Genomic DNA, 56,633 nt, shown 5'->3' on the forward strand with positions numbered 1-56,633 from the left:
CTGGGGTCCCGCGCCCGTCGGCAGCCCGACCTTCGTGGACAGCAGGACCCGGTCGCGGCGGCCCTGCACCGCCTGCCCGAGGACCTCCTCGGCCGCGCCTTCGGAGTAGACGTCGGCGCTGTCGAACAGGGTCACCCCGGCGTCCAGGCTCAGGTCCACCAGGCGCCGCGCCTGTTCGGGCCCGGCGGTGCCCCACTCCCCGAAGAGGGGTCCGCTGCCCGCGAAGGTGCCGGTGCCCAGGCCCAGTTCGGGTACGCGCAGGCCGCTGGCGCCCAGAGTGCGGTATCGCATGGAGGCCCTCGCTTAATGGGACTATAATCCCGTTAGTGGTCTGCGTACGCTAGCAGGGAAAGGACCGTTGACGGAAGAGGAGTCCCCGCATGGTGCTGTCCGAGAAACCCGGAAACGGGGGCGCCCGGCCGGGGGGCCGGACCGCCAGGGTGCGCACGTCCGTGTTGGAGGCGGCGGGCGACGCGCTCGCCGAGCGCGGCATGGACGGACTGGACCTGGCTGACGTCGCCCGCCGGGCCGGGGTCGGGCGGACCACCGTGTACCGCCGCTGGGGTTCGGTGCCCGCGCTGGTGGCCGACCTGCTCCAGGACATGGCCGAGCAGTCACAGCCCAGGGCGGAGACCGGTTCGCTGATCGAGGACCTCACCGCCAACGCCCACCTGGTCCGCGAAACCCTCGCCCACCCGCGCCAGGGGCCCCTGTTCAAGGCGATCATCGCCGCCGCCACCTGCGACGAACGCACCGCACGGGCGCTGCACCGCTTCTACGAGGTGCGCGTGCGCGAGTGGGCGCCCTGCGTGGAGCGGGCGGTGGAACGGGACGAACTCCCCGAGGGCACCGACGCCCACGAGGTCGTCCGCGCGGTCTCCGCTCCGCTGTACTACCGGCTGCTCGCCAGCGGCGGCGCCCTGGACGAGGAGACCGCCGAACGCAGTGCGCGGGCGGCCGTCGCGGCCGCCCGCGCGGGCGTCTACGTGCGCTGACCGCCCCGTGCCGGTTCGGGGGCGGTCCCGGGCCGGGAGTCGGCCCCGGGGCGGGTTCCCGGGGCCGGCGGACACGCCTCAGGACAGGAGCTGGCTGATCCGGTCGACCTCCGCCTCGGACAGACGCACGGCCGCCGCCGCCGTGTTCTCCTCCAGGTGCGCCACCCGTGAGGTGCCCGGGATCGGCAGCATCACGGGGGAGCGGTGCAGCAGCCAGGACAGGGCGAGCTGCACCGGGCTCACCCCGTGCTCGGCGGCGATCGCGGCCAGTGGCGACTCCGCCGACGCCATCTCGCCCCGGCCCACCGGCGCCCAGGGCAGGAACGCGGTCCCGTCCTTCTCGCACTGCTCCAGGACGTCCTCGGACTGGCGGAAGGAGGGCGCGTACTGGTTCTGCACCGAGGCGATCGGGGTGACCGCCCGGGCCGCGGACAGCTCGTCCACGCTCACCTCGCTCAGGCCGATGTGGCGGACCTTGCCCTCCTGCTGGAGCTCCACCAGGGCGCCGAGCTGGTCGGCCAGCGGGACCTCGGGGTCGATGCGGTGCAGCTGCATCAGGTCGATCCGCTCGACCCCCAGGTTGCGCAGGCTCAGCTCCGCCTGCTGCTTGAGGTATTCGGGACGGCCCAGTTTGTGCCACTGGGAGGGCCCGGTCCGGACGAACCCGGCCTTGGTCCCGATGACCAGGCCCTCCGGGTAGGGGTAGAGCGCCTCGCGGATGAGCTGTTCGCTGATCTGCGGGCCGTAGGAGTCGGCGGTGTCGATGAAGTCGATCCCGAGTTCGACGGCCCGCCGCAGCACGGCCAGTGCCTCGTCCCGGTCGCGGGGTGGGCCCCACACCCCCTCACCGATGATCCGCATCGCCCCGAAGCCCAGGCGATGGACCGGTAGGTCGCCTCCGAGGAGGAGGGTTCCGGCCTGTTCTGCGATGTGCGGTGCGGCGTGTGCGTCGGTCACGGTCTTCCTTCCACTGCGGCACGGCGGCCGGGTCCGTGCCATGGTGCCAGTTCGCCGGGGCACGGCCGGTGTCCGCCGCTCCGTGTCGCCCTTTCGGCCGGGCCCGGCAGGATCCCAGGCGCCGTGGGAGGGACGCAAGGCGGGGCCGGGGCGTGCTCAGGGGCTGCGGGGGCGGGCCTGGGTGGTCGGCGCCGAGGGCGCGACGCGGTGCCCGCCGCAACGGCAGCGCTGGTAGCCGACGAGGCCCTCGCTGGTCGCATGGGCGGAGGCGGCGGCCCAACGGTGTTCGTGTCCGGTCATGGGCCCACCCTGGTGTAATGGCATCATGCACCTCAACCCTTACGGCCAGGGGCCCCTGGCGCTCGCGGTGGACCTGGTCAACCAACCGCTCGCCGACACCGCCGACCTGGAACGGCGCTGCGTCGAGGCGGGGTTCCTCCTGGAGAGGCCGGTGGCGGAGGGCGACCTCATCGCGGTCCGCGACTTCCTGGCCGGGTGGGCCACCGTCGTCGACAGCCCGGACGAGCCCACCCGTGCCGGGCGGCTCAACGCCCTGCTCGTGGAGTTCTCCGGCCCGCCGCGGCTGACCGACCACGCGGGTACCGGCTGGCACCTGCACTACCGTCCGGACGACCTGCCCGCCCACCGGCAGATCGCCTCGCTGATCGCCGTCGGCACCGCCCTGCACCTGACCGGCCGGGGGATGGGCCGCCTGGGCCGGTGCGCCGCACGGGGGTGCGCGCACGTCTACGCGGACTTCTCCCGGAACGGCCGCCAGCGGTACTGCTCACCCGCCTGCGGCAACCGCGACGCCGTCCGCCGGCACCGGGCCCGCGCACTCGAGGACACGGAGGTTTGCGCCCGGTGAGTCGGGGCCGGGGCCGCGCTCCCATCCGGGCGCGCGCGGACCCGCCCGACCGGTCCCGCGGGTCAGCCTGCGGTGTCGCGCCGGGCGACCGAGGCGAGGTCGGCCTCGATCCGGGCGGTGGTCTCCAGCAGGGCGGGGAGCAGGTCGCGGCGCACGTCCTCGATCGATGAGCGGTTGGCGTGCGCGGACACGTTGGCGGCGGCGATCACCCGGTCGGCGTCGTCGCGGATCGGGGCGGCCAGCGAGCGCAGGCCCTCCTCCAGTTCCTGGTCGACGATCGCGTACCCCTGTGCGCGCACGCGCAGGATCTCCGCGCGCAGCTCGGCGGTGTCGGTGACGGTGAACCGGGTCAGCGGCCGCAGTTCGACCCGGTCCAGGTAGGCGTCCAGCCCGGCGTCGTCGTACCCGGCCAGCAGGACCCGGCCCATGGAGGTGGTGGAGGCGGGGAAGCGGGTGCCCACGGAGATGGACACGGCCATGATCCGCGAGGTGGCCACGCGGGCGACGTAGAGGATGTCGTCGCCCTCCAGCACCGACACCGAAGCCGACTCGTGCACGCGGGCGGACAGGTCCTCCAGGTGGGGTTGGGCCACGTCGGGGAGTCCCGCGGAGGCCACGTAGGCGTAGCCGAGCTCCAGTACCCGCGGGGTGAGGGAGAACATCCGGCCGTCGGTGCGCACGTACCCCAGGTCCACCAGGGTCAGCAGGAAGCGCCGGGCGGCGGCCCGGGTCAGCTCGGTGGCGCGTGCGACCTCGCTGAGGGTCATGGCCGGGCGCTCGGCCGAGAAGGCGCGCACGACCATGAGCCCCCGTTCCAGGGACTGCACGAAGTGGGCTCCGCGATCGGGGGCTTCTTCGGTGGTCATGAGGCCTTCCGGGATCGGGGTCGGGGGGTGCGGCCGTGGTGCGGCGGACCGCGGTCATCGCGATGTTCTCATACCGAACAGGCGGGGCACGCCTTGACCCTCACTGTGATCGGCGCTACGGTCTTAGCTAATAAGTTCGCGATGTGAACATCTATGCGCTATACGAACAGGAGGGCCGCCATGGCCGTGCCCCTGGACGAGGCGGTCCGGCAGCTCATCCACGACGGCGACACCGTCGCGCTGGAGGGGTTCACCCACCTCATCCCCGTGGCTGCCGGACACGAGGTCATCCGCCAGGGCCTGCGCGACCTCACGCTGGTCCGGATGACGCCCGACATCGTCTACGACCAACTCATCGGTGCCGGGTGCGCGCGCAAGCTCGTCTTCTCCTGGGGCGGCAACCCCGGAGTGGGGTCGCTGCACCGTTTCCGGGACGCCGTCACCCGCTCCTGGCCGGTCCCGCTGGAGATCGAGGAGCACAGCCACGCCGGGATGGCCAACCGCTACGTCGCGGGCGCCTCCGGCCTGCCCTTCGCCGTCCTGCGCGGCTACAGCGGCACCGACCTGGCCGGGAACACCCCCAACATCAGGACCATCACCTGCCCCTTCACCGGACAGGAGCTGGCCGCCGTCCCCGCGCTCAACCCCGACGTCACCGTGATCCACGCCCAGCGCGCGGACGCCGCGGGCAACGTGCAGCTGTGGGGCATCACCGGCATCCAGAAGGAGGCCGCGCTGGCCGCCGACCGGGTCCTGGTCACCGTGGAGGAGGTCGTGGACGAGCTCGAACCCGTCCCCGGGCAGGTGATCCTGCCGAGCCGGGTCGTCGACGCGGTCAGCGTCGTCCCCGGTGGCGCCGCCCCCTCATACGCGCACGGCTACTACGAGCGCGACAACGCCGCCTACCGGGCCTGGGACGCGATCGGCCGCGACCGCGAGGCCTTCACCGCCTGGCTCACCGAACTCACCGCCGCCACCGGACCGACCGCCACCGGTCGGGCGGCGGCCGGACCCGCCGCGGCCGACCGGGCCGCGGACGACCCCGAGCCCGCAGGGAGGGGCGCGTGACCACCGTGACCTGGACCGCCGACGAGATGATGACCGTCACCGCGGCGCGCTCGCTGCGCGACGGGACGGCCTGCTTCGTCGGCATCGGTCTCCCCAGCACCGCCGCCAACGTGGCCAGCCGCACCCACGCCCCCGACCTGTGGATGATCTACGAGTCCGGCACCCTGGGCGCGTCCCCCGACCGCCTGCCGCTGTCCATCGGTGACGGGATCCTCGCCGAGACCGCCGACACCGTGGTCTCGGTGCCCGAGGTCTTCAACTACTGGCTCCAGGCCGGGCGTATCGACGCCGGGTTCCTCGGCGCCGCCCAGATCGACCGGTACGCCAACATCAACACCACCGTCATCGGAGCCTACGACGACCCCGCGGTGCGCCTTCCCGGTGCCGGCGGCGCCCCCGAGATCGCCGCCTCCTGCCGCGAGGTCACCGTGATCATGCGGCACAGCCGGCGCGCGTTCGTGGAGAGGGTGGACTTCGTGACCTCGGTGGGCCACGGCACGGGCCCCGGAGACCGCGAGCGGCTCGGTCTGACCGGTGCCGGTCCCGTCCGGGTCATCACCGACCTCGGGGTGCTCGAACCCGACCCGCTCACCCGCGAACTCACCCTCGTGGGCGTGCACCCGGGCGTGGAGGCGGCGGCGGTGCGCGAGGCGACCGGCTGGGACCTGCGGGTCTCCGAGGACCTCGCCCGGACCCCGGCCCCCACCGAAACCGAACTCTCGGTGGTCCGTTCCCTGACCGGGGCCGCCTGAGCCCGGCCGGGGGCGTCCGAACCCGGACGGGTACGCTGCCTAACACTGTTAGGTAATGGGTTCCGGTCCACCGGACCGAACCCGCCGACGGACACACCCCCTCAACCCAGGAGGCACACGGTGACCGACGTCTACGTCCTCGACGCCGTCCGCACACCCTTCGGCAAGTACGGCGGCGCACTCTCCGGAACCCGCCCCGACGACCTCGCCGCGCACGTGGTCAGAGCCCTGATCGACCGGAGCCCCGACCTCGACCCGGCCGCCGTCGACGAGGTCCTGTTCGGCAACGCCAACGGAGCGGGCGAGGAGAACCGCAACGTCGCCCGCATGGCCACACTCCTGGCCGGGCTGCCCACCTCCGTTCCCGGAGCCACCGTCAACCGCCTCTGCGGCTCCGGGATGGAAGCGGCCGTCCAGGCCAGCCGGGCCATCCAGACCGGCGACGCCTCCCTGGTCCTGGCCGGGGGAGTCGAGTCCATGAGCCGCGCCCCCTGGGTACTGCCCAAACCGGCCAAGGGCTTCCCCGCCGCCGACGCCGCCCTGCACTCCACCACCCTCGGCTGGCGCATGGTCAACCCGCGCATGCCCAGCAGGTGGACCGTCTCCCTGGGGGAGAGCACCGAGGGCCTGGCGGGCCAGTACGGCGTCAGCCGCGCGGACCAGGACGCCTTCGCCCTGGCCAGCCACACCAAGGCCGCCCGCGCCTGGGCCGACGGGATCTTCGACGACGAGATCGTCCAGGTCGAGGGCGCCCGCCTGGAACGCGACGAGAGCATCCGCGAGACCTCCGCCGACAAACTCGCCGGGCTCAAACCCGCCTTCCGCGAGGAGGGCACCATCACCGCGGGCAACGCCTCCCCCCTCAACGACGGCGCCGCGGCCCTCCTGCTCGGCGACGCCGGAGCCGCCACCGCCACCGGCCGCGAACCCCTCGCCCGCCTGGTCAGCCGGGGGGTCGCGGGGGTCGACCCCGACGTGTTCGGCATCGGCCCGGTCCGCGCCGCCGAGATCGCCCTCGAACGCGCCGGGATCGGCTGGGACGACCTGTCCGCCGTCGAACTCAACGAGGCCTTCGCCGCCCAGTCCCTGGCCTGTGTCCGCAGCTGGAAGGAGCTGGACCCCGACATCGTCAACCGCAACGGCGGAGCCATCGCCATCGGCCACCCGCTCGGCGCCTCCGGAGCACGCGTCCTCGGCTCGCTCGCCCACGAACTGCGCAGGCGCGGCGGCGGATGGGGCCTGGCCGCCCTGTGCATCGGAGTCGGCCAGGGTCTGGCCGTCGTGCTGCACGCCTGACGTCCCCGGCGGGCCCCGCCGAGTCCGGGGCCCGCCCCGAAAGGAACAGCCACATGTCCACCACACCCGACGGGGCGCACCGCCCCGACGGGGCCGGCCCGGCTCACGGGTCCGCGCCCCGCACCGGCACCCGCGCCCCCGGGCTGCACGTCCCCGGCTACGTCCGCGACCACGACACCCACCCGCCCCTGGACTACCCCGGGTACGGGAGCACCGCCCTGCGCCACCCCAAGCGCCCGCTCACCCTCCTGCCGCACACGCTCACCGAGATCACCGCGCCCGTCCTGGGCGGGGACCGCCTCGGCGCGCACGACCACGACCTCACCCGTCAGCACGAGGGCGAACCGCAGGGCCAGCGCATCATCGTGCACGGGCAGGTCCGCGACAGCGACGGCCGACCCGTCCCGCACACCCTCGTGGAGATCTGGCAGGCCAACGCCGCCGGGCGCTACCGCCACACCGGCGACACCTGGCCCGCCCCGCTCGACCCCCACTTCACCGGGGTCGGCCGGGTCCTCACCGACGCCGAGGGACGCTACCGGTTCGTCACCGTCCGGCCCGGGGCCTACCCCTGGAAGAACCACCGGAACGCCTGGCGCCCGGCCCACATCCACTTCTCCCTGTTCGGGCGGGCCTTCACCCAGCGCCTGGTCACCCAGATGTACTTCCCCGACGACCCCCTCTTCTTCCAGGACCCCATGTGGCAGTCGGTCCCCGACGAGAGGGCCCGCGAGCGCATGCTCGCCCGCTTCGACTACGACACCACCGAACCCGAGTGGGCCCTGGCCTACCGCTGGGACATCGTGCTGCGCGGACGCGAGCAGACCCCGTTCGAGTCCGAGGAAGAGGTCCTGGAGGACGACGAGTGAGCACCCACCCCACCACCCCGTCCCAGACGGTCGGCCCCTACCTGCACATCGGCCTGCCCTGGCCGGACGGCCCCTTCGCGGTCGCCGAGGGCACCCCCGGCGCCCTCTGGCTGCGCGGCACCGTCTACGACGGCGCGGGCGCACCCGTCACCGACGCCCTCATCGAGACCTGGCAGGCCGACCCCGAAGGCCGCTTCGACCACCCCGACGACCCCCGGGGCCCCCGGAACCTGCCGGGCTTCCGCGGCCTGGGGCGCTGCCCCACCGACGCCTCGGGCTCCTACGGCATCCTCACCCTCAAACCCGGGCCCGTCCCCGGGCCCGGCGGGGACCAGGCGCCGCACGTCGACATCTCCGTCTTCGGGCGCGGCATGCTGAACCGGGTCGTCACCCGCCTGTACTTTCCCGAGGAGGAGGCCGCCAACGCCGCCGACCCGGTACTGAACTCCATCGGGGACCCCGCGGCACGCGCCACCCTGGTCGCCCGGCGGGAGGAGGACGGCTACCGTCTCGACATCCGCCTCCAGGGCGCGGACGAGACCGTCTTCTTCGACATCTGACCGCTCCGCTCCGAGCCAGACAAGGACCCACCCATGACCGGCCTGTTCGACGGTGTCCTCAACCACGGCCCCCTCGGCCCGCTCACCGACGACACCGCCTGGCTCCAGGCCCTGCTCGACACCGAGGCCGCCCTCGCCCGCGCCCTCGCCGACACCGCGGACCCGGCGGACCCGGAGGCCCCCACGGCGGAACAGGCCGAGACCATCGCCGCCGCCTGCGCAGCCCACAGGTACGACGCGGCCGCCCTGGGCGGGGCGGCCGCGGGCGGCGGCAACCCCGTCATCCCCCTGGTCGGACAGCTCACCGCGCAGGTACACCGGGCCGATCCCGGAGCGGCCGGCCACGTCCACCGCGGCGCCACCAGCCAGGACGTCATGGACACCGCCGCCATGCTCCTCCTGAGCCGCGCGGGCCGGGCCCTGCACGGCGAACTGGACCTCCTCACCGCCGACCTGCGCACGCTCGCCGACCGCCACCGCAGCACACCCATGCCCGGGCGCACCCTGCTCCAACAGGCCCTGCCCACCACCTTCGGCGCGGTCGCCGCGGGCTGGGCCTCGGGCCTGGGCGCAGCGGCCGACCGGCTCGACGAGGTCCTCACCCACGGCCTGGCCGCCCAGCTCGGCGGGGCCGTGGGCACCCTGGCCTCCCTCGGCCCCCGCGGCCCGGAGACGGCCGCCGCCTTCGCCGCCCGCCTCGGCCTGCCCGAACCCGACCTGCCCTGGCACACCGAACGCGGCCGTGTCGCCGAGGCCGCCGCCGCCCTGGGCCGGGTGTGCGGTGCGGCCGGAACGGTCGCCCAGGACATCGTCCTGCTCGCCCAGACCGAGGTCGGCGAGGTCACCGAGGAGGGCGGCGAGGGCACCGGAGGCTCGTCCACCATGCCGCACAAACGCAACCCCGTCGCCGCCGTCAGCGCCCTGGCCGCCGCCCGCCAGGCACCCGGCCTGGTCGCCAACCTGTTCGCCGCCCAGATCCAGGAGCACCAGCGCGCCGCCGGGGCCTGGCACGCCGAGTGGCTCCCCCTCACCGACCTGCTGCGCCGCACCGGCTCGGCGGTGTCCTGGCTGCGTACCAGCGCCGAACGCCTGCGCGTGCACCCCGACCGGATGCGCGCCAACCTGGACCGCACCGGCGGGCTGGCCCTGAGCGAACGCCTCACCACCGACCTGGCCCCCGAACTCGGCCGGACGGAGGCCCACCGCAGGGTCGCCGCCGCCTGCCGGGCCGCCGTGGACGAGGGCCGCGACCCGGTCGAGGTCCTGGCCGAACACCTCCGGGGGCTGCGCACCCGCGAACAGGTCAGCGCACTGCTCGACCCCACGGCCTACCTCGGCGCCGCCGCGGTGTTCACCGACCGGGTGACGGGTAGGACCGGCCGGACGGACCGTACCGACAGCGAAGAAGGAAACCGATGAGCGTTGACCTCCACCACACCGTGAGCGGCCCCGCGGACGCACCGCCGCTGGTGCTCGCCGGATCCCTGGGCACCACCGGTCAGATGTGGGAACCGCAGGTCGAGGCGCTCTCCACCGTCTTCCGGGTGATCCGAGTCGACCTGCGCGGACACGGCCGCTCGCCCGTCCCCCAGGGCCCCTACGGTATGGCCGACCTGGGCGGCGACGTCCTCGCCCTCCTCGACCGGCTGGGGATCGAACGCGCCCACTACGCGGGCCTGTCCATCGGCGGCATGGTCGGCCAGTGGCTCGGCGTCAACGCCCCCGAGCGCATCGACCGCCTCGTCCTGATGGCCACCTCCCCGTACATGGGCCCCGCACAGAACTGGCGGGACCGGGCCGCCCTGGCCCGGGCCGAGGGCACCGCCGCCCTGGCCGACAACGTCGTGCAGCGCTGGTTCACCCCCGGCTACGCCAAGGAGCACCCCCACGACGTCACCCTCCTGCGCGACCAGATCGTCGACACCCCCGACGAGGGGTACGCGGGCTGCTGCGGCGCCATCGAGAACCACGACGTGCGCGGTGACCTGCACCGGATCACCGCGCCCACCCTGGTCGTCGCCGGGGCCGACGACCCCGCGACCCCGCCCGAGGGCAACGGCGCGCTGATCGCGGAACGGGTCCCCGGCGCGCGGCTCGTGGTGCTCCCGGACGCGGCCCACCTGCTGTCCTGGTCGCACGCGGCCCAGGTGAACACGCTCATCACCCGGCACCTGACCGCCGCGGACCGGTACGGCGCCGGGATGCGGGTGCGCCGGAGCGTGCTCGGCGACGCGCACGTGGACCGGGCTGAGGAGCGCAAGAGCGCCTTCACCGAACCCTTCCAGGACCTGATCACCCGGTACGCCTGGGGTGAGGTCTGGACCCGCCCGGGCCTGGACCGGCGGACCCGTAGCTGCATGGTGTTGACCGCCCTGGCGGCCAAGGGCCACTGGGGCGAGTTGGCCATGCACGTGCGGGCGGCCCTGCGCAACGGCCTGACCTCGGACGAGATCGGGGAGGTGTTCCTCCAGGCCGCCGTCTACTGCGGGGTCCCGGCCGCCAACAAGGCCTTCGCCATCGCCCAGGAGGTCCTCGACGAGGACGCTGGGGCCTGACCCGCCAGCCCCGCCGGAGCGGGGCCGGGCCCCTCGTTGCACGGGGGTCAGCGTTTGAAGGCGACCCCGGACATCTCCCACCTCTTGATCTCGGGGTCGTCTGGGCGTCGGAGCGGGTCCCGGTCGGGATGGCGCCAGGTGGCGCAGTCCACGGCCCGGGGTCCCTGGTCGCGGCCGTCGATCCAGGGACTCACGAGTTCGAGTCCGGAGAACACGGCGGAGGCCTCCTCGGGGCTGCGCACACGGCCCCAGGGGGTGCCGAAGGAGAGGATCTTCTCGGTCATCCAGGCAGCCGCCTCGGGGTCGTCGGAGACGATGTGGGAGAAGATCACGCAGGACCCGGGGGCGAGCCGGTCGAGCAGGGAGCGGACCATGCCGAAGGGGTCGCTCTCGTCGGGCAGGCAGTGCAGCAGTGAGACGAGCATGACGCACACCGGCTGGTCGGTGTCGATGAGCCGGTGGGTCTCCGGTGCGCTCAGGACCTGGTCGGTGTCGCGGATGTCGGCCATCAGGAACGCGGTTCCGGCGCTGTCGGTGACCAGAGCCCTGCCGTGGGCCAGCACGATGGGGTCGTGGTCCACGTAGACCACGCGCGCCCCCGGGTTGGCCCGCTGGGCGACGTGGTGGGTGTTCTCCGTGGTGGGCAGACCGGCACCGAGGTCGAGGAACTGTTCCACCCCCTGCCTGCTCACGTACTCGACGGCGCGCCCGAGGAAGGCCCGGTTGTCGTTGGCGAAGGCGACGAGTTCGGGGATGCCCTTGGCGAGCTCCTCGCAGGCTTCCCGGTCCGCCTCGAAGTTGTCTTTCCCGCCCAGCAGATAGTCGTACATACGCGCGATGCTCGGCGTGTCCATGTTGATGTGGGGGGGGAAGCGATCGGCCATAGGAGAGGTACCAATCAGGACTAGTTTGTGCGAGGCATCTTCAGGCGAATCGTAACCGTGTTTCGTGGGTCGTACCGGCTTTTCCACAAGAAAGTCGAGCGGATGCTTCAGGGGTCCTCTTCGTCGGCGGAAAAGGGACGGCTGAAGCGGTCGAAACCGGGCAGTTCGTCGGCGACATGCCCTGGGGCCGCGGCTCTGACGCGATCGCCGACCCCCTCCGGAAGGGGTGGAACCGGGGGAGGGTCCGGGGCCTGCCAGAAGGCCGCCGGGGAAAGGGGGCCGCCCGTTTGTGCCCGAGCGGCGAAAACGTCGCCACCAGCGTCCGCGTGTTCCACCGAAAGTGTGGAGCGGTGGTCCCCGTCCGAATCCGCGCCCTGCGCCGAAGCCCCCTTTGTTCCGGTGGCCGTGCCCCTGACCAGTTCCACCAACGCACGCCGTTCCCGGCCCGCCCACCGGGTCAGGACGAAGGGGTCGCGGTCGGCCTCCGCCCCCAGCGCGGCGGCGGTCGCCGACAGGTGTGCGCAGCGCCCCGCCCAGTGGTCGCAGGAGCAGGTGGCCACCAGGTCGCCCCACCCCCGCGGCACCAGGGCCAGGCCGAGCAGGGCGAACACCCGCTCCGCGGCCTCCGGAAGCTCACCGGAGAGCAGTCTCGCCCGAAACAGCGGCTGCGAGGCCAGCGCCGCACCGGCCCGGGCCCACTCCTGGTCGGGCCACACGACGCGGATCAGGCTCACCTCGTGCCCCCGGACCCGGCCCAGGACCTCGCCGGGCCGGACCGAGATCCGCTCCACCGCATCGCCCCCGGAACCTCCCAGGGCCGCCTCCACCAGCTCCGACCAGCTCATCCGGCCACCGCCTCGGGCGCCAGCCGTACCACCTCGCGCAGGTCCTCCACCGAGAGACCGCCCAGCCACTGCTCGCCGGTGGCCACCGCACCGTCGGCCAGTGCGCTCTTGCGTTCGATCATCTCGTCCACCCGTTCCTCCACGGTGCCCACACAGACCAGTTTGCGCACCTGCACGTCCCTGCGCTGCCCGATCCGGAAGGCCCGGTCGGTGGCCTGGTTCTCCACCGCCGGGTTCCACCACCGGTCCACGTGCACCACGTGGTTGGCGGCGGTCAGGTTCAACCCGGTCCCCGCCGCCTTCAGCGACAGCAGGAACACCGCCGGCCCCGCCGCGGTCTGGAAGTGCTCGGTCATTCGCTCACGGTCGGCCCGGGAGGTGCCGCCGTGCAGCCACAACACCGGAACCCCGAGCCTGGAGCGCAGGTAGGGCGCCAGGCGCTCACCCCAGCGCGCGTACTGCGTGAAGCACAGCGCCTTGTCCCCCTCGGCCACCGCCTCGCCCAGGATCGCCTCCAGCCGGTCGAGTTTGCCGGAGCGTCCCGCCAGCGCCGAACCGTCCCCGAGGAACTGCGCCGGGTGGTTGCAGATCTGTTTGAGCCGGGACATGGCCGACAGGACCAGCCCCCTGCGCTCCCGCTCGTCGGCCTCGGCCATCCGCTCGGCCATGTCGTCCACCACGGCCCGGTACAGCGAGGCCTGCTCGGGGGTCAGCGTGCACCAGGTGCGCATCTGGTGCTTCTCCGGCAGGTCCGCGATGATCGACCGGTCGGTCTTGAGCCTGCGCAGCACGAACGGCCCGGTCAGGCGGCGCACCAGGTCGGTGCCGTCCCCCGCGCCCTCCTCCGCCTCGGCCCGGTCGGCGACCGCGCGCTGGAAGTCGGCGGCCGAACCCAGCAGCCCGGGGTTGGCGAACTCCATCAACGACCACAGCTCGCCCAGGTTGTTCTCCACCGGGGTCCCGGTGAGCGCGATCCGGGTTGCGGCGGGCAGCGAACGCACCGCCCGAGCCTGTCGGGTGGTGTGGTTCTTCAGCGCCTGGGCCTCGTCGCAGACCACCCGGTGCCAGGGCATCCCGGACAGCTCCCCGGAGTCGCGCGCCACCACCCCGTAGGTGGTGACCACCAGGTCGCAGGCGCCCACGAGCCGGGCCAACGCGTTGCCGACCGGCCGGTCCGGGCCGTGCTGGACGTGCACCCGCAGCCCCGGGGCGAACTTCCCGGCCTCCCGGCGCCAGTTGCCCAGCAGGGACACCGGACACACCAGCAGGGTGGGCCCGGGCGCGGGGCCCCCGGCGCGCTCGTCGGTGAGCAGCGCCAGCAGCTGCACGGTCTTGCCCAGCCCCATGTCGTCGGCGAGCACCGCTCCCAGGCCCAGCTCACCCAGGAACCGCAGCCAGGCCGACCCCCGGTCCTGGTAGGGCCGGAGCGTGCCCTCGAAGCCGGGCGGGGTCCCCATCGGCCGGGGTCCGGCCTTGGCCCCGCCGTCCAGCAGGGCGCCCAGCGGGCCGTCGGCCACCACGTCCGCCACCGGCAGCGGGGGCTCCCGCACACCTATCGCCGTCCGCAGCGCCTCCTCGCGGCGCGTCCGCCCGCGCCCGCTCCGGCGCATCAGGTCCAGGGCGGCTCCGACCCGTTCGGGGTCGATCTCCATCCACCGGCCGCGGACCCGGACCAGGGAGCGTTTGAGCCGGGCCAGTTCGGCGAGCTCCTCCAGCTCCTCCTCGGACAGGGGGTTCTCGGACCCCGGACCGCGCAGCAGCGCCTCGAAGGAGACGTCGACCAGGTCGTCGGGGCCCACCCCGCCGCGGCCGCGCCGCCTGGGTTCCTCGCTCACGGTCATCCGCAGCCCGAGTGCGTCGCGTCCGCTCCACTCGGGCAGCACCACGCCGAACCCCGCCGAGGCCAGACGGGCCGCGGCGTCGCCGACGAACGCCTGTGCGCCCGCGGTGTCCAGGTAGAGCCGTTCCGGGGCCAGCTCGCGCAGGGCCCGGTGGAGCGCGGGCAGGTGGCGGGCGGCGCGCCGCAGGTCGGCCAGGGCGGTGGCGGCCACGTCCTGGGGCAGCCAGGCGGCGCCCTCGCCCAGCCACACCTGCTCCAGGGGCAGGCGCAGGCCGGGGTCGGTGGTGGAGCGCACCCAGAACTCCACGGTCCAGGGCCGGGGGCCGCCCCGGGCGCTCTCGGGTTCGGGCTCGCGCAGCACGAACAGCAGTTGGGCCCGGCCGCCGCCGCGCACCCGGTCCCGCCACTCGCGCAGGGGGCCGCGCAGCGCCCGGGCGGCGTCCTCGCCGATCCGGTTGCGCTCCCCGGTGAGCGCGGCGGCCAGAAGCGCCGCGGGTGCGGCTTCGGGGCCGGGATCCGGTGCGCTCCTGGGCGGGGCCAGACGGCGGGCCGCGGCGTCGGTGAGCAGTTCCAGGGGCGCCAGCACACAGGCACGGGCGGCCTCGTCCCGTTCGCGCGGGTCCAGGTGTGCGGTGGCCGAGGGCGGGAGGGCGTCGGTGAGCGCGGCCAGGTGTGCCTCTGCGGTGTCCAGCGGGGCCGGTCGCCAACGGGCGCGGGGCGGTTGTCCGACCAGGTCGGGCAGGACACAGCCCGCCAGGATCAGCCGTTCGGCGAAGGTGTGGACCGCGCGCAGGTGGGTCAGGGCGGGGCCGAGCGGGCAGGGCGGTTCGTCGAGCGCGGCCAGCAGGGCGTCGGCCCGGGCCGCGGACAGTTCCAGGACCGGGACCCGCCAGGGGCGGAATTCGACGGGCTCCGTGTCGGCCGTGCCGGAGGGTGCGGGCGCCTCCTCGGTTCCGGGCAGGCGGAGGACCAGTTCGGCGGAACGGGGCCCGTCGGGGTCGACCCCGGCCTTGGCCACCAGGTCCCGAAGCTCCGCCGTGCCCGCCGCGAAGGGGTGCGCGCCCGGCTTCGCGGCGGGCGGCACCGGCGCCGGGTCCCCCTCGCCCCAGAGCACCAGTGCATCCCTCGACCACACCCCGTGCAGAACCCGCACCACACCCCCCGTGGAGACCGGCAAACGTCGTCGGCCCCCAGTATCGCGGGGGCCGACGACGTTCCGTACCGGCCGGGCGCGGGTCAGAGCTTGGCGGGCACCTCGTTGCCCACGGCGAGGATGCCCTCGCGCATGCGGACCCGCCACAGCAGGATCCCGCCGAGCACGAAGAACGCGATCAGGGAGAGGATCGCCACCCGGTAGCCGCCGGTGAGGCTCACCGCGACGGTCACGACCAGGGAGCCCAGGAACGTGGAGCCCTTGTCGGAGATCTGGAAGAGGCTGAAGTACTCCGCCTCTCGGCCGCGCGGGATGAGTTGGGAGAACATCGACCGGGCCAGGGACTGGGTGCAGCCCAGTACGAGGCCGATGCCGACGCCCATTGCGACGAACAGGGCGACGTTGCCCGCGGGCAGGAAGTAGCCCACCCCCACCAGCAGGCACCAGACCACCAGGCTGCCGAGCACGGTCCGTTTCGGCCCCAGGCGGGCGGCGATCGCTCCGGTGGCGAACGCCCCCGCGAAGGCCACGAACTGGATGATGAGGATGGTCATGATCAGGGAGTCCTGGCCCAGGTTCAGGTCCTGGGTGGCGAAGGGGGCCGCGTAGCGGATGGTCGCCTGCACGCCGTCGTTGAAGAAGATGAAGGCCAGCAGGAACAGCATGGTGTCGGGGTACCTGCGCATGTCGCGCAGGGTGCGCCCGAAGTCGCGCAGGGACTCGCCGACCCTGGGTCGCCCGTGGCTGCGCGCGGCGAGTGCCCCGTAGCGGTTGCGCAGCGGCCTGATCGAGATGACCGTGAACCCGGCCCACCAGATACCGACCGAGGCGAAGGCCACCCGGGCGGCCCAGGCGGCGTCGTCGGCGGTGAGTACCAGGACCAGGTGGAAGGCGAGGAGGAGGGCCCCGCCCAGGTAGCCGATCCCCCACCCGGCGGCCGACACCCGGTCCCGTTCGTCGGGTGTGGCGATCTCCGGCAGGAAGGCGTTGTAGACGACGATCGACAACCCGAACAGCAGGTTGGCCGCCAGGAACAGCACCGAGGCGAGCAGGTAGCCCTCGGTGGTGAAGTACAGGGCGCTGGTGCACACCGAGCCGCCCGTGGCGAGCAGGAACAGCCAGGTCTTCTTGCGCTTGGTGTGGTCGGCCAGCGCGCCGACCAGCGGCAGCAGCAGGATCTGCAGCAGGATCGTGACCGTGGTCAGGGCCGGGTAGAGCGCGTTGGGGTGCAGCGTCAGGAAGTCGACACCCAGCGGTGTGATGGCCAGGGAGGCGTCACGGCAGGCCGCGGTGTCGGCGGCCCCGGCCGAGGCGCAGGCCAGACCGCTCAGGTAGGGGCCGATGAGGACGGTGACCACCGAGGTGATGAACACCGAGTTCGCCCAGTCGTAGAGGTACCAGCCGCGTTGTTCGCGCCTGCGCTGTTCGGGGTCGGTCGAAGGGCTCTGGCCTTCGGCCGTTTCCGGGGGAGTGGACATCGCGGGGCTATCCGTTCTTCGGGGTTCTGGGGTGGCTCGGGTTCCAGCGGCCGCGTCGCAGGAGCAGCTCGCGCAGCCCGGTGGTGTTGTCGGTGACGATTCCGTCCACCCCCGCGTCGAGCAGGCGTTCCATCACCTCGGGGTGGTTGACGGTCCACACGTGGACCTGCATGCCGAGCCGGTGCGCGGTGCGGATGACGTCCCGGCTGAGCAGGGGGAACCCGTTGTGGCTCAGGGGGATCTGGGCGCAGACCGGGACACGGCTGGCGACCGGGCGCAGAACCGGGGACAGGGAGGCCAGCCGGAGCCGGGCCACGTCCACCGGGCCGCAGGACGTGGCGACCCGGGGGCCGTAGAGGCGGCGGGCCCGGTCCAGCCGGTCCTGGTCGAAGGAGCCCACGCACACCCGCTCCCAGGCGTTGGTGCGGCGGAGCACCTCCAGCAGGGGCAGGACGGCGCCGTCCGACTTCAGGTCGATGTTGAAACGCGCCTGGGGCCAGGTGCCGAGCAGGTCCTCCAGCAGGGGCACCGGCTCCTTGCCCGCGACGCGGGCGCGGGCGACCTCGCTGTGCGGCAGTTCGGAGATGGCGCCCGGCCGGTCGGTGGTGCGGTCCAGGGTGTCGTCGTGGAAGGCCATGAGCACGCCGTCACTGGTGGCGTGCACGTCCGTCTCCAGGTACGTGTAGCCCAGGTCCACGGCGTGTTGGAAGGCCGCGGCCGTGTTCTCCAGCTCGGTGCGGCGCTCGCCCTGGTCGTCGGTGAGCCATCCGCCGCGGTGGGCGAGGGCGACGGGCACGGGGGAGGAAAGGTACGCGTGTGTCACGTCTTGAAGTATGACGGTTCCCGGGCGGGGGGCGCTCGGGCCGGGGGCCTCGTGTCGAAGGCCGGGGAAAGCTGGAATTCCAGGTGGCACGGGCGTCCGGTCGGCGGCTCCTTGTAGGGAGTAAGGGCTTCGTTCCTCCTCGGAAGGGATCTGTTCATGTCGCACTCCTCCCACGGTCACCCCTGTCGGCGTCCGCTCTGCGCCCGCGCGTCCGCCAGCCCCTGGCGGCCGGCGCGCACCCCCGCGCGCACCCCGGTCCGGGGCATGTCGGTGGGCCGGTGCGGGGCGCCCCTGCTGGCGGGCCACCGGACCCCCGGGGACGTGCACAGGCTGGCCCAGCAGATGGCCGAGGTCCTCGTCGGCAGGCGCGCCCCCGAGGTGCTGCGCAACCAGGTGACGGTGCCGGTCCGGGAGGAGTTGCGCCGCCTGCGCGGGACGGTCGGGTGTGCCATGGCGCCCCGCCTGGCCAGGGTGTTCCACCAGCCGCTGGGCGCGTCGGGGGTGGAGGCCAGCGCGGTGATCGACTGCGACCGGCGCTCGCGGGTGTTCGCGTTCCGGCTGCGCAGGGAGGGCGGGCGCTGGGTCTGCACGCGTTTGGAGACCGACCGGGGGCACTGAGGCCCTGAGTGCCCCCGCGGTGACCGAAAAGCCGCGAAGGCCTGGATCTGCCTTGTTGCGCATCGATAGGGTCCGGGTGGGACGGCCCCCTGATCGGGGGCCTGACCGGGCCACCGGGATCCCAGTACCCAAGGGAAGGAGACGGCGGACGAGCCCCCGGGCTCGGCCGCCACTCGTGTATGAAACCCGCTGACATCGCCCGCCTGCACAGCATCGGCGCCCCCTCGCTGTCCCCCGACGGCAGCCGCGCGGTCTTCGCCGTAACCCGGCCCGACCTGGAGGAGGACGCCTACCTCGGCTCCCTGTGGAGCGTGCCCACCGACGGTTCCGAGCCGCCCCGCAAGCTCACCCGGGGCACGCGCGACAGCTCCCCGCTCTTCTCACCCGACGGCCGTTGGATCGCCTTCCTCCGCCCCGACGAGGACAGGCACGCGCAGATCCACGTGCTGCCCGCCGACGGCGGTGAGCCGTGGAAGGTCACCGACCACCCCCTCGGGGCGGGCCCGTTCAGTTGGAGCCCCGACTCCACCCGCCTGGCCTACAACGCGCGGGTGCCGGAGGAGAAGCGCTATGTGGACGGCACCCCGGACAACGAGCCGCCGCGCCGGATCACCGCCCTGAAGTACCGGGCCGACGGCCTCGGGTTCACCAACGACCGGCGCCAGCACGTCTTCGTCAGCGCTCCGATCGACCCCTCGGGCGAGGCGGGCGAGCCGGCCCGGATCACCGAGGGGGACGCCGACCACGGCCAGCCGGTCTGGACCCCGGACGGCGGCGGCCTGGTGTTCGACGCAGCCCTGCACCCGAGCCGCGACACCGACCTGTACACGGACGTGTGGACCTGCGCACCCGAGCCCGGCGCGGAGCTGCGCAGGATCACCCGGGGCGACCTGCACGCGGGGGCCCCGAGCCTGTCCGGGGACGGTGCAACCGTGTACTTCCTCGGCGATGAGCTGGGCCCCGAGGGCGATGACTTCGTGGGCCGGGTGTCCGGTCTGTGGTCGGTCCCCTTCGACGGCTCCGGTGCTCCCCGGCGGCTGACCGGCACCGAGGACCCGCGGACCGTGCTCTCGCCCGGCACGCGCGCACGGATGACGGACCACGGTGTCCTGGTGGCCGGTGAGAACCGCGGGGCGGTCGAGCTGTACCGGATCACCCCGGGCGGTGTGCGCACCACCCTGCTGGGCGGGCGCGTCGAGGTGCAGGGCTTCGACCACGCGGGTGGAGTCACCGTCGCGGTGGCCGCCGGCGAGCGCGACAGCGGAGAGCTGTACGTGGTCGCGGGGGAGGGTGAGGGCGTCCGGGCCCTGACCTCCTTCACCGACCATGCGCTGGACCCGCTGCCGGTGGTCGAGCTGACCGCCCGCACCGGGGACGGCAACGAGGTCCACGGCTGGGTGGCGGTGCCCGAGGGCGAGGGACCCCATCCGGTGGTGCTGATGATCCACGGCGGCCCGTTCGCCCAGTACGGCTGGCAGCTCTTCGACGAGACCCAGGTCTACGCGGCGGCCGGGTACGCGGTGGTCTACTGCAACCCGCGCGGTTCGGCGGGTTACGGCCAGGAGTACGCCCGGGCGATCATCGGCTCGGTGGGCGCCGTCACCTCGGTCGACGTCCTGGCCTTCCTGGACGAGGCGCTTGAGGACGACCGGCTGGACGCCTCCAGGGTGGGTGTCATGGGCGGTTCGCACGGCGGTTTCATGACCACGTGGATCGCCGCCCGCCACGGCGAGCGCTTCCGCGCCGCGATCAGTGAGCGGGCGGTCAACGCGATCGACAGCTTCCACGGGTCCTCCGACATCGGCTCCCTCTTCCCGGAGCCGCTGTACGGACCGCCGCAGAGCTGGCACGAGGAGAGCCCGCTCACCTACGCGGACCAGATCGGGGGACCGTTCCTGATCATCCACTCCGAACAGGACTGGCGCTGCCCCGTCGAACAGGCCCAGCGCCTGTTCGTCTCGCTCAGGCGGCGCGGGGTCGAGACCGAGATGCTGCTGTTCCCGGGGGAGGGGCACGAGCTGTCGCGTTCGGGCCTGCCCAGCCACCGGGTGGCCCGGTTCGAGGCGATCCTGGACTGGTGGGCTCGTTACCTGTGACCTGCGTGGGGGCGGGTGCCGCGGGCACCCGCCCCCTTCCCCGTTTGGATGTGAGACGCGTCACGGTCAAATCGGTGCTTGGTCTGGTTTTGGTGTGCTCTGTGCGGGAAAGAGGCGCCCTCAGTCGCGCTCCTGGCGGACTTCCCGGGCGGGACGGTGTCTTCGCGGGTCAAGCGGGTTGCCCAGCGGGAGGTAACGAAAGGGTCGCGTCCGGTTCCAGGGATGAATTAGTGTTCCCCCAGGTCGGATCGTCCTAGTTCGTCACCACCAGGGTGGCAGCGTCCGGCCCGCCGTTGCACCCTGCTCAACAGCTGTCCTTTTCCCATGAGCAGGGGCCGTCACGACACCCGGCGATCTCTCACGGCACCTCCCGCCGCCGCCGGATCCCCCTCGCCACGCATCCCCGCGCCGTCCCTCGGTGTGCCTTCGGGATGTTCAAGTGCCGGTAAACGGGTATGGGAGAAAGGCAGTCGGTGCTTTGACCCGCAATCCCGAACCCACCCGTCGTCTGACCACGGTCGGCTTCGTCGCCCTCGGTGCCGTGGTGCTCTCCTCCGGGGTGGCGCTGGCCGACCCCTCGGAGTCGGAGGCCCGTGAGCGCTACGAGGAGCTCCAGGAGGAGCTCTCCGAGTTGAACGCCGCCTACAACGAGGCGCAGGAGGACCACTCCTCGGCCCAGGCCGAGCTGGAGGACCTCCAGGCGCAGTTGGAGCAGGCCCAGGAGGAGCTGGAAGCCGCTTCCGGCCAGGTCTCCGTGATCGTGCAGGGCGCCTACACCGGTGCCACCCACAGCTCCATGGGAGTCCTCTTCGGCGGTGAGGCCGACACCGCCCTGCAGAACATCGCCGACCTCGACTACCTCTCCGCGGGGCAGCAGACGGTGCTCGCCGACTACGTGAGCGGCGTCGAGCACGCCGAGGAGCTGTACAACGCGGCGGAGGCGACCGAGGAGGCCGCGGCCGAGTCCCTGGAATCCGCCGAGACCGCCATGTCCGAGGGTGAGACCGCCCTGGACGAGCAGGCCGAGGTGCTGGAGAGCCTGGGCGGAGTCGATCCGATCGCCGCCGAGGCCGCCGACGGCGGCGGAGGCAGCGGCTCCTCGGGGGGCACCGCCGCCGTGTCCGGTGACGTCCAGGCGGTCCTGGACTTCGCCCGGGCCCAGATCGGCAAGCCCTACGTGTGGGGCGGCACCGGTCCCGACGGCTACGACTGCTCCGGCCTCACCCAGGCCGCCTGGGCCCAGGCGGGCGTGAACCTGCCGCGCACCACCTATGACCAGGTCAACGCCGGGACCCCGGTCTCGCGAGACCAGCTCCAGCCCGGTGACCTGATGTTCTTCTACAGCGCCTCGGCCCCGAGCCACGTGGGTATCTACTCCGGCAACGGCATGATGATCCACGGCTCCAACCCGTCCAAGCCGCTGGAGGAGGTCTCGCTGGCCGCCTACTGGGACAGCGTCTTCACCGGTGCCGTCCGTCCGGCCTGACCGGATCCCCGGCCCGACCCCGGTGCGTGGGGTGCGGGCCGGGGCCGCCCCGCGGGCGGGGTCCCGGTCGGGAGTACGGTCGCGTATTCTTCCGCGCATGGGACGTCTACTGCTCAGGGTCGCCGCGGGTGTCGCGGCCGTGATCGCCCTGTTCTGGCTGCTGTCGGTGATCGTCGGCCTGCTGGTCTGGCTCGTCATGATCGCTCTGGTCGTCGGGGTCGTCCTCCTCGGTGTCAGGATGCTGAGGGCGGACGCCCGCTCGGGGAACTGAACCGGGGTGAATGAGCCGGGAGGCTGCTTCGGAGGGCTCTGCCCCGGGCGCCTGGCGCGGTCCGGCTCCGTCCTGTCCGGGAGGTCGAGGGGCGGACATGCCGCACGGAAAGACCAAACCGGAGGGGACATTCGGTGCGCCGAGTCTCACTCCGGGTCCCCAAACATCGCTATAGTGACTCTGTGTCACTGAATAAGTACGTAGGGTCCCATGTTGACGGGGTGTCGCACCGCGGCCGGGTGGAGCGGGTCTCGGCCCGAGTCTTCCGCAACGACTGGAGTGCGCTGACACCCCCCGCCGTCGGCCGCTGGACACCGGAACTCAGTGTCAGCGTCATCATCCCCGCCAGGGGCGGCCAAGACGGCCTCGACCTCGCCCTGGCAGCCCTGTGCGCCCAGACCTACCCGGCGCACCTGTTCGAGGTCGTGGTCGTCGACGACCACTCAGCACCGCCGCTGACCCTGCCCGACCTGCGCCCCGAGAGCTGCCGTGTGGTGGCCGCGCCCGACGGCGGCTGGGGAGCCGGATACGCCCGTGCCTACGGGGCGCACGCCAGCACCGGCGACATCCTGATGTGGATGGACGCCGACATGGTCGCCTGCCCCGAGTTCGTCGAGGCCCAGGCCCGCTGGCACCACACCCACGCCGAGTGCGTCACCCTCGGCCGGGTCCGCTTCACCGACACCGAACCCCGCGGCCCCGAGGGCGTCCTCGCGGCGGCCCGGGCGGGCGAGCTGCACCGTGAACTGGACACCGGGGGACGCCACGACTGGATCGAGCACCTCCTCGACCAGAGCGACCACCTGCGCGACGCCGACCACCTCGGCTTCCACGCCTACCTGGGCGCCGCAGCCGCCGTGCGGCGCAGCCTCTACGAGGCGGCCGGAGGCGTGGACCCCGACCTCGACCTGGGGCAGGACACCGAGTTCGGCTACCGGCTGTGGCAGGCCGGGGCGGTCATGGTCCCCGAGCGCGACGCCACCGCCTGGCACGTGGGCCCGGCCTCCACGGCCCGCACCCGTCTGCCCTCGGAACGCTTCCGCACCGAGGTCCTGGCCGAACTCATGCCGCACCCGCACGCCTACCGGGAGCGGGTGCCCGCGCAGCGCCGACGCACCCCGCTGGTGCACGCCGTGGTGGACGTGGCCGGAGCCCCCTACGACCTGGTCCGCGGCTGCGTGGACCGGCTCCTCAACGGCACCGAGACCGACCTGGTCGTGACCCTGGTCGCCGACTGGGAGGGCGCCCGGGCGGTCCCGGGGGGACGCGAGGGACCCCACCTGGACCTGCGCCTGGTCCAGGCCAACTACCTGCGCGAACCGCGCATCTCCTTCGCCTCCGCCGCGCCGAGGACCGGGTTCCCCTCACCCTTTCTCCTCCAGGTGCCCGTCGCCTGGGGGCTCGGTGAGCTGGCCCTGTCCCGTCTTCTCGCCAGCGCCGAACGCGCCCGTGCCGGACTCACCGAGCTCTTCCTCGCCGCCGCGCCCACCCGCGACGCCGGAGTGCGGCTGTGGCGCACCCGTGCCCTGGCCCGCGCCATGCGGGTGTGCGGCGAGGAGGAGGACCTGGCCGACGTGGTCGCCGAACTGCACGGCCGTTACCGGATCCACGGGGGTGAGGGCACTCTCGCCGACCTGACCCTGCACCGCTCGGTCCCGCCCGCGCCCCGGTCCGGCGGCGGGGCCCGGCCGGTTTCGGGCCTCCCGACGGCCGACCGGGCCGGGACCGGCGGAGTCAACAGGGCGGGGAACGACAGGGCGGTCGGTGGAGCCGGCAGGGCAGGGAAGGGTGGAAGGGGCCCCCGGGCCGGCAGGGGAAGGGTCCGGGGCGGGGCGCGGAACGAGGACTCGGGCCAGCCGCGCAGACGGGGGCTGGGAGCCGGGTTGCGCTCCCTGTGGCACCGTGCCTGCCGCGCCGCCGGGCGGGAGATGCCCGACGAGTGGGACGAGGAGACCGGGCCCGGGGGCCCGACCGCTGCCGGATAGGTGGGGGACACCCGCCCGAACGGTCGGACCCGCTGGGGCCGGATCAGGAGCCGATCGCCTCGATGGAGGCCAGGAGGTCGGCGCGCAGGGAGTCGTTGACCGGGGTCGAGTCGGTCTCCGCGGAGACCTCCTGCTGCCCTTCGGGGCTCACCACGTACCTCAGGAACGCCTTGACCCGCTCGGCCTCCTTCGGGTCCGGGTAGTTCAGGCACACCGTCTCGTAGCTGACCAGGACCATCGGGTAACTGCCCGGCTCGGTGGTGCCGTAGTCCAGGTCCAGCGCGAGGTCGTACTCGCTGGTGTTCTCCTCGCGTCGGGGGGAGTCGGCCACGACCTGGGCGGCCGCCTCGGGGGCGATCTCGACGAACTCCCCGCCCACGCCGATGCTCGCCGCGGACAGGCCGTGCAGGTGGGACATCTCCACGTACCCGATGGCGCCCTCCGCCCGGGAGACGGTGTCGGCGATACCGCTGTTGCCCTGGGCGGACTCGCGGGGGGTGATCGGCCACTGCCCGCCGGGCTCGTGCGGCCAGGCGTCAGCCGCGGCCGCCGAGAGGTAGTTGGTGAAGTTCTCCGTGGTGCCCGAGTCGTCAGCCCGGTTGACCGGAGTGATCGGCAGGTCGGGCAGGTCGGCCTCCGGGTTGTCCTGCGCGATCTCCGGGTCGTTCCAGCGCGTGATGTCCTGGTTGAAGATCCGTGCCAAAGTGTCCGGGCGGAGGTTCAGCGAGTCGATCCCCTCCAGGTTGAACACCACCGCGATCGCCACCACGTAGGCGGGCAGGTTGATGGTGTCGGAGCCACCGCAACGCTCCATGGCGTCGGTGTTCTCCGCGGGGTCCATCGCCGCGTCCGTCCCGGCGAAGGTCACCGCGCCGTCGATGAACTGGTTGCGGCCGCCGCCCGAACCGATCGAGTCGTAGTAGATGCGCGCGTCCTCGCAGGCCGACTGGTAACCCGCGATCCACGTCGTCATCGCGTTCTCCTGGGCGCTGGAACCGGCGCCGTCCAGGCTGCCGGAGAAGCACTCCAGATCGTCGGGGACAGCCGGGGGCGCGCTCTGGACGGCGTCGTCGCTGCCGCAGGCCGTCGTCGCCAGCAGTAGTCCGGCCAGCGCGGCCGAGGCCGCGCCCCGGTAGGCGCCCGAACGGTGCCGGGGGTGGCGCTGGGAGCGGGACTGGGTGCGGGTGCGCTTGTTGGACGGGAGCACGCTGCTTCTATCCCCTTCGTCGGTGTCGGTGGTCCTGATTGTCTTCACCGCTCGCTACCGGTTCCCGGCGCGTTGTCGCTGGTAATGGAACACCGCCGAAGAATTTAACCATTGCCGGACCACCTTTCCCAACGCGGGTGTGTGCGGAACAGGACGTATCCGTGGCGCTTCGGGGGACTCCAGATGGACAAAAGGTGAACTAAGGGTTTTTCACCGGTGAAGGTTCGCGCTCGCGGTCCCGGGGCCAACCGGGGCGGAGGGGGAACGGGAGCCTGGACGGGGTAGGGAACGGCCCGGGAACGGGAGCGGGTCCGCACGCGCATGACACGCCGATCCGACGGGCAGGGATCCCCAGTGATGAGTGCGCACAGCGACCCCCGGGACGGGTCCACGAACGGTTCCATGAACAGGTCCGCGACGCCTACGTCGACCTACCGGCTCCAGCTCGGGCCCGGGTTCGGCCTGGCCGAGGCGGCCGATCTGCTCGAGCACCTGTACCGGCTCGGCGTCGGCGCCGTGTACCTGTCACCCATCCTCACCGCGACCCCCGGATCCGACCACGGCTACGACGTGGTGGATCCCACACGGGTCTCCGAGGCCCTGGGCGGTGAACGGGCCCACGCCGAACTCGCCGCGCGGGCGCACGCGCTCGGCATGGGGGTGGTCATCGACATCGTGCCCAACCACATGTCCGTGGCCCGCCCCGACGCCAACCCGTGGTGGTGGGACGTCCTCACGCACGGCCGGGACTCGGTCTACGCGCGCTGCTTCGACGTGGACTTCGACTCCGGGCCGATCCTGGTCCCCGTCCTGGGCGATGACGGGGACGACGGCCGGGCGGCCCTGGCCGAACTCACCCTCGCCGACGGACACCTCGTCTACTTCGACAAACGCTTCCCCCTGGCACCGGACACGTACACCCCCGGCGACAGCGCCGCCGACGTACACGAACGCCAGCACTACCGGCTGGTCTCCTGGCGGCGCGGCGACAGCGAACTCAACTACCGCCGCTTCTTCGACGTCGACCACCTCGCCGCCGTCCGGGTCGAGGAGCCGGGCGTCTTCGACGCCACCCACGCCGAGATCCTCCGCTGGGCGGCGCAGGACGGGGCCGACGGACTCCGGGTGGACCACGTCGACGGTCTCAGTGACCCCGGCGGCTACCTGCGCCGTCTCGCCGAGCGCTTCGACGGATGGATCGTGGTGGAGAAGATCCTCGCCCCCGGCGAGTCCCTGCCCGACTCCTGGCCGGTCGCCGGAACCACCGGTTACGACGCCCTGCGGGAGATCTGCGGGGTGTTCGTCGACCCCGAAGCCGAACCCGTCCTGACCGCTCTGGCCCGCGAACGGGGCGTCCCCACCGACACCGGTGCCATCGACCACCAGGCCCGCTCCCACGCCGCGGCGGAACTGCTGCGCGCCGAGGTGCGCCGGATCGCCGCGCTGCTGGCCGAAGGGGAGGGCGGAGCGGACGGGGACAGGCGCGGGGGAAAGGAACGCGGGGAGGAGGAGAACAGCCGGGACGCCGAGAACAGGAGGGAGGCCGTCGCCGAGCTCCTCACCTCCTTCGACGTCTACCGTTCCTACCTGCCCGAAGCCGAATCAGCCTGGGCCCGTGCCGTACGCACCGCCGCCGAACGCCGCCCCGACCTCGAACCCGTCCTGAAAACCGTCGACCGCGCCGTCCGGGAGGACCCCCGCGGTGAACTCGCCCGCCGTGTCCAGCAGACCAGCGGCATGGTCGTGGCCATGGGCACCGAGAACACCGCCTTCTACCGGGGCACCCGCTTCGTCGCCCTGAACGAGGTCGGCGGCGACCCGGCCCGGTTCGGCGTGGACCCGGCCTCCTTCCATGAGGCCAACCTCCGACGCGAGGCCGCCGAACCGCGCACCATGACCGCGCTGTCCACCCACGACACCAAACGCTCCGAGGACGTGCGCGCCCGCCTGGCCGCCCTCTCGGAGATCCCGGAGGACTTCGCCGACGCGGTGCGCCGCTGGAGCGCGCGGGCGCCCCTGCCCGAACCCTCGCTCGACCTCCTCGGCTGGCAGACCCTCCTGGGAGCCTGGCCCCTGTCCGAGGAGCGCCTGGTCGAGTACCTGCTCAAGGCGGCACGGGAAGCCCGCCTGGGTACGTCCTGGACCGCGCAGGACCCCGACTTCGAGGACCGTATCCGGGACTGGCCCGCCCGGCTGCGCGCGGACACCGACCTGTACGCCGAGATCAGGGCCATGGCCGAGTCCCTCCGACAACCGGGATGGAGCAACTCCCTGGGGCAGAAGGCCGTCCAGCTCCTGGGCCCGGGCGTGCCCGACGTCTACCAGGGCACCGAACTGTGGGACCTGTCCCTGGTCGATCCGGACAACCGCAGGCCCGTCGACCACCGGGCCCGGGCCGCACTCCTGGCCCGGATCGAACAGGGGTGGCGCCCGCCCGTCGACGAGAGCGGCGCGGCCAAACTCCACCTGCTCCGCACCTGTCTGAACACCCGCCGGGAACTGGGCCCCGCCGGATACCTGCCGCTGACCGCGCAGGGGTCCTCCGCCGCACACGCCCTGGCCTTCGCCCGCACCACCCGGGGCTCCCGCCAACCGGCCCTGGCGGTGGTGGCGACCAGGCTGCCGCTGACCCTGGCCGACGCGGGCGGCTGGGGCGACACGGTTCTCCCCCTGCCCTCGGGCCCGGGGGAGTGGACCGACCGCCTCACCGGCCGGACCATCGCCCCGACCCGGATGGACGGCCTGACCACGGCCCACCTGGCCGAGGTGCTCGACACCTATCCGGTGGCGGTGCTGGTGAGGGAGTGATGGTGGGGTTGTGTTGGCGTTGGTGCAGGGGTGATGGTGTGGGAGTGGTGTTGCGAGGGTCGGGAGAGGTCGGACCGGCTGGGGACGGCTGACCCGGGGCGGCTGGGGGACGGGTTCGACCGGTCCGGGAGGGCCGGGCGGGCCGGGCGGGCCGGGCCGGTAGGCTGACCGCGATCATGACGAACACCCACACCGGCCCCGAGCTGCGCATGCCCGCCTCCGTCGCGGCCTCCCTGACCTGCCCCGTCTGCGGACGACACCTGGAACGGGGATCCCGTGGCCTGGCCTGCGCGGACGGGCACAGTTTCAACATCGCCCGGGAGGGCTACGCGGGTCTGCTCACCGGAGCCACCCCGCCCGGGACCGGCGACAGCAAGGAGATGATCGCCGCCCGCCTCCGCTTCCAGGGCCGCGGGCACTACGACCCCGTCGGCCTGGCCCTGGCCGAAGAGCTGACGACGGCCCGGATCGGTGCTGGGAGCGTCATCGTCGACGTCGGCGGCGGCACCGGTCACTACCTCACCCAGGTCCTGGACGAACTCCCCGGCACGGTCGGCCTGACCACCGACGTCTCCAAGTTCGCCGCACGGAAGGCGGCCAGGGCACACCCCCGCAGCGGGGCGGTCACCGCTGACTCCTGGCGCACTCTGCCGCTCGCCGACGGCACCGCCGACGCCGTACTCAACGTCTTCGCCCCCCGCAACGCCCCCGAGTTCCACCGCGTACTCAAACCCGGTGGCGTGCTCGTGGTGGTCACCCCCGAAACCGACCACCTCACCGAGCCCCGGACCGCCCTGGGCCTGCTGGACGTCGACCCCCGCAAGGGCGAACGCCTTGCCGAAAGCCTCGGGGAGCACTTCTCACCGGAGGCCGGCAGGGAGGTGCGCTTCACCATGGAGCTGTCCCACGAGGACGTTCTGACCGTTGTGGGCATGGGCCCCAGCGCCCGGCACACCACCCCGGAGGACCTCGCCCGGCGTGTGTCGGAGCTCCCGGAGCCCTTCACCAGCACGGCCTCCGTCAGGGTCGGCCGCTACCGTCCGGCGTAGGTCTTTCCCGGGAACGGGACGGGGGTACTGGAAACGGGATGGGGTAGCAGGCTTCTCCCAGGGTGTGTTCCTCCCCGGTCCCGGGTGGGGTGGGCGCGGGATGGGTTGGGAGTGGGGGATCGGTGCCGGGAGCAGCGCCCGTGCCTTTCCGACCGACCCCCCTTTTCACGGTGATCTTGCTACCAGGGGCAACTTCAGCGCCGAAGTTGCCCCTGGTAGCAAGATCACCGCGGTCGGGGCGAGGAGCGCTGCTGGTCGAAGGCGCACGTTCCGTGACCCCTTGGGGTCGGGGCTGTGCGGGTTCAAGCAGCAGGTGGGGGCGTTTTGGTTGCGTGGCGTCGGGGTCGCCGGGGTAGGCAACCCTGCGTGAACGAACTGGCCACGGAGCCCACCCCGCCCGTCACCCCCGGTCTCGGCGTCCACGGGGACTTCTCCGTCTGGGCGCCCGGAGCCCAGCGTGTGCGTGTGCGGGTCGACGGTACCGCTCACTCCATGAGAAGTGACGCCCGAGGGTGGTGGTACGCCCAGGTGGAGGGGGCCGGCCCGGGGTCGGACTACGCCTATCTTCTGGACGAGGACCCGCAGCCCCTCCCGGACCCGCGCTCCCTCTGGCAACCGGACGGGGTGCACGCCCCCAGCCGGGTCTACGACCACGGCAGCCATGTGTGGGCTGACGACGACTGGACCGGGCGTCCGCTCGCCGGAGCCGTGATCTACGAACTCCACGTGGGCACCTTCACCCCGCAGGGCACGCTCACCGCTGCTGCCGACCGGCTCGGCCACCTGGTCGACCTCGGGGTCACGCACGTCGAACTCATGCCGCTCAACGCCTTCGACGGTACGCACGGCTGGGGTTACGACGGGGTCCTGTGGTCGGCCGTGCACCAGCCCTACGGGGGCCCGGACGCACTGAAGGGGTTCGTCGAAGCCTGCCACCGCAGGGGGCTGGCTGTTCTGCTGGACGTGGTGTACAACCACCTCGGCCCGTCCGGCGCCTACCTTCCCCGCTTCGGGCCCTACTTCTCCGGGGAGAACGACTGGGGCCCCTCGCTCAACCTGGACGGCCCCGGGTCCGACTCCGTGCGGCAGCTGGTCATCGACGGAGCCCTGGACTGGCTGCGCCACTACCGTCTGGACGGGCTGCGACTGGACGCGGTGCACGCCCTGCGCGACGACCGGGCCGTTCCGATCCTCGCCGAGCTCTCCGCGGAGGTCGACGCCCTGGCCGCAGGGCTCGGCCGTCCACTCTCCCTCGTCGCCGAGTCCGACCGCAACGATCCGCGCACGGTACTCCCTCTGGAAGCGGACGGACTGGGCATGACCGCCCAGTGGTCGGACGACCTCCACCACGCGCTGCACGTCGCCCTCACCGGAGAGCGGCACGGCTACTACGCCGACTTCGACGGGCCCCGGGTCCTCGCCGAGACGCTCCGCCGTGTCTTCTGGCACGACGGGACCCCCTCTGCTTTCCGGGGCAGGAGGCACGGCGCCAGGGTCGACACCTCCCGGGTGCCCGCCAGCCGTTTCCTCGGCTACCTCAGCAACCACGACCAGGTCGGCAACCGCGCCCGCGGCGACCGGATGGGCGAGCACCTCTCACCAGGACTGCTCACCTGCGGTGCGGCCATCGTCCTTTGTTCGCCCTACACCCCGATGATCTTCATGGGGGAGGAGTGGGGGGCCACCACACCCTGGCCGTTCTTCGCCTCGTTCACCGATCCCGGTTTGGTCGAGGGTGTGCGCAGGGGCCGGCGCCGGGAGTTCGCCGCGCTGGGCTGGGCTCCGGAGGACATCCCCGACCCCATGGACCCGGCCACCAGGGACGGTGCGGTCCTGGACTGGTCCGAACCCGAACACGAACCCCGGCGGTTGGTCCTGGACACCTATCGTGCCCTGATCGCCCTGCGCAGGTCCGAACCCGAACTCTGCGATCCGAGGTTGGACCGGTTCGCGGTCACGGCCAGTGAGGACGGCCGCAGGCTCGTGTTGCACCGCGGATCCCTGCGCCTGGTCTGCAACCTCGGTGCGGCCCCGGCCCGGGTGGAGTTGGACGCCGTCCCCCGGGAGCTGCTGCTCGCCAACGGTCACCCCGGGGTCCACGGGGTCACCGTTGACGTGCCGGGCGAGTTCTTCGCGGTCCTGAGGGTGTGATCCGGGTTACTGCACCGGTCCCCGGAAGTCCGCCTCGTCCTCGCCGTTGACCACGGAGACCAGCACGCTGTCCGGCGAATCCGGGAACTCGCAGACCATGTCCGTGCTGTGGGTCCCGGTCTCCAGTTCGCCGAGCGGCGCCTCGGTGGTCGCGGAGACCGAGTGCTTGCCGTGGGAGCACCGCACCTCCAGGTTGCCGGTACCGAAGACCCGGCCCAGCTGCGGTACCTCCACGGTCAGGGTGAACTCCACCCGTCCGGGGGCGCCGAGGAGGACGTCGTCCACGGTGTAGACGACGTCCTCCTCGCCCTCGAACTCCCACTCGTAGGCGCCCACCGGGTGGGGGAAGGCGGCGCTCTCGCCGAAGGAGTACCCAGCCGAGGCCGGGGCCCGGGTGCCCTCCGGCGGGTTCTCCCGGGTCTCTTCGTCCGCTGTCCCGGGAGGGCTCTGCTGCGCGGTCCCCGCGTCTGTGGAGGTCTCGTCGGCGGCAGGCGGGGCCACGGACACCTCCTGGTCCGGAGAACCGCACCCGGCGGCGAGGAGGAGCGGCAGAGACAGGGCGCAGGGGAGGATTCGTCGCATAACCACACGCTAGGCGAAGAGCGTCCGGTCAAGCGTCCCGGGAAGGGGCCTCAACCGGCCAGAGTCCTCCGGCCGCTCGCCCCGAGAAATCCGGTCGCGTGCGCGCACCCGGCCGCGCGATACTCGGCCCCATGCCTGACTTCGCCGACTTCGACACCCGCCACTACCGCACCGTCGACGTGACCACCGGTTATGACGGGTGGTCCAGCACCTACGAGGACTCGGTGCTCGACGCCATGGACATCGCCCTCCTCGACGGGCTCACCGCCCCGGTCTGGTCCCAGGTCCGCAGCGCCGCGGACCTGGGCTGCGGTACCGGACGCACCGGAGCCTGGCTCCGGGGCCGGGGCGTGGAACACGTGGACGGCGTCGACCTCAGCGCCGGGATGCTCGCCCTGGCCCGGAGGCGGGGCGCCCACGACACCCTCACCCAGGGCGACGTCCGGGCGACCGATCTGCCGGACAGCGCCTACGACCTGGTCATCGCCTCGCTCATCGACGAACACCTGCCCGACCTCGCACCGTTCTACGCCGAAGCCCGGCGGCTGACCAGGCCGGGCGGGCGCTGTGTGCTGGTCGCCTATCACCCGCAGTTCATCATGGCCTCCGGTATGCCCACCCACTTCACCGACGATTCGGGTGAGGAGGTCGCCATCACCACCCACGTGCACCTGCTCGGCGACCACGTACGCGCCGCCCTGGCCAGCGGGTGGCGCCTGGAGGAGCTGAACGAGGCGGTCGTGGACGACGGCTGGGTGGCGGCCAAACCCAGGTGGGAACGCTTCCGCGGTTACCCGATCTCGGCCGCGTTCGTGTGGGGTGCGCCCGTGACGGGTTAGGGCGAGGCCAGCATCCCGGCCCACAGTTGCCGGTGGCGTTCGACGTAGGCGGCGGCCGCCCCCCAGTGCTCGGCGTGCCCCTCGGCGTGCAGTCGCGCCCAGGGCTGCGTTCCGGTGCGGGCCCCCTCCTCCAGGACGTCGAACATGCCGCGTACCCGGCGCAGTACGGCGCCGGGCAGCTCGTGGCGCTGGGCGCCACCGCAGCCGTAGCCGTCGGCCAGGGCTCGCAGCCGCCGACCGTCGGCCTCGGGGTCGCCGCCCTCGTGCAGGGGGACGAACCCGTGCGCGGCGTAACCGAGGTCGCCCATCCGGCTTCCCGGCCCGGCACCGTCCCAGTCGATGAAGCACCAGGACTCGGTCCGGCCGTCATCGTGGGGGCTGCGCACCAGGTTCCACGGGGCGAGGTCGTTGTGGCAGATCACCTCGGGCTCCTCCGGCGGGAAGACGCTCTGCCACCGTGCGTCCTCGCGGGGCCGGTGGTCGGCGGTGAGGTCGTGCAGCCGACGGATCATCGAACCCAGTTCGCGGAGCTGGTCGGCGGTCATCGGCGGCATCCGGTCGGCCATGGTGCCGGGGACGTAGGCCAGCCGCTGGTAGCCCTCGGGCTGTTCGCCGTAGGTCTCCGGTGCGCCCGGGAACCCGCTCAGGTGGCGCAGCAGCGAGGTCACCGCGGGGGAGGAGCGAAGCCAGGGTTTGCGCACGGTCCCGCCGATGCGCAGGACACCGTCGGAGACGTTCCCGCCTTCGAGAACCTCGACGTCGTTCTCGGAGTGTGTCACGGGGCCATCCTCGCCGGGCGGGCCCGTGACGTCCACCAGGTTTCCCCTCAGTGCCGGAGTCCTCGTTCGGCGGCCTCCAGGGTCGCGTCGCTGATCCGCAGCAGGGGGACCAGCAGGGCGAGCACGAGCAGCCCCATGCCGAGGAAGACCGCCCGCAGCCCGAGGAACTCGGCGACCAGGCCGCCCGCCGCCGCGCCCAACGGCATGGTGCCCCAGGCCAGCAGTCGGTAGACGCTGTTGACCCGGCCCAGCATCGCGTCGGGGGTCACGCGTTGGCGCAGGGACACGGTGATCACGTTCCACACGGTGATGCCCAGTCCTCCGAGGAAGAAGCCCAGACCCACCAGCCAGGCGTCGACGGTCATCCCGGGGACCCCCACCAGCAGGGCGAACAGGGGGACGCACAGCCACAGCGACCGGGCCCGGCCCACCGCGCGCTCGCACCACTCGGCCGCGAACGAACCCAGCAGGCTGCCCACCGCGGTGGCGGTCAACAGGACGCCGAAGGCGGGTTCGGAGAGCCCCATGGGGGAGCCCGGGCCCACCGCGTACAGCACGAGGACCGCGAACGCGGCGCTGGTGGCGAAGTTGGAGGTGCCGACCATGGCGGCGAAGGAGCGCAGGAGCCCGTGCGACCACAGGAACCGCAGTCCTTCGGCGATGTCCGCGCGCATGCCGGCGGACGGCCCGGTGCGCTCGACCCTGAACCGTCCGCGCACCAGGAGGAGCACGCCCGCGGCCGCGACCCACAGGGCCGCGGGGGTGAGCAGGGCCAGGGCCGCGCTCAACGCCACCAGCGCGCCGCCCAGGGGCGGGCCGACGAACTGGTTGGTGGTCAGCTCCACCGCGTACAGCCGCCCGTTGGCCCGGGAGAGCCGGTCCCGGTGGACCATCTGGGGCAGGATCGACTGTGCGGAGGTGTCGTACACGGTCTCGGTGGTACCGATCAGGAACGCCGCCGCGTAGAGCAGCCAGATCGAACCGAGGTCGAGTACCAGGGCCGACGCCAGGGCGAGGACCAGGCCGCCGCGTACCAGGTTGGCGCCGAGCATCGCCCGTCGGCGGTCGGTCCGGTCGGCCAGGGCCCCGGCGGGCAGGGCGCACAGGAGCCACGGCAGGCCCAGGGCCGCGGTGACCCCCGCGATGAGCAGGGGGGAGTCGGTGAAGCGCAGGGCCGTCAGGGGCAGGACGACCTTCAGGACGCCGTCGGCCAGGTTGGACAGCCCGGAGGAGGTCCACAGCCGTCGGAAGGAGCCGCCCAGGGGGCCGGGAGCGGTGGTCGGGAGGGTGTCGGTGGGGAGGGTTTCGGGCGGGTGCCCGTCGTCGTCGACCATGAATTGAGATTGACAGATCGATTGAGGTAATTCAATCAATTTGTTGTTGCCAATCGATCGGCTACGCTGACCCCCATGGCAGAACCGTCCGCCGAGCATCCCGAACCACCGGACCCCCGCCGCAGGCGGCGACCGGCCACCGCACGCGAGGCCAAGGCCCTGGGCCACCCGTTGCGCCTGCGCATCCTGCGCCTGTGCCTGACGAGTGAGCTCACCAACCGGCAGCTCGCCGACCGGCTCGACACCAACCCGGGCACGGTCCTGCACCACGTGCGCACCCTGGTCGACGCTGGTCTGCTCGTCGCAGCCCCGGTGCGTACGGGCGCTGCCGGGGCGTTGGAGAAGCCCTACCGGGCCACCGGGGAGAGCTGGTGGCTGGACGGTCCCCTTGACGGCCTGCCGGACGAGCAGAGGACCTCACCGGTTACCGCCTTCACCCAGGAGCTCGACGAGGCGGGCCCGGCCGCTGTGCGCAGCTTCTCCCGCTTCGCCCTCCACCTGTCCGACGAGGACCTCGCCGAGCTCGACCGGCGCATCCTCGCCGTCCTCGACGGGTACGTGGCCACCGAGGACCAGCGACTGGACCGGCCCGTCTACGGCGGGGCGTTCGTCCTGCACCGTCCCTCGGGCGAGGAGCCCGGGCGGGACCCGGAGAGCTAGAAGAACTGCCGCGTCCCCCTCGGCGGCCGGCAGCCGTGGCGTGGTGGGCCGGGGCCCCGGCTGGCAGTCCTGACCGCTCTCGCACGGGGCGATGGTCGCCGCGCGACCCGGGCGGGGTCCGAGGCACACTGGCCGCGGGACGGGCGGTGCACTCCCGTGCCGCCGCCGATACCCCGATCGGGGACAGGAACACCGGAGCCCCGGAACACCTCAGGGGCGGCTGACCTCCCGCCCGGTCACCCTCCCGGGAGTGATCTTCAGGACCTGGTCACGCGGGCCCTCGGCCCAGGGCCGGGGCATGCGGCCCTGGGGGATGCGCTCCAGCTCACCGGTGTCACGGACCCAGCGGCAACTCCCGGAGGCCAACACGCTCCAGCCCTCGCGGCGCTCCTCGTCGAAGTGGTCGACCTGGAAGGCCGCGTACCCCCGCCCGTACCGCATGATCGTCCCGGCCAGCGTGGAACGGAACACGACGGTGTCGTTGAGCAGGACGTAGTTGACGGGGAGCACGGTCGGTGCGGCGTCCCCGTCGATGGTGAAGGCCACCCGGCCGATACTGCGTGTGGCCATCAGGTTGAAGCAGGTCTGGCGCTCCAGGACGGTGAAGCGCGACCGGTCGTCGTCGGCCAGGTCGGCCCCGGCCAGCAGCCGGTCGTCCTCCGTGAGGTGTTCGGTGCCCTCGAACTCGTCGGAGGCCTCCCGCGGTTCCGGAGGCGACCCCGGCGCCGCTACCCAACTCCGTCCCTGCTCCGACGCACCGGCACCGCTCGTCCCAACCATCACAAGCCCCCCGAAGATTGGTGCCCATTGTTGCTGGCCCCGCCATCATCGCCGGTCACGGCCCTGAAGACAGGGCCCGCGAGTCCTCCGGGCGACGGCGAAGGTCCTCGTTTGCGCACTACCCGCCGGGACACTCGCCTCAAACAGAAAGGGACGTTCGCCTCCTCTGGGAGCAACCGCCGCTGCCTAGGGTGGAGGTGCACCGTGAAGGCGCACAGCGGTGACCCTGCGGCCCGTACCCCGGACCGCAGCCGAACCGCGGCCCGTCCGAAGGTGTCCCACAATGGGGACGGGGAGACGGGTTGACCCACAACCCAGGGCGGCCGGGCCGCCTCAGGTCACCACATCCAGCGCTGAGGAGGTGCGCACCTGATGGGCGGCGACACGACGATCAGGGTGTTCCTGGTGGACGACCACGAGATCGTCCGACGAGGGGTCGGATCACTCCTCGACGACGAGGACGGCATCGAGGTGGTCGGGGAGGCCGGGACCGCCGCACAGGCCCTGGCCAGGGTGACCGCACTCGAACCCGACGTGGTCGTGCTCGATGTGCGCCTCCCCGACGGGGACGGCGTCACGGTCTGCCGGGACATCCGCTCGATGCTTCCCGACACCCGCATGCTCATGCTCACGTCCTACTCCGACGACGAGGCGCTCTACGGCGCGGTCATGGCGGGGGCCTCCGGCTACATCCTCAAACAGATCCACGGCACCGACCTGGTCGGCGCCGTCCGCACGGTCGCCCAGGGCCGCTCCCTCCTCGATCCCGAGTCCACCACGCGCATGCTCAGACGGCTGCGCGAGGAGGCCGGACGCAAGGACCCGTTGAGCGAGCTCACCGAACAGGAACGACGCGTCCTGGAACTCATCGGCGAGGGCCTGACCAACCGCGAGATCGGAGCCAGGATGTACCTCGCCGAGAAAACCGTGAAGAACTACGTGTCCCGTGTCCTGGCCAAACTCGGTATGGCCCGCCGCACCCAGGCGGCCGCCTACGCCGTGCGCCTGTCCATGGACCAGACCTCCTGAGCCCCCGCCCCGGCGCCAGAGCGCCCCGGGCACCACACGCGGCCCTCCTCCCGTGCGCGAGGGAAGGTCCGGGGGCTACACCGGATCGGCCCCGGCGGAGTAGCGTGCCGGCACCGACCACTCGACCGCGGTGCCCCGCCCCGGGCCGGTCGCCACCGCCATGGTCCCGCCCAGCTCCTCGGCGCGGGAGGCGGTGTTGCGCAGCCCGCTGCGGGCCACACCCTCCGGGACGCCGCGACCGTTGTCGGACACCCGCAGGACCACGGAGCCGTCGCCGACCGAGACCTCCACGTCCACCGAGGTGGCCCCGGAGTGGCGGGCGGCGTTGGACAGCAGTTCGCGCAGCACGGCGACGAGGTGTTCGCCCGCCCGCTCGTCCACCGAGTTGTCGACGGGGCCCTGGGTGAGCAGGCGCGGCGCGAACCCCAGGGTCTGGGCGGCGGTGTTGACCACCTCCGACACCTGGGAGCGCAGCCACGAGGAGTCGTCCTCGGCGGAGCTCTGCAGGGCGAAGATCGTGGACCGGATCTGTCTGATGGTGTCGTCCAGGTCGTCGACGGCGCCCTGCACGCGTTTGGCCGAGGTGGAGTCGTCGATCCGCCGCACGGTGCCCATCAGGGTGATGGCCGTGGCGTACAGGCGCTGGATGACCGTGTCGTGCAGGTCCCTGGCGATCCGGTCGCGGTCCTCCAGGACGCTCAGCCGTTCGGAGTCCAGCCTGGCCTCGGCCAGTTCCAGGGCGACCGCGGCCTGGTCGGCGAACGAGGACAGCATGCTCAGCCAGACGTTCTGGAAGGGCTCCCGCCCCCGGTCCCGGCCGAGCACCAGCACACCGCGGGCCCCGTCGGGCGGGCCGAAGGGAAGCACCAGCACCGGGCCCACCCCCATACGGGTCAGGAAACCCACCCCGAGGTGCTCGAACGCGGCCACGTCGGTCCGCACCGGGGTTCCGCTCAGGTAGACCCGCCCGAGCAGGGTGTCGGCCGCCCGGGTCAGGGTGGCGCCCCGCGCCCCCGCGGCCAGGGACTCGCACTGGTCCTCGGGGCCGTCCCACACCCGCACGGTGAGCGTCTCGGGCTCCTCACCGGGCATGGCGATCACGGCGATGTCGGCCTGCGCCATCACCCGGGCCCGCCGCGCGACCAGTCGCAGGACCTCCTCGGGTGCGGCGCCCGACAGCAGTCGCGTGGTGATCTGCCCGGAGGCGTCCAGCCAGGTCTCCCGGCTCTGGGTCTGGGCGAAGAGCTGTGCGTTCTCGATGGCGGTGCCCGCAGCCGTGGCCAGTGCCCGCAGCAGGAGCTCGTCGTCGCCGGTGAACTCCGCGCCGTCGGTCTTGTCGGTCATGTACAGGTTGCCGAAGACCTGGTCGCGGATACGGATGGGCACCCCGAGGAAGGTGTGCATCGGCGGGTGGCCCTCGGGGAAACCGCGCGACTCGGGGTGGTCGCGCACGTCCTTCAGGCGCAGGGGCTCGGGCTCCTTGATGAGCAGCCCGAGAATGCCCTCGCCCTTGGGCCAGTGGTCGATGCAGGCGATCTCGTGCGGTTCCAGGCCCACGGGGACGAACCGGCTCATGTTCCCGTCGGGGCCGATCACCCCCAGCGCCCCGTACCGCGCCTTCACCAGGCGGGTGGCGGTCTCGGTGATCCGCAGCAGCAGGGGTTCCAGTTCGAGTCCCTCGCCGATGGAGACGACGGCCTCCAGAAGCGTACGGATGCGCTCCTGGGTCTGGGAGATCTCGCTCATCCGCGACCGGACCTCGTCGAGGAGGTCGTCCAGGCGCACCTGGGGCAGTGACAGCCTGTCCTGGCCGGGGTGATTGTTCGGGGCGCCGTCTGTCTCACGCATGGGGGACTCTTTCCGGCTGTCGTCTCAGGGCTGCAACCGAGTCTAGGGCCGGTTCTCCCGGCCTCCCAGCCGCCTCCGGGGACCGTCCGTGCCTCATATCACCTGGCCTGAACAGGCACTTCTTCCAGCTGCCGTTTCACCGTCGGCAAGAGCCGAAGGGCCCGCCTGCCCGGGTCCTTCGACCCCCGGAGCCGTCCGCTGGTCGGGTCGTGCCGACTCCCGCGCCCCGGCACGCCTACAGCTCTCCCGTGGTGAACTGCACCGGTTCCGGGCCGAGTCCCTCGGGGCCGACCCGGTACAGCGCGTAGCCGGTGGTGACGCCGTTCGGAAGCCAGCCGTCGGTGTCCGGCAGCAGGTCGGCATAACCGTCACCGTTGAGGTCGTCAGCAGCCGGGACGGTGCCGGGGGCGTCGGCGCTGGTGGTCCCGGACTCGTCGAGGTCGGCGGCCGGGGCACCGCAGGCGGGGGCGAGGAGCAGGGCAGCTGCGGTCAGTGGAGTCCGTGGGCGGATGGGAGCTCCCAGGTCGGTTCGGAGCGGGCGCTCCGTACCCTGCTTCCGCGCGGCGGGGCCCGCGGGTCCGCGAGGGTGCCCGGTCCCCTCTCACGGCGACGGTGTCACGTTCGCGGGCGTCCGTTCCGTCAGGTGGATCGAACGCCCAAAGGAGAGGTGAGAACCCATGACACACGAGATCCTGGTGCTCGGGGCGGGCTACGCGGGCCTGGCCGCGGCCGGACGGGCCGCCCGCAACATCCGCCGAGACCGGCTCGACGCCCGCATCACCCTGGTCAACGCAACCCCCAGCTTCGTCGAACGCGTCCGGCTCCATCAGGTCGCCGTCGGTCAGGACGTCGGTGTGCATCCCCTGGCCGCCTCCCTCGACGGCACCGCGATCGAGCTGGTCGTCGGCGCGGTCGAGGACCTCGACACCGAACGGCGCACGGTTCGGGTGCGTACCGGGCACGGGGAGCGCGACCTGGGCTACGACACGCTCGTCTACGCCCTCGGCAGCGACGCCGCGCGGGACGGGGTGCCGGGTGTCGCCGAACACGCCCACGACACGGCCTCGCTGGAGGCCGCCCGCGCCCTGGAACGGCGGGTACGCGAGGAGGGGCCCCGAACCGTCGCCGTGGTCGGCGGCGGGTTCACCGGCCTCGAGGTGGCCACCGAACTCGCCGAGAGCCGCCCCGGGCTGCGCGTCGAACTGGTCACCGGTGGCCGGGTCGCCGACGGGGCCGGTCCGCGCGGCCGCGCCCACATCCGCCGGGCCCTGCGCAGGCTGGGGGTCGGTGTCCGCGAACACGCCCGTGTGGCCGAGGTGGACGCTGACGGCCTCCTGTTGGCCGACGGCTCCCGGGTCGGGGCGCGGCTCGTGGTCTGGAACGCGGGGTTCGGGGTCGCGGGTCTGGCCGCCGCGGCCGGACTCACGGTGGACGGGCGCGGTCGCGCCGTGGTCGACGGTTTCCAACGCTCGGTCTCCCACCCCGACGTGTACGTGGTGGGAGACGCCGCGCACGCACCCGGAGTGGGCGGCCGACCCCAGCGGATGTCCTGCGCCATGGGCCTGCCCATGGGGTGGACCGCCGCGGACGCGGTCACCGCGCACGTGGCCGGGCACGTCCCCGAACTCCCGCCGTACGGTTACCTGTTCCAGTGCGTGAGCCTGGGCCGCCGCGACGGACTCGTCCAGTTCGTGCGCGGCGACGACTCCCCCGTCCGCTTCGTCCTCACCGGGCGGTTGGCCGCCCGGTACAAGGAGTTCGTCGTCGCCTCCGCCTACAGCGGGTTGAACGGCGGGCAGGGGCAGCCCGACCAGTACCTGGCGCTGGCCCGCTGGACCGCCCGGAGCTTCGCCAGGCGTCACGGGGTCCGGCGCACGGCCGTCGTCACGGGTTGGCGGGGTCGCCGGGAGCGGGCATCGTCAGTTCCAGACCCTCGTTGACACTGACGAAGATGCGCGAGTGGGTGTACTCGCCGCTGGTGTGCTCCAGCAGCACCGGGGCCCCCTCCTCGTCCAGCCACAGGGTGAACGGGGAGTCGGGGTACTCCGCCAGCTCGAGGGCGTAGGCGTCGCCCGAGGCGACGAACTCCGGGACGGTGGAGGTGAAGGTGCCCCTGTAGCTGTGGGCCGGAAGGGTCTCCTGGGCCGAGTCGTGACTACCGTCCTCGTTCCTCGCCGGGTAGTCCAGGTCGACCTCGACCTCGCCCTCGCCGCCGTGGACCAGGTCCGTGGAGGTCGCCAGGATCTGGGACAGGCCCGCGGCGCCCACCGCGGAGTCGGCCATGAACTCGTCGGCGGGGGTGGGCTCGGCGGCCTCCGCGAGGAGGCCGTCGCCGATCGCCCACAGGGTGTGCTCGGAGTTGGCGTAGTACACGGCGTTCAACATTCCCTCTCCGCCCAACTGGGAGTACACGACCTCCTCGGGGGTGCTGGTGTACCGCTGCCTCCCCCCGCGGGCCTTGAAGGGGTCGCCGCTCTCGTGCTCCAGCCTGACGAAGGTCTCGTAGTCGTCGGCGGTCTCGACGTGCTCCACCGCCGTGCGGATGCTGCTCTCGGCGTCGGCCGGGTCGTGCGGGGCCTCCTGCGTCTGCCCGGTCTCCTCCGTGTGCTCCTCCGCGCCGCCCTCCGCCGCGGAGCCGCCGAGGCTCTCGGGCAGGTAGGAGCAGCCGACCAGGGTCAGTGACACGGCGGCGGCGCCCAACACCAGGGGCAGCTTCCCAGCAGTCGGGAAGCATGCGTGATCGGCGGGGCGGGAACGGGACATGGAGACTCCTTGCGGGGGCCGGCGGTACGGTCGGGGGCACACGGGTGGACCCGGGGTCGGCCGTGGGCGACAACCGGGTCACGGGGGTAGACGCGTGTCGCGCGGGAACGGTTCTCCGTTCCCGCGGTGCGGTGCCCCTCCTCGGAGGATCCCCGGCCCGTCCCGTGTCCGATGCCTGACAAGGACGGCACGCGGAGTTCAGCGCGCGGAGTAGCGGTCCCCGGATCCGAGCCGGGGGACCCCGCTGACCCGGACGATCCGGGTGCAGTTGTCCCTGGACCCCTTCACGAACTCCCCGTTGGGCCGGTCGCTGCGCTCGACCCACTCCTCGGCGGCTCTCGCGCTCGCGCCGCCCGCCATCTGGCGTCGGCGCAGGCGCCGCTCGCGCACCCGGTCCTCGGTCTCGACGTACCACAGCTCACCCAGGAGGCCGCGGACCCGTGACCACGGCTTCTCGTCGCTGGCCAGGTAGTTGCCCTCGGTCACGATCAGCCGGGTGTGCGGCTCGACCACGTGCTGGGCGGCGATCGGCTCGTGCAGCCTGCGGTCGTAGTCGGGCACGTAGACTGGGTGGTCGGTCTCGGCCAGCAGCCGTCGCACCATCGCCAGGTAGCCGTGTGCGTCGAAGGTGTCGGGGGCGCCCTTGCGGTTCCGTCGGCCCAACCGGTCCAGTTGGGCGTTGGACAGGTGGAACCCGTCCATGGGCAGGTACCCGGCCGTCCCCGGCTCCGAACGCTCGTCGACCGCGCGCACCAGGTAACGGGCCAGGGTGGACTTTCCGGCCGCGGGAGCGCCGGCCAGTCCGAGTACCACGCGCCCGGGACCGTCGCAGGAACGCTCCGACGGCACCAGGGCGAGGGCGTCGGCGACGAGGGATTCGAGCATGGTCTCCAGCCTAGGGCGTGTTCGGGCGCCGCCCGTCGCGAGCGTTGCACGCGTCCGCGAAACGCGCCCCGGAGCCCGGACACGCGGTGCGGGACCCGTGGAACACCCGGCCCCGCGCCCGGGGCGGGTACGGGCCCGGGTGTTCCGGAGCCGGGGGCACGTCCGCGGTGCCCCCGGCGGGGGTGCTCCGCCGGGGAACGCGTCCGGTCAGGGGGCGTGGCCGACGTAGGCGAGCGCCTGGCGGACCAGTACGCCCTGACCGCCGGGCATCTCCGCGCGCACCTGCGGGCTGGTGGCCTCCTCCGGGGTGAACCACACCAGGTCCAGGGCGTCCTGGCGGGGCTGGCAGTCACCGCTCACCGGGACGACGTAGGCCATGGCCACAGCGTGCTGGCGGGGGTCGTGGAACGGCGTCACGCCCGGGGTGGGGAAGTACTCGGCGACGGTGAAGGGCTGGGGGGAGCTGGGGATGCGGGGCAGGGCGACCGGTCCCAGGTCCTTCTCCAGATGGCGCAGGAGCGCGTCCCGGACCCGCTCGTGGTACAGCACCCGCCCGGAGACCACCGAACGGTTGAAGGTGCCGTCGGGGTCGGCCCGCATCAGCAGCCCCACGTGGGTGACCGAACCGGCCTCGTCCACTCGGACGGGTACCGCCTGGACGTAGAGCACGGGTATACGGGCGCGGACGCTCTCCAACTCCGCGGAGGAGAACCAGCCGGGCTGGGTGTCGGCGGTTTCGGTCATCGGGTTCGCGGCCGTCCCGTTGCGCGGGGCAGTGGACGGGCCGCTCCCTCCCTTCGCTCTCTGCGTGTCCATGGGGGCGGCGGGCCCCGTACCCCGTCGGGGGCGGTGGCACACCGACCGTCACACGGGTGTCCAAGTACCGCTTCTACCGCACCGGCGCGCGGAAAGCACGGTGCGGGTGCCTCTCCCGGAGTGTCCGAGAGAAGAGGGCGGGCCCCGGACGGGGCCCGCGCGAGATCACGGTCGAAGGCCGAGGAGGGTGACGCCGAGGTGTCCTTGAGGCCACACCCGCGAGGATTCGAGGGTTTTTCTCATGGAGGGCCTCCCGGAACCTACCTGGAGAGGTTACGATCTCGTACGCGGTTGCGTAGTGGAAAGGTTACGTCCGGTGAGAGGTGGCCCGAGTGGCGAAGGATGCCCTGTTCTCGGCCCAGGAACGTTTTCCCTGTACGGGAGCGACGGTGGTGCGCGTCCACGGCGAAGTGGACCTGGCCACCGCCGACCACCTGCGTGACCGGTTGCTCCAGGCCGCGGAGGCGTCCCGGTGCGACTGCCTGATCGTGGACATGTCCGGTCTCGGCTTCTTCGACGCGAGCGGAGTGCGCGCCCTGGTCTCGGTCTACCAGGTCCTGACCCGGCAGGGGCGCCACGTGGTCCTCGCCGAACCGGCGCCCATCGCAGAACGGGTCCTGGACGCCCTCGGCATGCGGCGCCTGTTCGAGGTCTACCCCATGGTGGAGATGGCGCTCACCCACACCAGCGGCCTGCGTGTGGACGGCGAACCCATCTTCGACAAGCCGGTTCCCTAGCCGGTCCTCCCGACCGGCCCGCGTCCCGGGCGTGCGCCGGACCCGTACCGACCGGCCCGGCCGACGCCCCGGGGAAGAGGGGCGCCGACCGCGGGCCGGCGAACCCCCTAGGGGAGGGCGGAGGGGCGCTCGGGCTCCGAGGAGCCCTGATCACGGACCAGGAACGGCGCGAGGAGTTCGGGAACGGCCTCGTCCGCCCAGGCCAGCCCCTGCCCCAGGCCCACGTCCTGGGCGGTGTACAGCCCCTCTCCGGACGCCGTGGTCGCCGACACGTCGGCCAGGCCGAGCCTGCGCTGGAACGGTGAGCGCGTGACCCGCCAACCGATCACCGACGAACGCTCCAGGGTGACCGTGTCCCGGACCGCCATACCCTTGCGCACCACCAGGTACCTGGGGTGCAGACCGTGGGCCAGGCCCCGGTAGGAACCGACCGCGTACCAGAACGCCACCACGACGCCCAGCAGCGCCACCGCGATCCATCCCCAGCCCGGGGCGGCCTCCGCGCTGGGGGAGATCAACGGAACCGGCATGAACTCCGCCTCCGTCTCCTGCAGGACGTTCCACCAGGACTCCGTGGCGAGCTGTTGCGCCCACGCGAGCACCCCGGCCAGAGCCAGGACGGCCACGGAGCCGAGTGCGGCACGGGTGAACCTGCGGCGCAGTGCCGCCTTCGGGTGCCGGGCCAACGGCACGTCCAGGGCGGAGTCGGGCTCGCGCATCAGGGCCGCGCCCAGCTCGCGGGCGCGCCTGACCGGCATCGCGGGGGACAGGCGGCTCTTGGCCTCGGTCTTCTGCGCGTCACCCGCGGACAGGCCCGTCGCCACCGCCCTGATGGACGCCCCGCCCACCGAGCGCAGCACGAACGGCTCGTGCAGGACCACACCGTTGAGGCGACGGCCCTCCACCGACAGGGACACACTGGTCAGCAGCCCCCGGCGCAGCCGCACCGTGCCGTCCTGCTCGCGGAGGAGCCGGTAGTCCCACCAGGTCTCCACCGCGGTGGCGACCAGGACGACCACCCCGGACAGCAGCAGACCGAGCAGGGTGACGGGTAGGACCACCAGCAGCCGGCCCATCACGAAGCTGGACATCTCCTGGGCGCTGGGCAGGCCGGCCTGTTCGGAGATCCACTGCCAGCCGTGGCCGCCGGTCTGCGCGTTGAGGCCGACCAGAGCGGCGATCACACCGAGCCCGACGCCGAAGGTCGCGGTGGTGGCGGGCGCGTAGGCGAACCAGCGCGGGTTCAGCCGGACCAGTTCGGTCCCGTCGTCCTCGGCCTCCTCCTCGCCGGTGCCCTCCCCGCCGTCCGGGGAGCCCGTGGCCGGCGCGGCCCGGCGCAGGAGCTCGCGGCGCAGCCGCTCACCCTGTCCCGCCGTGACGTAGAGCAGCTGGAGCTGGTCGGTGCCGCCCGCGCCGGCCGACTCGCCGGTCCCCACGGTCACCGAGCACAGGCCGAAGATCCGCACGTAGATCGGTGCGGCCACGTCCACGCTGCGCACGCGTTCACGGGGGATGGAGCGGTAGGCCTTGGCGATGATCCCCGAGCGCATCTCCATGCGTTCGGGGGTGACCCGGTACCGGGTGGCGCGGAGCCGGAGCAGGTCGAGGTAGGTCATCAGGGCGATGAAGGCCAGGGTCGCGGGCAGGGGCAGCAGCGCCCACAGGTTCGAGACGTCCACGACGAACAGGACGACGGTCCCGACGATCGCGGCGGGCACCATGAACAGTGCCACGACCACGGTGCTGGCCCACACGCTGAGTGTGCTCAGGCCCTCCCACCGGACCTCCTCGCCCTGGTCCTGGCCGGGTTCCCGGCTCTGCCCCTGCGGGAGCTCCCCGTGTTGTTCTCCCTCATGCTGTTCCTCGTCGTGCTGTTCCCCGTCCGGGTGGTGGTCGTCGTGGGAGGTCATGTCGCGTCCCCCGGGATCGCCTCGGTGCTGTCGGTGAGCTGGTCGGCGACCTCGGTCGCCAACGTGTGGTCCAGGCCGCTGATCTCGATGGGGCCGGCGGCGGACGCGGTCGTCACGGTCACGCTCGACAGCCCGAACACCCGCTGCAGTGGTCCGCGTGCGGTGTCGACGGTCTGGATGCGCGACATCGGGGCGACCCGCCACTCCTGCCAGAGCCACCCGCTGGAGGTGTAGACGGCAGTGTCGGTGATCTCCCAGCGGTGGACGCGGAAACGCCACTGTGGCATCGCCACGGTGATCAGGAGCCCCACCCCGCCCAGGATCCCGGCGGCGATCAGGAACCACGGACGCACCGGCTCCCAGATCAGCGCGGGCACCACGGGCACGACGGTGAGGACGACCGTCACCGCGAGGGACCGGGTCGTCCACCACCAGACGGCGCGTCGGTCCACACGGTGGTTGGGCGGGCGCAGGCGTGGGGCGTCGGTGTTCATCGGGTCGACGTCTCCTCTCGGTCGGTGGCCCCGGGGGCGGGGTGCCTATTAAAAGTGATATCACAATGCTATGCTCAAGTCATCACCTGAAAGAGCTGCAGCCCAGGAGGGCGGAAAACCGATGAGCGACACCCCCAGTGTCACCAGACCCGCACCGCAGTACCGGGAACGCGCGGCCTTCGGCTACGGCGGGATCCCCGTGTTCGCGGTGGCCGTCGTACTCTTCCTCGGCGGCGGCGGGATCGCTCTCCTACCGCTGATCGGATTTCCCGGAGCGCTGATCGCCGTGGGTGTCGTGATCGCCGCCGCCGGTCTCGTGCTCTCGATCGGGCTGACCATGGTCGCGCCCAACGAGGCCCAGGTCGTCCAGTTCTTCGGCCGCTACGTCGGAACCATCCGCACCGACGGTCTGCGCTGGGTCAACCCGCTGACCGTGCGCAACGCGATCTCCACCAGGATCCGTAACCACGAGACCTCCGTCATGAAGGTCAACGACGCCTCCGGCAGCCCGATCGAGATCGCGGCCGTCGTCGTCTGGCAGGTGGAGGACACCGCCCGGGCCTCCTTCGAGGTGGACGACTTCATCCAGTTCGTCTCCACCCAGACCGAGGCCGCGGTCCGACACATCGCGGGCAAGTACCCCTACGACTCCTACGGCGACGAGGCCGCTCCCTCACTGCGCGACAGCGCCGACGCCATCACCGAACAGCTGTCCAAGGAGGTCGCCGAGCGGGTCGACGCGGCGGGCGTGAAGATCGTGGAGTCCCGGTTCACCCACCTGGCCTACGCCCCCGAGATCGCCCAGGCCATGCTGCAGCGCCAGCAGGCCAGCGCCATGATCGCGGCCCGCGCCGAGATCGTCGAGGGCGCCGTCAGCCTGGTCGACCGAGCCCTGGAGCGCCTGGCGGACGAGAACGTGGTGGACCTCGACGAGGAGCGCAAGGCAGCCATGGTCAGCAACCTGCTCGTGGTGCTGTGCTCGGACCGCCCCGCCAGTCCCGTCGTCAACACCGGGACCCTCTACCAGTAGATCCGGGTGAGGTGCCGTGCCCGAGCGCAAGAAGGTACTGCTGCGGCTCGACCCCGCCGTCCACGACGCGATCGCGCGCTGGGCCGGGCACGAGTTGCGCAGTACCAACGCCCAGATCGAGTTCCTCCTGCGCCGTGCCCTGGAGGAGGCGGGGCGGATGCCCAAGGAGGCGGGGGACCTCCCCCGCAGGGGTAGACCCCGCAGAACCGGGCCCGACCCCGGGGAGACGGGAAGCGCGCAGGAATGACCCCGAGAACGTGCAGGAGCCGGGTACCCGAAGGGGGCACCCGGCTCCGCGCCGTCGTGGCGGGGCCTACGCGTCGCTCTCCGCATCCTCGGCGCTGATGACCACCAGGTCCGGGATGCGGTGATGGGTCCTGTCCGCGTTGAAGTTGATGCCGGGGCCGGTGACGACCTCGCACTCCACCGGCGCCATGATTTCCAGGTGAATGCTGAGGCGGGATTCGACGCGGCTGTACAGGAACACGGGTGCGGGGGACACGTCAAGCCTCCCGTCGACCAGCTCGTAGCGCCGTCCGTCGTCCGGCGTGCGTTGCAGGTCGTCCACGGTGAGCGGTGCCGGTTCCAGGTCCGTCTTACCGGTAGTCATGACACTCATCCTGCCTCCTCGATCGCATGGAGACCAGCGTGTCGGGGCTCCGGGGCGCGCGGGTCGGAATGACGAAATTCGCGAGTAAGTGCCCACATCATTCGCCTTCCCGGGATGCCCGTGACCGACGGGGGCGGGGGCGCGCCCCCGCCCCCGTCAGCCCTAACCCAGAGCGGCCGCGGCGGCCCGGCCCGCGGTCCGGCCGGAGAAGATGCAGCCGCCCAGGAAGGTGCCCTCCAGGGAGCGGTAGCCGTGCACGCCGCCGCCGCCGAACCCGGCGACCTCGCCGGCCGCGTACAACCCGGGCAGCGGGGTGCCGTCGGCGCGCAGCACCCGCGCGTCCAGGTCGGTGTGCAGGCCGCCCAGCGTCTTGCGGGTCAGGATGTGCAGGCGCACCGCGATCAGCGGGCCCGACTTCGGGTCGAGGATCTGGTGCGGGGCCGCCACCCGGGCGATCCGGTCGCCCCTGTAGTTGCGGGCCCCGTGGATCGCCATGACCTGGAGGTCCTTGGTGAAGGTGTTGGCCATCTCCCGGTCGCGGGCCACCACCTCGCGGGTCACGGTGTCGGCGTCGAGCGCGTCGTCTCCGGAGATCTCCTTCATCCTGCGGATCAGTTCGGGCAGCCTGTCCGCGACCACGAAGTCGGCCCCGTGCTGCTTGAAGGCCTCCACCGGCCCGGGGGCGCCGGGCAGCACCCGCTGGAGGACCAGCTTGAGGTCCTTGCCGGTCAGGTCGGGGTTCTGCTCGGAGCCGGAGAGGCCGAACTCCTTCTCGATGATCTTCTGCGAGAGCACGAACCACGTGTACTCGTGTCCGCTCCTCATGATGTGGTCCAGGGTCCCCAGGGTGTCGAAGCCCGGGAAGTACGGGGCGGGCAGCCGTTTGCCGGTCGCGTCCAGCCACAGGGACGAGGGGCCGGGCAGGATCCGGATGCCGTGCCTCGCCCAGATCGGGTCCCAGTTCTGGATGCCCTCGGTGTAGTGCCACATCCGGTCGCGGTTGATGACCTCGCCGCCGGCCCTCTCGGTGATGCCGAGCATCCGGCCGTCCACGTGGGCTGGCACACCCGAGAGCATGTGCTCGGGCGCGGTGCCCAGCCGTTCGGGCCAGTTCCGGCGCACCAGGTCGTGGTTGGCGCCGATGCCGCCGGAGGTCACGATGACGGTCTGCGCGCCGACCTCGAACTCGCCCGAGGCGTCCCGGTTGCTGGCCTGTCCCCGTTCGATGTCGCTCGGCGCCAGCACCGTGCCGCGCACCCCGGTGACCGTGCCGTCGGTCACGACGAGCTCGTCCACCCGGTGCCGGAAGCGCAGGGAGACCCGGCCGCGCTCGGCCGCGGCGCGGACCCGGCGCTCGAAGGGCTCGACCACGCCGGGGCCGGTTCCCCAGGTGATGTGGAAGCGGGGCACGGAGTTGCCGTGCCCGTCGGCGAGGTAGCCGCCGCGCTCGGCCCAGCCCACGATGGGGAAGAGCCTGAGGCCCTGCTGGCGCAGCCAGGAGTACTTCTCCCCGGCGGCGAAGTCCACGTAGGCCTCGGCCCACCTGCGCGGCCACTCGTCCTCGGGGCGGTCGAAGGCGGCGGTGCCCATCCAGTCCTGGAGGGCCAGTTCCCTGGAGTCCCTGATGCCCATGCGGCGCTGTTCGGGCGAGTCGACGAAGAACAGCCCGCCGAAGGACCAGAACGCCTGTCCGCCCAGGGACTGCTCGGGTTCCTGGTCCAGCAGGATCACCCGTCTGCCCGCGTCGGCCAGTTCCGCCGCCGCTGCCAGTCCGGCCAGCCCTGCGCCGACGACGATGGCGTCGGCCTGGTCGACTCCGGTACCCATGCGGTTCTCCTCGGGGGTCGTCCGCGCCCGGCGCGGGCACGGTGTGCGCGATGGTGACGACTGTGCACCCGCGTGCCGCCGACGGCAAGAGCAGTGTGTGTCGCGCGCCACATCGTTTGTCAGGGTGTGACAAAAAAGTGCGGATCGGACAGAATCGCGCTGCTGCGCCCCCGTGGCCCCGCTCCCCACGGTCATCGCAGGTCACAGTGTGTTCCTCCGAGAAAGAGTCCCCCGTGTACTTTCATCCCCCGACCCTCGACCTCGGTCCGGCGGCCGCCTGGATCGGCCTGGCCCTCCTCCTCTACCAGGTGTTCGCGCCTCCGCTGCTGCGGTCGTGGAACTCCCGCTTCCAGGAGCTGCTCCTCGCGGACGAACGCGCGAAGGCGTACCGCACGGCGCTGCGCCTGGCCGGCTGGTGCGTCCTCACGGAGGTCCTGCTGGTGATGGCCTTCGTCGGGACGGCCGCGGCGGTGACCCCGGCAGACATCGGTCTGGCTCCGCTCGCCTTCACCGACAGGGGCTCTCCCGGGCTGGTGCTCCTGGCGGCGGGCTTCGCCGCGGGGTTCGCGTACTTCCTCGCCGTGCTGGTCAGGGCGAACCTGCGGGTGCTGCGGTACCTGCGCTCGGGCGTGGTGCCGGCCGGAACCGACCGCGACCAGTTCCTGCTGCTCCCCGGGGACCTGCGCGAACACCGGGTACGGGCCCTGGTCTTCGCCCTGAACGTGTTCTCCCAGGTCCTCGTGGTGTACGTGGTCCTCTTCCCGCTGCTGGCGACGCTCACCGAGCCGATGCTGGCCGTCGTCGTCCTCGGCCTGCTGGGCGGCTGGCAGTACGTGGGGCATGACGGGTACGAGATCCTGGTGGCGGCCTGCCTGGCCGCCCTGGGGCTGTTCCTCTACGCGACGGTGCTCCCCGGTTCGCTGCTGGTCCCGCTCCTGGTCTGGGGCTCCTACGGAGCGGTCATGCTGGGGGCGCAGCGCGCCATGACGGGTATGCCGGTCCCACGGGTCTCCCGGCCGCTGCCGCCGCTCGAGGTGACCGTGCTCGACGCCGACGGCAACCCGGTCGAGCGGCCCGGCCGCTGAGTTCGCTCCCCGGCGCGGGGACGCACGTCGAGGCCCCTTCCGGAGCGTCCTGCGTTCCGGGGGGCCTCGTGTGTGCGTCCTTGCCCGGGGTGTCGGCTCAGGCGCCGAAGCGCACCAGTGACCTGCCGCCCTTGCCCTGGCGCATGCGCTCGAACGCCTCGGGGACGCCCTCCAGCGAGATCTCGTCGGTGATCATCGCGGCGAGCTTCAGCTCTCCCGCGCGGACCGTCTCGGCGAGCACCGGGATGTCCCGGGCCGGGTCACTGGAGCCGTAGACGCACCCCTGGAGCGTGCGTGCCTGGTGGAACAGCTCCAGGGAGTTGAAGGAGACCTCGTCCTTCTTCGAGCCCAACCCCACCACCGTCACGGTGCCGCCCCGGCGGGACGAGTTCCACGCGGTACGCACCACCTGGGCCTTGCCGACCACCTCGAAGGCGTGGTCGACCCCCCGCCCGTCGGTCAGCTTGCGCACCGACCTGTGTACCTTCGGGTCGGAGACCAGGAACTCGGTGGCGCCCAGGGAACGGGCCAGCTCCTCCTTCTCCGCGGAGACGTCGACCGCGATCAGCGGGTCGGCCCCCGCCATCCGGGCGGCCTGGAGGAGGGACAGGCCCACCCCGCCCAGCCCCAGCACCAGAGCGGACTGGCCCGCCCGCAGCTTGGCGGCGTTGTTGACGGCGCCCCAACCGGTGATCGCCGCGCAGCCCAGCATCGCCGCGACCGCCAGGTCGATCCCGTCCGGCAGCGGGACGAGCGCACTGATCGGAACGATCGTGGCCTCGGCGAAGGCGCCGGTGTTCAGCCCCGGGTGGACCGGGGTGCCGTCGGTGAGTTCGGCGTAGGGGGAGAGCATCCGGTCGAGGGCGTGCTCGCACAGGTAGGGTTCGCCCTGCTCGCAGAACCAGCACGCACGGCAGGGCGGCGCCCAGTTCAGGATGACCTGTTGGCCGGGCGAGAACTCGGTGACGCCGGGGCCGATCGCCTCGACGGTACCCGTTCCCTCGTGGCCCAGGACCGCGGGCCAGGGCTGGGCGAGGGTTCCGTTGGCCAGGGAGAGGTCGGAGTGGCACACGCCCGCCGCGACCATTCGCACCCTCACCTCGCCCGGACCGGGGTCGGGCAGGACGACCTCGCGGATCTCGGGGGGTGCGTCGGTCTCGTGGAAGACGGCTGCCTTGACGGTCGTACTCATGAGGAGGTCTCCAATCGCGGAACTGCCGCGACCCTAGCAATACCGTCCGGTCGGTTGGTAGTGCGGGGTTGCCGGACCACCGGTCCGGGGAGGTGGATCCGGGCCCGCGCCGCGGGCCCGGATCAGAGGGGCGCCGGGCTGCGGACCAGCGACGACCCCGCCCGGACGAGCGCCCGGACCTCTCCGGCCTCCGCCGGACCCCGATACGCCCGGCCGGCCTGTCGGCGAAGGCTCCCGCGGAGCGCACCGGTGAACCGTTCCCGCGCACCCTTTTTCGTCTGCCTCCCTCCGCCCGGGGCGGGCCCACTTTATGGAAAAGCCTATATTGGCGGGCCTTCCGCGCGGGTATCCCACTTTTATCCGCCTGGAAACCGTGGTGGTAAATGCCTGTACCACCACGGGCCGTTCGGCTTCCGGCGCACCTCAACGGGGAGGTTCCATGGTTCGACCCGTCGGTTCGGCGCCCGCGGCGACGCCGCGGCACTATCTGATGTGCCGTCCCACCTACTTCGCGGTGGAATACGCGATCAACCCCTGGATGGACCCGGCCGCGGGCGTTGACCGCGAACGCGCGATCCGCCAGTGGGCGGGGCTCCGGGACCTCTACCTGTCCCTGGGCCACCGGGTCAGCGAGATCGCGCCGATCGAAGGACTGCCCGACATGGTCTTCGCGGCCAACGGGGCGCTGGTCGTGGAAGGGCGCGTCTACGGTGCCCGGTTCGCCAGCGCCGAACGCACCCCGGAGGGGCCTGCCTACCTGGACTGGTTCCGCAAGGCCGGTTACACCGAGGTCCTGGACCCCAAACACGTCAACGAGGGCGAGGGCGACTTCATCACCCTCGACGACGTGATCCTCGCCGCCACGGGCTTTCGCACGGAGGCCGCGGCCCACCAGGAGGCCGAACGCCTCCTGGGGCGCCCGGTCGTCACCCTGCAACTGGTCGACCCGCGCTTCTACCACCTGGACACCGCACTGTTCGCGCTCTCCGGGAACCAGGTCGCCTACTACCCCGGGGCCTTCTCCGAGGGAAGCCGCCGGGTGCTGCGCTCCCTCTACCCCGACGCACTCCTGGCCACCGAGGAGGACGCTGCGGTGCTCGGCCTCAACGCGGTCTGCGACGGCCGCAACGTCGTCCTCGCCGCCGAGGCGGCCGGACTCGCAGGCCGACTGCGCGCACTGGGCCTGGCCGTCCACCCGGTGGAGCTCGACGAACTGCGCAAGGCGGGCGGCGGGGCCAAGTGCTGCACCCTCGAGCTGAGGGGCTCACCCGTGTGACAGTACGCGGGCGGATCCCACGCACCCCCGTGCGGTATCCGCCCGCGCAAACCTCCTCCGGTGTGGGAAAGGACACGTACCCGTTCCGGGGCGGGAATGGTAGCCACAGGTCACAACCGCTGCCGCGGACAAACGCGCACGGCGGCCGGTAGAACTCGTGTCCTCGGTCCCTGGTGAAAGTCCCCGAGCCCCATAGGGTCGTTTCCGTGAAGACCAAACAGCGCAGACTCCCGCGTCGTGTCAGGGAACAGCAGCTGATCGACGCCGCCGTCCTCGCGTTCTCCCGCGGCGATTACCACACGGTCAGCGTGGAGGAGATCGCGCAGGCGGCCGGAACGTCCAAGCCGACCGTCTACCACTACCTCGGTTCCAAGGAAGGGATTTTCACCGCCTGTGTGCGTCGGGAGATGGAACGGCTCATCGACGCGGTCCGGGATGCCGTGCACGATCCGTCGGCGCTTCCGGGTGATGACCCGCTGCGCCGGGGGATGCAGGCCTTCTTCACCTTCGTGGTGGCCCATCGGGAGAGCTGGACCGTTCTCTACCGGAGGGCGGCCGTGCAGGGCGCACCCTTCGAGGGTGAGACCATCCGGGTGCGCGACCGTGTCACCGCTGAGGTCGCCGAGCTGATCACGGCCTGTACCCGGGGCGACTACGAGGCCCTCGCGCCCCGGGACGCCCAACTGCTGGCCCGTGTCGCGGTGAGCACCGCCGACGCCTTCGCGGACTGGTTGTTGGACCACCCCGACGAGACCCCCGACGCCATGGCCGGGCACGTCACCGAACTCACCTGGTCCCATCTGCGGTCCCGCAGGCCCGCCGGGGTCTGAGCCCTTCCGGGGCGGCGCCGGGGCGAGCGGGACCGCGCGGTTCAGCTTCCCGTCTGCCCGCGGTGGTTGAGGGCCAACAGGCTGACCAGGTCGTAGGCCACGTGCGAGGCCGCGGTAGAGGTGATCTGGGCGTGGTCGTAGGCCGGGGCGACCTCCACCACGTCGGCGCCCACCAGGTTCAGGTCGGCCAGTCCGCGCAGGATCTCCAGCAGTTCGCGGCTGGTGATTCCGCCGGCCTCCGGGGTGCCGGTTCCGGGGGCGTGCGCCGGGTCGAGGACGTCGATGTCCACGGACACGTACAGCGGGCGGTTCCCGATCCGCTGGCGCAGCGCGTCGGCGATCTCGTCCACCCCCTTGCGCAGCACGTCGGTGGCGGTCACGATGCCGAAGCCGAACCGGCGGTCGTCCTCCAGGTCGCGCTTGCCGTACAGCGGCCCGCGGGTGCCCACGTGCGCGATCGCCTCGGTGTCGAGGATGCCCTCCTCCACGGCCCGGCGGAACGGGGTGCCGTGCGTGTAGGGCTCACCGAAGTAGGTGTCCCAGGTGTCCAGGTGGGCGTCGAAGTGCAGCAGGGCGATCGGGCCGTGCTGCCGGTACAGCGAACGCAGCAGCGGCAGCGCGATCGTGTGGTCGCCGCCCAGGGTGACCAGTCGGGTTCCGGCCTCGACGAACTTCGAGGCGCCCTGGTCCAGGGTCTCCACGGCGTCGCCGACGGAGAACGGGTTCACGGCGATGTCACCGCCGTCGACCACCTGGAACTGCTCGAACGGGGCCACGTCCAGGCCCGGGTGGTAGGGGCGCAGCAGGCGGCTGGCCTCACGGATCGCGGAGGGGCCGAAGCGGGCACCGGGCCGGTAGGACACCCCGGTGTCGAAGGGCACGCCGACGACGGCGACGTCGGCACGCTCGACCTGGTCGATGCGGGGCAGCCGGGCGAAGGTCGCCGGACCCGCGAAACGCGGGACGAGGCTGGAGTCGGTGGGGCCGATCGGGCTGTTCATGCGGTCCGTCCCTGTTCGTCGGTGTGGTCTGACGCCGGTGTCAGCTCTCGTGGGAGGTGCTCGTGGGCCGGCCGTTCCCGGAGGAACGGCTGGCCCGACCTGCGGCAACGTTGGCGCAGGTCACAGTGCTCCCGTCAGCGTAGGCAGCCGGTAGGCTCTGCTCCAGTGGTCGAAACGCACCATTGTTGACCGGAACTTGGACGAACCATCCAAGGAGGGCGGTGAGCGGGCCGCGGCGGAGCGGGAAGGGGAGCCGGATGGGTGACGGCACGGGCGGGACGGACAGCCACGACGTGCCCCTGAGCGAGATCGCGGGGCGCCGCGACCTCGCCCTGACCGTCGTGGTCGAGGCGTCGGACCCCGCGATCACCTGGGCCGTGGCCAGTGAACTGGTGGAACCGGCCGCCTACCTGCGCGGCGGGGAGCTGCTGCTCACCGCCGGCGTCAACCTGCCCGTCACCTCCGACGGGGTCCGCGACTACGTGCGATCCCTGGTCCGGGCCGGGGTCGGCGCCGTCGGTTTCGGCCTCGCCCCCGTACACGCGGTCGTTCCGGAACGGCTCGTCGGGCAGTGCCGCGCCCAGGGCCTGTCCCTGTTGGAGGTGCCCCAGACCACGCCCTTCGCCGCGGTCAGCCGCGCGGTCGGCGAGGAACTGGAGGAACGCCACCTGCGGGACGTGCGTCGGCTGGGCGAGTCCCACCAGGCCCTGGCCCGCGCGGTCACCGCGGCCGACCCCGTGGAACGGGTACTGGCGGTGCTGGCCCAGTCCCTCGGCGGCTGGGCCGTCCTCGAACCCTCGGACCCCTCGGTGCCCGCGCACCGGACCCCCGGCGCGCCCCCCGAGA

51 protein-coding genes and 1 pseudogene (2 of these 52 running past the window's edge) are annotated in these 56,633 nt (G+C 72.4%); 28 read left to right on the forward strand and 24 right to left on the reverse strand.

All coding sequences use genetic code 11. The features are described from left to right. Window positions 1-291, reverse strand: the start of a protein-coding gene (locus IE195_RS08725; protein WP_191269412.1) for an aldo/keto reductase. The gene continues 747 nt to the left of window position 1, outside the view; 291 of the gene's 1,038 nt are visible here — the first part of the coding sequence; it begins with the start codon at window positions 289-291; its stop codon lies beyond the left edge, outside the window. A gap of 89 nt (window positions 292-380) precedes the next feature. Between IE195_RS08725 and IE195_RS08730 the strand changes: the two genes are divergently transcribed. Next, complete coding sequence (locus IE195_RS08730; RefSeq protein ID WP_191269414.1) at window positions 381-995, forward strand: TetR/AcrR family transcriptional regulator; 615 nt, start codon at window positions 381-383, stop codon at window positions 993-995. A gap of 78 nt (window positions 996-1,073) precedes the next feature. Here IE195_RS08730 and IE195_RS08735 read toward each other — a convergent pair whose 3' ends face one another. Then, on the reverse strand, window positions 1,074-1,952 hold the full coding sequence (locus IE195_RS08735) for an aldo/keto reductase (protein WP_191269416.1): 879 nt from the start codon (window positions 1,950-1,952) through the stop codon (window positions 1,074-1,076). Between the two features lie 156 nt (window positions 1,953-2,108). Next, window positions 2,109-2,252, reverse strand: coding sequence for a hypothetical protein (locus IE195_RS08740; RefSeq protein WP_191269418.1), 144 nt, complete (start codon window positions 2,250-2,252; stop codon window positions 2,109-2,111). A 25-nt stretch (window positions 2,253-2,277) separates the two neighbouring features. Here IE195_RS08740 and IE195_RS08745 point away from each other — a divergent pair, with 25 nt between their 5' ends. Next, on the forward strand, window positions 2,278-2,820 hold the full coding sequence (locus IE195_RS08745; protein WP_191269420.1) for a CGNR zinc finger domain-containing protein: 543 nt from the start codon (window positions 2,278-2,280) through the stop codon (window positions 2,818-2,820). A gap of 62 nt (window positions 2,821-2,882) precedes the next feature. On the opposite strand, the gene IE195_RS08750 is transcribed toward IE195_RS08745, so the two are convergent. Next, a complete protein-coding gene (locus IE195_RS08750; RefSeq protein ID WP_191269422.1) occupies window positions 2,883-3,686 on the reverse strand; it encodes an IclR family transcriptional regulator domain-containing protein in 804 nt (267 codons plus the stop codon). Between the two features lie 180 nt (window positions 3,687-3,866). On the opposite strand from IE195_RS08750, the gene IE195_RS08755 reads away from it, so the two are divergent. The 7 genes from IE195_RS08755 to pcaDC all read left to right on the forward strand — a co-directional run bounded on the left by IE195_RS08755 (window position 3,867) and on the right by pcaDC (window position 10,786). Continuing rightward, window positions 3,867-4,754, forward strand: a complete 888-nt coding sequence (locus tag IE195_RS08755) for a CoA transferase subunit A (RefSeq protein ID WP_191269424.1) — start codon at window positions 3,867-3,869, stop codon at window positions 4,752-4,754. After that, entirely contained in the window at window positions 4,751-5,506 is a 756-nt protein-coding gene (locus IE195_RS08760; RefSeq protein ID WP_191269426.1) for a CoA-transferase subunit beta, read from the forward strand. The genes IE195_RS08755 and IE195_RS08760 overlap by 4 nt, the downstream gene beginning before the upstream one ends. A 120-nt stretch (window positions 5,507-5,626) precedes the next feature. Further along, window positions 5,627-6,802 carry a thiolase family protein gene (locus IE195_RS08765; protein ID WP_191269428.1) on the forward strand — a complete coding sequence of 392 codons (1,176 nt, stop codon included), beginning with the start codon at window positions 5,627-5,629 and terminating at the stop codon, window positions 6,800-6,802. Between the two features lie 53 nt (window positions 6,803-6,855). Continuing rightward, window positions 6,856-7,671: a protocatechuate 3,4-dioxygenase subunit beta gene (pcaH, locus tag IE195_RS08770; RefSeq protein WP_225942442.1), complete on the forward strand. Its 816-nt coding sequence runs from the start codon at window positions 6,856-6,858 to the stop codon at window positions 7,669-7,671. Further along, a complete protein-coding gene (pcaG, locus tag IE195_RS08775) occupies window positions 7,668-8,231 on the forward strand; it encodes a protocatechuate 3,4-dioxygenase subunit alpha (protein ID WP_191269430.1) in 564 nt (187 codons plus the stop codon). The genes pcaH and pcaG overlap by 4 nt, the downstream gene beginning before the upstream one ends. Window positions 8,232-8,264: 33 nt before the next feature. Beyond that, window positions 8,265-9,650 (forward strand): 3-carboxy-cis,cis-muconate cycloisomerase, encoded by a 1,386-nt coding sequence (gene pcaB, locus IE195_RS08780; RefSeq protein ID WP_191269432.1) that lies wholly within the window; start codon window positions 8,265-8,267, stop codon window positions 9,648-9,650. Further along, a complete protein-coding gene (gene pcaDC, locus IE195_RS08785; RefSeq protein WP_191269434.1) occupies window positions 9,647-10,786 on the forward strand; it encodes a bifunctional 3-oxoadipate enol-lactonase/4-carboxymuconolactone decarboxylase PcaDC in 1,140 nt (379 codons plus the stop codon). The genes pcaB and pcaDC overlap by 4 nt, the downstream gene beginning before the upstream one ends. Window positions 10,787-10,833: 47 nt before the next feature. On the opposite strand, the gene IE195_RS08790 is transcribed toward pcaDC, so the two are convergent. From IE195_RS08790 to IE195_RS08810, 5 genes are all read right to left on the reverse strand, one after another. Continuing rightward, a complete protein-coding gene (locus IE195_RS08790) occupies window positions 10,834-11,670 on the reverse strand; it encodes an SAM-dependent methyltransferase (protein ID WP_191269436.1) in 837 nt (278 codons plus the stop codon). Window positions 11,671-11,777: 107 nt separating this feature from the next. Continuing rightward, entirely contained in the window at window positions 11,778-12,515 is a 738-nt protein-coding gene (locus IE195_RS08795) for an SWIM zinc finger family protein (RefSeq protein WP_191269438.1), read from the reverse strand. Further along, on the reverse strand, window positions 12,512-15,508 hold the full coding sequence (locus IE195_RS08800) for a DEAD/DEAH box helicase (RefSeq protein ID WP_191269440.1): 2,997 nt from the start codon (window positions 15,506-15,508) through the stop codon (window positions 12,512-12,514). Before IE195_RS08800 ends, IE195_RS08795 begins: the two co-directional genes overlap by 4 nt. Before the next feature lie 83 nt (window positions 15,509-15,591). Then, window positions 15,592-16,986: an MFS transporter gene (locus IE195_RS08805; RefSeq protein ID WP_191269442.1), complete on the reverse strand. Its 1,395-nt coding sequence runs from the start codon at window positions 16,984-16,986 to the stop codon at window positions 15,592-15,594. A gap of 7 nt (window positions 16,987-16,993) precedes the next feature. Continuing rightward, on the reverse strand, window positions 16,994-17,809 hold the full coding sequence (locus IE195_RS08810; RefSeq protein WP_191269444.1) for a glycerophosphodiester phosphodiesterase family protein: 816 nt from the start codon (window positions 17,807-17,809) through the stop codon (window positions 16,994-16,996). Window positions 17,810-17,965: 156 nt separating this feature from the next. Here IE195_RS08810 and IE195_RS08815 point away from each other — a divergent pair, with 156 nt between their 5' ends. The 5 genes from IE195_RS08815 to IE195_RS08835 all read left to right on the forward strand — a co-directional run bounded on the left by IE195_RS08815 (window position 17,966) and on the right by IE195_RS08835 (window position 24,265). Continuing rightward, complete coding sequence (locus IE195_RS08815) at window positions 17,966-18,427, forward strand: Rv3235 family protein (protein WP_191269446.1); 462 nt, start codon at window positions 17,966-17,968, stop codon at window positions 18,425-18,427. A gap of 179 nt (window positions 18,428-18,606) precedes the next feature. Beyond that, window positions 18,607-20,523, forward strand: coding sequence for a S9 family peptidase (locus IE195_RS08820; RefSeq protein ID WP_191269448.1), 1,917 nt, complete (start codon window positions 18,607-18,609; stop codon window positions 20,521-20,523). Window positions 20,524-21,001: 478 nt separating this feature from the next. After that, complete coding sequence (locus IE195_RS08825) at window positions 21,002-22,009, forward strand: C40 family peptidase (protein WP_191269450.1); 1,008 nt, start codon at window positions 21,002-21,004, stop codon at window positions 22,007-22,009. Window positions 22,010-22,106: 97 nt separating this feature from the next. Further along, a complete protein-coding gene (locus IE195_RS08830) occupies window positions 22,107-22,280 on the forward strand; it encodes a hypothetical protein (protein ID WP_191269452.1) in 174 nt (57 codons plus the stop codon). Between the two features lie 221 nt (window positions 22,281-22,501). Next, window positions 22,502-24,265, forward strand: a complete 1,764-nt coding sequence (locus IE195_RS08835; RefSeq protein WP_191270470.1) for a glycosyltransferase family 2 protein — start codon at window positions 22,502-22,504, stop codon at window positions 24,263-24,265. Window positions 24,266-24,308: 43 nt separating this feature from the next. On the opposite strand, the gene pstS is transcribed toward IE195_RS08835, so the two are convergent. Further along, window positions 24,309-25,472, reverse strand: coding sequence for a phosphate ABC transporter substrate-binding protein PstS (pstS, locus tag IE195_RS08840; RefSeq protein ID WP_191270472.1), 1,164 nt, complete (start codon window positions 25,470-25,472; stop codon window positions 24,309-24,311). Window positions 25,473-25,829: 357 nt separating this feature from the next. On the opposite strand from pstS, the gene treY reads away from it, so the two are divergent. The 3 genes from treY (at window position 25,830) to treZ (ending at window position 31,480) form a co-directional block, all read left to right on the forward strand. After that, window positions 25,830-28,280: a malto-oligosyltrehalose synthase gene (treY, locus tag IE195_RS08845; RefSeq protein ID WP_373295645.1), complete on the forward strand. Its 2,451-nt coding sequence runs from the start codon at window positions 25,830-25,832 to the stop codon at window positions 28,278-28,280. 176 nt (window positions 28,281-28,456) lie between these two features. Beyond that, window positions 28,457-29,329, forward strand: coding sequence for a putative RNA methyltransferase (locus IE195_RS08850; protein ID WP_191269456.1), 873 nt, complete (start codon window positions 28,457-28,459; stop codon window positions 29,327-29,329). Between the two features lie 366 nt (window positions 29,330-29,695). After that, on the forward strand, window positions 29,696-31,480 hold the full coding sequence (gene treZ / locus IE195_RS08855; RefSeq protein ID WP_191269458.1) for a malto-oligosyltrehalose trehalohydrolase: 1,785 nt from the start codon (window positions 29,696-29,698) through the stop codon (window positions 31,478-31,480). Between the two features lie 6 nt (window positions 31,481-31,486). Here the strand turns inward: treZ and IE195_RS08860 are convergent, their stop codons facing one another. Next, a complete protein-coding gene (locus tag IE195_RS08860) occupies window positions 31,487-32,062 on the reverse strand; it encodes a hypothetical protein (RefSeq protein ID WP_191269461.1) in 576 nt (191 codons plus the stop codon). A 131-nt stretch (window positions 32,063-32,193) separates the two neighbouring features. On the opposite strand from IE195_RS08860, the gene IE195_RS08865 reads away from it, so the two are divergent. Continuing rightward, window positions 32,194-32,901 carry a class I SAM-dependent DNA methyltransferase gene (locus tag IE195_RS08865; RefSeq protein ID WP_191269463.1) on the forward strand — a complete coding sequence of 236 codons (708 nt, stop codon included), beginning with the start codon at window positions 32,194-32,196 and terminating at the stop codon, window positions 32,899-32,901. Here IE195_RS08865 and IE195_RS08870 read toward each other — a convergent pair. Further along, window positions 32,898-33,680, reverse strand: coding sequence for a phosphotransferase (locus tag IE195_RS08870; protein WP_191269465.1), 783 nt, complete (start codon window positions 33,678-33,680; stop codon window positions 32,898-32,900). The two genes, IE195_RS08865 and IE195_RS08870, sit on opposite strands and share 4 nt — an antisense overlap. 47 nt (window positions 33,681-33,727) lie before the next feature. Continuing rightward, window positions 33,728-35,014 carry an MFS transporter gene (locus tag IE195_RS08875; protein ID WP_191269467.1) on the reverse strand — a complete coding sequence of 429 codons (1,287 nt, stop codon included), beginning with the start codon at window positions 35,012-35,014 and terminating at the stop codon, window positions 33,728-33,730. A gap of 75 nt (window positions 35,015-35,089) precedes the next feature. Here IE195_RS08875 and IE195_RS08880 point away from each other — a divergent pair, with 75 nt between their 5' ends. Continuing rightward, window positions 35,090-35,674: a winged helix-turn-helix domain-containing protein gene (locus IE195_RS08880; RefSeq protein WP_191269485.1), complete on the forward strand. Its 585-nt coding sequence runs from the start codon at window positions 35,090-35,092 to the stop codon at window positions 35,672-35,674. 210 nt (window positions 35,675-35,884) lie between these two features. Here the strand turns inward: IE195_RS08880 and IE195_RS08885 are convergent, their stop codons facing one another. Then, entirely contained in the window at window positions 35,885-36,454 is a 570-nt protein-coding gene (locus IE195_RS08885; protein WP_191269487.1) for a pyridoxamine 5'-phosphate oxidase family protein, read from the reverse strand. 372 nt (window positions 36,455-36,826) lie between these two features. Here IE195_RS08885 and IE195_RS08890 point away from each other — a divergent pair, with 372 nt between their 5' ends. Further along, on the forward strand, window positions 36,827-37,483 hold the full coding sequence (locus IE195_RS08890; protein ID WP_191269489.1) for a response regulator: 657 nt from the start codon (window positions 36,827-36,829) through the stop codon (window positions 37,481-37,483). A 75-nt stretch (window positions 37,484-37,558) separates the two neighbouring features. Here IE195_RS08890 and IE195_RS08895 read toward each other — a convergent pair whose 3' ends face one another. Next, the gene (locus tag IE195_RS08895) at window positions 37,559-39,331 is read right to left on the reverse strand and encodes a sensor histidine kinase (protein WP_191269491.1); all 1,773 of its coding nucleotides are present in this window, start codon (window positions 39,329-39,331) and stop codon (window positions 37,559-37,561) included. Window positions 39,332-40,008: 677 nt separating this feature from the next. Here IE195_RS08895 and IE195_RS08900 point away from each other — a divergent pair. Continuing rightward, window positions 40,009-41,271: an NAD(P)/FAD-dependent oxidoreductase gene (locus tag IE195_RS08900; protein ID WP_191269493.1), complete on the forward strand. Its 1,263-nt coding sequence runs from the start codon at window positions 40,009-40,011 to the stop codon at window positions 41,269-41,271. Here IE195_RS08900 and IE195_RS08905 read toward each other — a convergent pair. The 3 genes from IE195_RS08905 to IE195_RS08915 form a co-directional block, all read right to left on the reverse strand. Beyond that, window positions 41,216-42,094 carry a hypothetical protein gene (locus IE195_RS08905; protein WP_191269496.1) on the reverse strand — a complete coding sequence of 293 codons (879 nt, stop codon included), beginning with the start codon at window positions 42,092-42,094 and terminating at the stop codon, window positions 41,216-41,218. The genes IE195_RS08900 and IE195_RS08905 overlap by 56 nt on opposite strands. 198 nt (window positions 42,095-42,292) lie before the next feature. After that, the gene (locus IE195_RS08910; protein WP_191269498.1) at window positions 42,293-42,979 is read right to left on the reverse strand and encodes a nucleoside/nucleotide kinase family protein; all 687 of its coding nucleotides are present in this window, start codon (window positions 42,977-42,979) and stop codon (window positions 42,293-42,295) included. 207 nt (window positions 42,980-43,186) lie between these two features. Further along, window positions 43,187-43,723 carry an NUDIX hydrolase family protein gene (locus IE195_RS08915; protein WP_191269500.1) on the reverse strand — a complete coding sequence of 179 codons (537 nt, stop codon included), beginning with the start codon at window positions 43,721-43,723 and terminating at the stop codon, window positions 43,187-43,189. A gap of 404 nt (window positions 43,724-44,127) precedes the next feature. Here IE195_RS08915 and IE195_RS08920 point away from each other — a divergent pair, with 404 nt between their 5' ends. After that, window positions 44,128-44,532 (forward strand): STAS domain-containing protein, encoded by a 405-nt coding sequence (locus IE195_RS08920; RefSeq protein ID WP_191269502.1) that lies wholly within the window; start codon window positions 44,128-44,130, stop codon window positions 44,530-44,532. A gap of 107 nt (window positions 44,533-44,639) precedes the next feature. On the opposite strand, the gene IE195_RS08925 is transcribed toward IE195_RS08920, so the two are convergent. Both IE195_RS08925 and IE195_RS08930 read right to left on the reverse strand, forming a co-directional pair. Beyond that, a complete protein-coding gene (locus tag IE195_RS08925) occupies window positions 44,640-46,442 on the reverse strand; it encodes a PH domain-containing protein (protein WP_191269511.1) in 1,803 nt (600 codons plus the stop codon). Beyond that, complete coding sequence (locus tag IE195_RS08930; protein WP_191269521.1) at window positions 46,439-46,936, reverse strand: PH domain-containing protein; 498 nt, start codon at window positions 46,934-46,936, stop codon at window positions 46,439-46,441. Before IE195_RS08930 ends, IE195_RS08925 begins: the two co-directional genes overlap by 4 nt. 121 nt (window positions 46,937-47,057) lie before the next feature. On the opposite strand from IE195_RS08930, the gene IE195_RS08935 reads away from it, so the two are divergent. Then, a complete protein-coding gene (locus IE195_RS08935; RefSeq protein WP_191269523.1) occupies window positions 47,058-47,966 on the forward strand; it encodes an SPFH domain-containing protein in 909 nt (302 codons plus the stop codon). A 16-nt stretch (window positions 47,967-47,982) separates the two neighbouring features. Continuing rightward, a complete protein-coding gene (locus IE195_RS08940) occupies window positions 47,983-48,213 on the forward strand; it encodes a type II toxin-antitoxin system antitoxin (RefSeq protein WP_191269525.1) in 231 nt (76 codons plus the stop codon). A 75-nt stretch (window positions 48,214-48,288) separates the two neighbouring features. On the opposite strand, the pseudogene IE195_RS08945 reads toward IE195_RS08940, so the two are convergent. After that, window positions 48,289-48,585: pseudogene (locus IE195_RS08945) on the reverse strand (Uma2 family endonuclease); the annotation flags it as partial. 153 nt (window positions 48,586-48,738) lie between these two features. Beyond that, window positions 48,739-50,403: an FAD-binding dehydrogenase gene (locus tag IE195_RS08950; RefSeq protein ID WP_191269527.1), complete on the reverse strand. Its 1,665-nt coding sequence runs from the start codon at window positions 50,401-50,403 to the stop codon at window positions 48,739-48,741. A 233-nt stretch (window positions 50,404-50,636) separates the two neighbouring features. On the opposite strand from IE195_RS08950, the gene IE195_RS08955 reads away from it, so the two are divergent. Then, on the forward strand, window positions 50,637-51,488 hold the full coding sequence (locus IE195_RS08955) for a hypothetical protein (RefSeq protein WP_191269530.1): 852 nt from the start codon (window positions 50,637-50,639) through the stop codon (window positions 51,486-51,488). Between the two features lie 97 nt (window positions 51,489-51,585). Here IE195_RS08955 and IE195_RS08960 read toward each other — a convergent pair whose 3' ends face one another. Beyond that, window positions 51,586-52,680: a Zn-dependent alcohol dehydrogenase gene (locus IE195_RS08960; RefSeq protein WP_191269532.1), complete on the reverse strand. Its 1,095-nt coding sequence runs from the start codon at window positions 52,678-52,680 to the stop codon at window positions 51,586-51,588. Window positions 52,681-53,119: 439 nt separating this feature from the next. Between IE195_RS08960 and ddaH the strand changes: the two genes are divergently transcribed. Together ddaH and IE195_RS08970 are read left to right on the forward strand one after the other, a co-directional pair. Further along, window positions 53,120-53,956, forward strand: a complete 837-nt coding sequence (ddaH, locus tag IE195_RS08965; RefSeq protein WP_191269534.1) for a dimethylargininase — start codon at window positions 53,120-53,122, stop codon at window positions 53,954-53,956. Between the two features lie 206 nt (window positions 53,957-54,162). After that, the gene (locus tag IE195_RS08970) at window positions 54,163-54,786 is read left to right on the forward strand and encodes a TetR/AcrR family transcriptional regulator (protein WP_191269536.1); all 624 of its coding nucleotides are present in this window, start codon (window positions 54,163-54,165) and stop codon (window positions 54,784-54,786) included. A 41-nt stretch (window positions 54,787-54,827) separates the two neighbouring features. Here the strand turns inward: IE195_RS08970 and speB are convergent, their stop codons facing one another. After that, a complete protein-coding gene (gene speB / locus IE195_RS08975) occupies window positions 54,828-55,787 on the reverse strand; it encodes an agmatinase (RefSeq protein ID WP_191269538.1) in 960 nt (319 codons plus the stop codon). 257 nt (window positions 55,788-56,044) lie between these two features. Here speB and IE195_RS08980 point away from each other — a divergent pair, with 257 nt between their 5' ends. Continuing rightward, window positions 56,045-56,633 carry the 5' portion of a PucR family transcriptional regulator gene (locus IE195_RS08980; protein WP_191269540.1) on the forward strand. 1,058 nt of this gene lie beyond the right edge of the window, so the window shows 589 of its 1,647 coding nt (coding positions 1-589); it begins with the start codon at window positions 56,045-56,047; its stop codon lies beyond the right edge, outside the window.

This window comes from Nocardiopsis terrae (genome assembly GCF_014651695.1).
Classification (GTDB): Bacteria; Actinomycetota; Actinomycetes; order Streptosporangiales; family Streptosporangiaceae; genus Nocardiopsis; species Nocardiopsis terrae.

Coding starts and splice junctions, on each gene's coding strand:
- IE195_RS08950 (WP_191269527.1), bottom strand. CDS start 50,403: ATGGGTACCGGAGTCGACCAGGCCGACGCCATCGTCGTCGGCGCAGGG.
- IE195_RS08805 (WP_191269442.1), bottom strand. CDS start 16,986: ATGTCCACTCCCCCGGAAACGGCCGAAGGCCAGAGCCCTTCGACCGAC.
- IE195_RS08925 (WP_191269511.1), bottom strand. CDS start 46,442: ATGACCTCCCACGACGACCACCACCCGGACGGGGAACAGCACGACGAG.
- IE195_RS08865 (WP_191269463.1), top strand. CDS start 32,194: ATGCCTGACTTCGCCGACTTCGACACCCGCCACTACCGCACCGTCGAC.
- IE195_RS08885 (WP_191269487.1), bottom strand. CDS start 36,454: ATGGTTGGGACGAGCGGTGCCGGTGCGTCGGAGCAGGGACGGAGTTGG.
- IE195_RS08960 (WP_191269532.1), bottom strand. CDS start 52,680: ATGAGTACGACCGTCAAGGCAGCCGTCTTCCACGAGACCGACGCACCC.
- IE195_RS08750 (WP_191269422.1), bottom strand. CDS start 3,686: ATGACCACCGAAGAAGCCCCCGATCGCGGAGCCCACTTCGTGCAGTCC.
- treY (WP_373295645.1), top strand. CDS start 25,830: ATGAGTGCGCACAGCGACCCCCGGGACGGGTCCACGAACGGTTCCATG.
- pcaDC (WP_191269434.1), top strand. CDS start 9,647: ATGAGCGTTGACCTCCACCACACCGTGAGCGGCCCCGCGGACGCACCG.
- IE195_RS08755 (WP_191269424.1), top strand. CDS start 3,867: ATGGCCGTGCCCCTGGACGAGGCGGTCCGGCAGCTCATCCACGACGGC.
- IE195_RS08880 (WP_191269485.1), top strand. CDS start 35,090: ATGGCAGAACCGTCCGCCGAGCATCCCGAACCACCGGACCCCCGCCGC.
- IE195_RS08900 (WP_191269493.1), top strand. CDS start 40,009: ATGACACACGAGATCCTGGTGCTCGGGGCGGGCTACGCGGGCCTGGCC.
- IE195_RS08930 (WP_191269521.1), bottom strand. CDS start 46,936: ATGAACACCGACGCCCCACGCCTGCGCCCGCCCAACCACCGTGTGGAC.
- IE195_RS08890 (WP_191269489.1), top strand. CDS start 36,827: ATGGGCGGCGACACGACGATCAGGGTGTTCCTGGTGGACGACCACGAG.
- IE195_RS08895 (WP_191269491.1), bottom strand. CDS start 39,331: ATGCGTGAGACAGACGGCGCCCCGAACAATCACCCCGGCCAGGACAGG.
- IE195_RS08815 (WP_191269446.1), top strand. CDS start 17,966: ATGTCGCACTCCTCCCACGGTCACCCCTGTCGGCGTCCGCTCTGCGCC.
- pcaH (WP_225942442.1), top strand. CDS start 6,856: ATGTCCACCACACCCGACGGGGCGCACCGCCCCGACGGGGCCGGCCCG.
- IE195_RS08915 (WP_191269500.1), bottom strand. CDS start 43,723: ATGACCGAAACCGCCGACACCCAGCCCGGCTGGTTCTCCTCCGCGGAG.
- IE195_RS08910 (WP_191269498.1), bottom strand. CDS start 42,979: ATGCTCGAATCCCTCGTCGCCGACGCCCTCGCCCTGGTGCCGTCGGAG.
- IE195_RS08830 (WP_191269452.1), top strand. CDS start 22,107: ATGGGACGTCTACTGCTCAGGGTCGCCGCGGGTGTCGCGGCCGTGATC.
- IE195_RS08905 (WP_191269496.1), bottom strand. CDS start 42,094: ATGTCCCGTTCCCGCCCCGCCGATCACGCATGCTTCCCGACTGCTGGG.
- IE195_RS08745 (WP_191269420.1), top strand. CDS start 2,278: ATGCACCTCAACCCTTACGGCCAGGGGCCCCTGGCGCTCGCGGTGGAC.
- IE195_RS08795 (WP_191269438.1), bottom strand. CDS start 12,515: ATGAGCTGGTCGGAGCTGGTGGAGGCGGCCCTGGGAGGTTCCGGGGGC.
- IE195_RS08820 (WP_191269448.1), top strand. CDS start 18,607: ATGAAACCCGCTGACATCGCCCGCCTGCACAGCATCGGCGCCCCCTCG.
- IE195_RS08935 (WP_191269523.1), top strand. CDS start 47,058: ATGAGCGACACCCCCAGTGTCACCAGACCCGCACCGCAGTACCGGGAA.
- IE195_RS08850 (WP_191269456.1), top strand. CDS start 28,457: ATGACGAACACCCACACCGGCCCCGAGCTGCGCATGCCCGCCTCCGTC.
- IE195_RS08790 (WP_191269436.1), bottom strand. CDS start 11,670: ATGGCCGATCGCTTCCCCCCCCACATCAACATGGACACGCCGAGCATC.
- IE195_RS08740 (WP_191269418.1), bottom strand. CDS start 2,252: ATGACCGGACACGAACACCGTTGGGCCGCCGCCTCCGCCCATGCGACC.
- pcaB (WP_191269432.1), top strand. CDS start 8,265: ATGACCGGCCTGTTCGACGGTGTCCTCAACCACGGCCCCCTCGGCCCG.
- ddaH (WP_191269534.1), top strand. CDS start 53,120: ATGGTTCGACCCGTCGGTTCGGCGCCCGCGGCGACGCCGCGGCACTAT.
- IE195_RS08875 (WP_191269467.1), bottom strand. CDS start 35,014: ATGGTCGACGACGACGGGCACCCGCCCGAAACCCTCCCCACCGACACC.
- IE195_RS08730 (WP_191269414.1), top strand. CDS start 381: ATGGTGCTGTCCGAGAAACCCGGAAACGGGGGCGCCCGGCCGGGGGGC.
- speB (WP_191269538.1), bottom strand. CDS start 55,787: ATGAACAGCCCGATCGGCCCCACCGACTCCAGCCTCGTCCCGCGTTTC.
- IE195_RS08860 (WP_191269461.1), bottom strand. CDS start 32,062: ATGCGACGAATCCTCCCCTGCGCCCTGTCTCTGCCGCTCCTCCTCGCC.